Here is a 55,240-nt window from a genome sequence, read left to right as displayed (position 1 = left end):
GAGGGCTGTAACTGCGCATCTGTCGGGCCTGGGCACCAGCATGAGCCCCCCCGCAATTTTGGCAGCAGAGGAAGCTGGTTCCTCTGAAGTAGTGACGGCGGGCATTGCCGGTCGGATTCTGAACCCAAGGTCGCCAGACTGGGAGCTAAAGGATCGCTGCGACTACTCCTCATCCCTTACCGAAAAGGTACTCGTCGGTCGTGAAGGGGACACACACTGGCCCTTACTAGGCCAATCAACTTTTGTGAGAGGTGAGTAGGGTTTTCTCGGCTTTGCTGTGAAAAGCATACCTTCATTTCACAAAAAAAATGGCCAGGCTTCCCATTTCACGGGGCCTGGCCTATCACCTATTTTGTGAACCTACATCAGGTGTAAAATCCCACGCACTAAAAAGCCCGCTGATGCGGGCTTTTTATTATCTGGCGGAATCAATAACCGCTAAGAATGTTCACGATCACACCACTGGCGATCGCCACCAATACGTAGTCGCCGTTCACGTACAACCAGCGGTGGTCGCGCGGTGGCGCATAGAGGTGGCGCGCTTTCCAGTCGGTTACCCAGTAACGGTCACCACGGTAATGCGGGTCAACGGCATGACCGCGCTGCCACTGCTGGTGCGGTACAGGCATGCCTTGCTGTGGACGGAAATTCGGGTCACGGTAAGCGGGGCCGCGGCCATTGTCATGTCGGCCTTGTTGCTGCGGTTTACCCTGTGACTGGTTGCCTTGGTGCGATGGGCCGCCATCATGTCGATCGGGTGGGCCCGGCTGCGCGAAGCTGGCCAACGGTGCGCTGAGCATGAGCGCGGCGCAGATCACGGTTAGGGTTTTCTTCATTTGATGCGGTCCTCTCTACGGTTAATCCATCAGACCACTGTTTTGGCAGTTTAATGTCAGGACAGAGGTAAAGGTCCGGTAAAGGTGGCCACTGGTAGGAGCAACTGTCTTGCTCAGTTCTAAAAGTTGACGCGATTCCTGTGGGAGCGGGCGTGCCCGCGAAACAGGCGACACGGTGGATGGCACCGGCTTTGCCGGTGTTCGCGGGCATGCCCGCTCCCACAAAGACTGCGCCAGCCGGCAGTACCTAGTTCAGGCCGAGCGCCTTCAAGCGGCGATACAGCGTGCGTTCGCTCATTCCTAAATGAAGCGCAAGCTCACTGCGCGAGCCCTTGAACTGTTCAAGGGCCAGCGCCAGCTCCCCTAGGTCATTGCGCCGTCGACCTGACATCTCCACTGACGCTGGCCCGATGTCTTCAGGCAAATGCTCCGGCCGAATGACCCCGTCATCAGCAAACAATCGCGCCCGCTCCAGAATATTGCGCAGCTCGCGGATGTTGCCCGGAAACGGGTGCAACCCAAGTTGCTGCAAGGCATCGTCACTCAGCCTGGGCGTTGGCTTGCCGGCCATGCGCTGCAGCAGGCTCTGCGCGAGCAGCGGCAGGTCTTCCACCCTCTCGCGCAATGCGGGGAGGCGAATCGGGAAACCACTGATGCGGTAGTACAGGTCTTCACGGAAGGTGCCATCGGCAACCATCTGTTTGAGCGGCTTGTGGGTGGCCGATACCAGGCGAAAATCCGAATGTACCGTGCGCAGGCTGCCTACCGGGCGAAAGCTACCGGACTCGATCAGGCGTAGCAGCTTCACCTGCATCGCCAATGGCACCTCGCCGATTTCGTCGAGGAACAGAGTGCCTCCGTGCGCCGCCTCAGCCAGGCCGATCTTGCGTTGGTTGGCACCCGTGAAAGCACCTTTCTCATAACCGAACAGCTCGCTTTCGAACAACGACTCTGTCAAGCCCGTGCAGTCGACCACCACCAGCGGGCCGTTGGCTCTGGGGCTGCCCATGTGCACCGCACGGGCGAACAGTTCTTTACCGCTGCCCGATTCACCCTGCAACAGCACCGGTATCTGCGCTGGCGCCGCACGCTGCAGGCTGGCCAAGGCCGCCTTGAAGGCTGGCGCGCGGCCGACCAGGCCCTGCTCCTGAGGTTGCGCTGAGGCGAGGGTGATAGTGGTCAGGCGTTCGACAAAGGCCACCACGCTACCCTGCTCGTCCAGAATCGGGCGCAGTTCTACATCCACATGCTCAGGGCCGCGCGGTGTGTGATGAACATGCAGCACTCGCTCGGGTACCTTGCTGTCCCAAGCCTTGCGCAGCGGGCAATGCTCACCGGCCTGGTCGCACGGTACGGCGTAGTGGTGCGAGACCTTGTGGCACTTCTCCCCCAGCGGCGCCTGATCATCGTGGCCGAACTGGCGGCGATAGGCGGCATTGGCGGCCAGGATGTTGTAGTTGGTGTCCAGCACGATGGCCGGCAGGGCGTCGTGCTCAAGGTAGGAAACCAGAGCTAGGATGAGGGGATGGGCTTCAGGCATGACGGCACCGTATGGATGTCGGCGCAGGGTAACAAGGACTGCCAAACACTGCCATTGGCTGACAGTCGACTGCCACCTGCTCTGCCAGCGTTACTGCCAGTTGTCTGCAACATGCCGGCTTCATTGGCCAAAGCGCGGTAAAAAGCCTGGCATGCATCTTGATAAACCTCCTGGCACTGCCTACGCCTTACAGGGCGGGGCGGATAAATTGGAGAACGCGATGATCATCGGCAACAACCTTCACGTGGACGCCTTTTACGACAAGGCAACCTCGACCATCAGCTACCTGGTCATGGACCGTGAAACCCGGCAATGCGCATTGATCGACAGCGTGCTGGATTACGACCCCAAGTCCGGGCGCACCTGCAGCGCGTCGGCAGATCGCCTGATCGATCGCGTGGCTGAGTTGAATGCCAGCGTGCGGTGGGTGCTGGAAACCCATGTACACGCCGACCACCTTTCAGCAGCTGCCTATCTGAAGGAAAAGCTGGGCGGCCACACCGCGATCGGCGCGCACATCACCCAGGTGCAGAAAGTATTCGGTGCCTTGTTCAATGCCGAGCCTGGCTTCGCCCGTGATGGCAGCCAGTTCGATGTGCTGCTCGAAGATGAGGAAGGTTTCCGTATCGGCAACCTGCACGCCCGTGCGCTGCACACGCCGGGGCACACCCCCGCGTGCATGAGTTTCATGATCGAAGACGCCGGCGAGATCGCGGTATTTGTGGGTGACACCCTGTTCATGCCCGACTACGGTACTGCCCGCTGCGACTTCCCGGGGGCCGATGCCCGTACCCTGTACCGCTCGATCCGTCGTCTGCTGGCTTTCCCCGACCAGACCCGCCTGTTCATGTGCCACGACTACCTGCCAGGTGGTCGCGACATGCAGTTCTTCACCACCGTGGCTGAGCAGCGCGCCAAGAACATTCACATACACCAGGGCGTCGACGAGGACAGTTTCGTCGCCATGCGTGAAGCCCGCGACAAGACCCTCGACATGCCTGTGCTGATCTTGCCTTCGGTGCAGGTGAACATGCGCAGCGGTCAGTTTCCCGCGCCGGAAGCAAACGGTGTCAGCTACCTGAAAATTCCGTTGAGCAAGCTGTAACTGCCCTGCCCCATCATCAGATTTCCAGGATTTACCGCCATGCCTGCCTTGTTGTCCCCTGCCAATATCGACCACCACAAGGTGGTCATCGTCGGTGCCGGTGCCGCTGGCATCGCCACTGCCTCCAGCCTGATCAGCCGTGACCCGTCGCTGGACGTTGCCTTGATCGATCCCGCCGACGTGCATTACTACCAACCCGGCTGGACCATGGTCGGTGCCGGTGTGTTCAAGGCACCGAGCACCGCCCGCACCATGGCCTCGACCATCCCGCGCGGTGTGCGCTGGCTCAAGGCCCGGGTGCAGGGTTTTGACCCTCTGGGCCAGTTGGTCATCCTCGAAGACGGCCGCACCATCAGCTATGAACAGCTGGTAGTGTGCCCGGGTCTCACGCTGGACTGGGCGGCCATCGAAGGGCTCAGCGAAACCCTGGGCCGCAATGGTGTCACCTCCAACTACCGCTACGACCTGGCACCCTACACCTGGGAGCTGGTTCAGAAGCTCAAGCAAGGCCGTGCCTTGTTCAGCCAGCCGCCCATGCCGATCAAATGTGCGGGCGCGCCGCAGAAGGCGCTGTACCTGTCTTGCGACCATTGGCTGCGCAACGGCCATCTGGGGTCGGTGAAAGCCAGCTTCTTCAATGCCGGCGCAGTTTTGTTCGGTGTGGCGGACTACGTGCCCGCGTTGATGAGGTACATCGAAAAATACGCTGTCGACCTCAATTTTGCCCACCGGTTGGTAGCCGTGGACGGCCCGAACAGGCGCGCCACCTTTGTGCGCACCCTGGCCGATGGCAGCAGCGAAACACGCATCGAGCCTTTCGACATGCTCCACGTGGTACCGCCACAGGTAGCGCCTGGTTTTATTCGCGAGAGCCCGTTGGCCGATAATGCCGGCTGGGTGGATGTCGACCCGCATACCCTGCGCCATCGCAAGTACACCAACATCCATGCCCTGGGTGACGTGGCCAATACCAGTAATGCCAAAACCGCCGCAGCTGCCCGTAAGCAGGCGCCGGTAGTGGCGAACAACGTGCTGGTGGCACTGGGCCGCCTCCCTGTCCTCGCCCAGTACGATGGCTACGGTTCCTGCCCGCTGACTGTCGAGCGGGGCAAGATCGTCCTGGCCGAGTTCACGTATGGCGGCAAGCTGGCACCGAGCTTTCCCAACTGGTTGCTGGATGGCCGTAAACCGACGCGTCTGGCCTGGTTGCTGAAGGCCCAGGCGCTACCGCCGTTGTACTGGCAAGGGATGCTCAAGGGCCGCGAGTGGCTGGCGCGCCCGCAACTGGTGGCCGAGGATGGTCTGTGATCGAACATCAATTGTTGGGGGCGGGCCTGGGCGCGATCATAGGCGCTGTTTTGGCGTTGACCGGCGCAGGCGGAGGCATACTTGCAGTGCCTTTGCTGGTGTTCGGCCTGGGGTTGTCGATGGTCGAGGCAGCACCGGTCGGCCTGTTGGCCGTAGGCTTGGCCGCGGCGGTTGGCGCAGTGCTGGGTTTGCGCCAGGGGCTGGTACGTTATCGGGCGGCGCTGTTTATTGCTCTTATCGGCGTAGCTGCAGCGCCGTTCGGGTTGATGCTGGCGCACCGCTTGCCCAATACACCCTTGCAGTTGGTGTTTGCCGGGGTGCTGGTGTACGCCTGCCTGCGTATCTGGCGCAAGGCTGCCAGAGAACTGCGCGGTGAGGCCAATGACGCCCATCGTTACATCGAACCGTGTGTACTCAACCCGTTGCAAGGCCGCTTGCGCTGGACGCTGCCATGCGCCCGTGCCTTGGCATTCACCGGTGCCTTGTCCGGGTTGCTGTCAGGTCTGCTTGGGGTTGGCGGTGGTTTTGTCATCATCCCGGCCCTGAACCGCTATACCAACCTGCGCATGGCCAGCATTGTTTGCACTTCGCTGGCAGTGATCGCCCTGGTGTCCACCGGCAGTGTGGTCACCGCCAGCCTGGCGGGTGTCATGCATTGGCAGGTTGGAGCCCCGTTTGCCGTCGGTGCTGTGCTCGGCCTGCTGCTGGCGCGGCCGCTGGCAGCCAGGCTGGCTGGGCCACGCTTGCAGCAGATGTTTGCAGTGGCTGGTTGGGCGGCGGCCCTGCTGCTGGCTGGCAAGGCACTATTGGGCTAGCAGATCGTCCTGTTCCGATGCACACAGCGCCAGCAGGTAGTCCCACACTACTCGCAGGCGTACCGACTTGTGCAACTCGCGGCGGGTGCAGATCCAGTAGCTGCGCTGAATGGTCTCGCCGGGCAGTACGCGCACCAGCGTCGGGTCATGGCGAGCCATGTAGTTGGGCAAGACAGCGATGCCCAGCCCGGCGCGGGCGGCCGCTTGCTGGGCAATTACGCTGGTGCTACGAAACACGACATTGGGTGCCCGGCAGAAGCTGTTGAGAAACAGCAGTTCCTGGCTGAACAGCAGGTCATCGACGTAGCCGATCCAGTTGTGCCGGGCCAGGTCTTCGCGGTTGTGCAGTGGCGGCGCGCGGTCCAGGTAGTCCTGGCTTGCGTATAGCGCCAGGCGGTAGTCGGTGAGCTTGCGGGTTATCAACAGGTCGGCGTTGGGCCGTTCCAGATGAATGCTGATTTCCGCTTCACGGTTCAGGATGCTGACAAAGCGCGGCACCGCCACCAGTTCCACCTCCAGGCCCGGGTAGCGCTCGAACAGCGCATTCATGCGCGGGGTGAAGAACATGATGCCGATGCCTTCGGTCACCCCCAGGCGGATCTTGCCCAATGGGGTGATGGCCTGGGTAATTTCTTCCTGCGCCAACAGCGCGACGTTTTCCATGGCTTCGGCATGCTTGAGCAAGGCCTGGCCCGAGGGGGTCAGCTCGTAACCCTGCGCATGCTGCACGAACAGCGCGGTGCCCAGGCTTTGCTCGATGCTCTCGATATGCCGGGCCACGGTGCTGTGGGTTGTGTTGAGACGCTTGGCGGCGGTAAGCAGCCGGCCGCTGCGCTGCAACTCGAGGAAAAACCGCAGATCGTTCCAGTCGAACATGCTGATCCTTGTGGCTGTTCGTCCGGCCCTTTCGCGGGTAAACCCGCTCCCACAGGGACCGCGCCGCGTTCAGAAGCAGCGCCGACCCTGTGGGAGCGGGTTTACCCGCGAAGAGGCCGGTACAGGCTTACCCCTGTGCTAAAACGCACAACGGCTGCGCGAAAACTCGTGTTTCATCCACGAAATTACTCACTAAGATGAATCGGGACAAGAATAATAATCAGGCCCGAGGTTACGCATGCCATCAGCCGATTCTGTCTTCGATTACGTGGTCGTAGGGGCCGGCCCCGCCGGATGCCTGCTGGCCAATCGTTTGTCCGCCGACCCTGCCTGCCGCGTGCTGCTGCTGGAAGCGGGTGGCCGCGACAACTATCCCTGGATTCACATTCCGGTCGGCTACCTCTATTGCATCGGCAACCCGCGCACCGACTGGTGCTTCAAGACCGAGGCACAACCAGGCCTGGGCGGTCGCGCGCTGGGTTATCCACGGGGCAAGGTGCTCGGGGGCTGTTCCTCGATCAACGGCATGATCTACATGCGTGGCCAGGCGGCCGACTATGACCGCTGGGCCGAGCAAGGCAACGACGGCTGGGCCTGGAAAGATGTGCTGCCGTTGTTCAAGGCCAGCGAAAACCATTTCGCTGGCGCCAGCGACCACCACGGCAGCGAAGGCGAATGGCGGGTCGAGCGCCAGCGCTACAGCTGGCCGATCCTTGATGCTTTCCGCGATGCCGCCGAGCAAAGCGGTATCGGCAAGGTCGACGACTTCAACACCGGCGACAACCAGGGCTGTGGATACTTTCAGGTCAACCAGCGCAGCGGTGTGCGCTGGAACGCCTCCAAAGCCTTCCTGCGGCCAATAAAGGACCGCGCCAATCTCACCGTGCTGACCGGCGTTCAGGTTGACCAGGTCCTGCTCAACAACACCCGGGCGCGGGCCGTGAGAGCATTTTGGCAAGGCGCCTGGCACGAGTTTGCGACGCGTCGCGAGATCATCCTCTGCGCTGGCGCTGTTGGCTCACCCGGTATTCTGCAGCGCTCCGGCATTGGCCCACGGCAGTTGCTGGAAAGCCTGGGTATCGCTGTACGCCACGATATGCCGGGCGTGGGTGGCAACCTTCAGGACCATCTGCAACTGCGCCTGATCTACCAGATCCGTAACACCCGCACCTTGAACCAGATGGCCAACAGCGTTTGGGGCAAGATGGGCATGGGCTTGCGCTACCTCTATGACCGCAGCGGCCCGCTGGCCATGGCGCCGAGCCAGCTGGGCGCGTTCGTGCGCTCGAGCCCCGAGCAGGCTACCCCCAATCTGCAATATCACGTTCAGCCGCTGTCACTGGAGCGCTTCGGTGAGCCGTTGCACCCGTTCCCGGCCTTTACCGCCTCAGTGTGCAACCTGCGCCCGGCTAGCCGTGGGCGTATTGATATCCGCAGCGCAGACATGAACAGCACGCCACTGATCGACCCCAACTATCTCAGCGACCCCCAGGACTTGCGCGTGGCTGCCGATGCCATCCGCCTCACCCGACGCATTGTCCAGGCCCCTGCCCTCGCAGCGTTCGAGCCCAGGGAATACCTGCCGGGCTCTGCCCTGCAAACCGAGCAGGATCTGTTCGACGCCGCCGGCAAGATCGGCACCACCATTTTTCATCCTGTCGGTACCTGCCGGATGGGCAGCGGTGCCATGGACGTTGTGGATAACCAGTTGCGCGTACATGGCATCCCCGGCCTGCGTGTGGCCGACGCTTCGATCATGCCGCAGATCACCTCCGGCAATACCTGTTCACCCACCCTGATGATCGCCGAGAAGGCGGCGCAACTGATCCTCAAAGGAGCTGCTACCCAAACCTACTTGAACGAAGACGCGATACCGACCCCCTGACCCGGGTGCGTGCAACACCGGCGGCTTGTGGTCAGAAGCCGCCGACAGTGGAACAAAAAGAATAATCACTGTGGCCTGCGGGCCGAGGACAGCAACGATGTCGGATTACATCCAAGAGCAGGGTGCGGCGGCCAGCAGCTCCAGCCGGCGTGAAGAACGCAAGATCATTTTCGCGTCATCCCTCGGGACGGTTTTCGAGTGGTATGACTTTTTTCTCTATGGCGCGCTGGCAGCGGTCATCAGCAAGCAGTTCTTCGCCGGGGTGAACGACACCACCGCCTTCATTTTCGCGCTCATGGCCTTCGCCGCCGGCTTTCTGGTGCGGCCGTTCGGTGCATTGGTGTTCGGCCGACTTGGCGACATGATCGGGCGCAAGTACACCTTCCTGGTCACGATCGTGTTGATGGGCCTGTCCACCTTCGCCGTGGGGCTTTTGCCCACATATGCCAGCATCGGCATTGCCGCACCGATCATCCTGGTGATCCTGCGCATGCTGCAGGGGCTGGCGCTGGGTGGTGAATACGGCGGTGCCGCCACCTATGTGGCCGAACATGCGCCCCAGGGCAAACGGGGCTTCTACACCGGCTTTATCCAGTCCACCGCTACCCTTGGTCTGTTGCTGTCGCTGCTGGTAGTGCTGGGCAGCCGCTACATTAGCGGTGACCAGTTCGAAACCTGGGGCTGGCGCCTGCCATTCCTGTTGTCGATCGTGCTGTTGGCTATCTCCACCTGGATCCGCATGAGCATGCACGAGTCGCCAGCCTTCGTGAAAATGAAGGCCCAGGGCAAGGTCAGCAAGTCGCCGATCCGTGAGTCGTTCACCTCCTGGCCAAACCTGAAGGTGGTGCTCACCGCCTTGTTCAGCATCAACGCGGGGCAAGCCGTGACCTTCTATACGGCGCAATTCTACGTGTTGTTCTTCATGACCCAGATGCTGAAGATGGACCCGGCCCAGGCCAACACCCTGTTGATTATCAGCGTGGTGATCGGTGCGCCGTTTTTCGTGTTCTTCGGCTGGCTGTCGGACCGTATTGGCCGCAAGCCGATCCTGATGCTCGGCCTGCTGCTGGCCACGGTGCTGTACTTCCCGCTGTTCAAAGCGCTGAGCCACTACGCCAACCCTCAGATCGACGCTGCCAGTCGGCAGGCGCCGATCGTGGTCACGGCCGACCCACAAAACTGCACCTTCCAGTTCGACCCGGTGGGCAAGGCACGTTTTGACAGCCCGTGCGACAAGGTCAAGACGTTCCTGGTCAAGCAGGGCCTGCCGTACAGCTCGGTAAGCGTGGCCGGCAGCGATGTGGTGGTCAACATCGGTGAGAAGGCTATCAATGGCTTCGACGAAGCGGCCATGCGCACCGCTGTTGAGCAGGCTGGCTACCCGGCCAAGGCCGACCCGGGGCAGGTAAACCAGGTGATGGTGGTGGTGTTGATCGTGGCGATGATCCTGATTGCGACCATGACCTATGGCCCGCTGGCAGCCTTGATGGTTGAACTGTTCCCGACCCGTATCCGCTACACCTCGATGTCCCTGCCCTACCACATTGGTAATGGCTGGTTCGGCGGCTTCCTGCCAACGGTGTCGTTCGCGCTGGTGGTGTATACCGGGGATATCTTCTACGGGCTGTGGTACCCGGTGCTGGTAACCGGCATCAGCTTGGTGGTGGGGATTTTCTGCCTTAAAGAAACCAAGGATGTGGATCTCGACAAGGTCTGATGCTGTTCACCGGGCACAAAAAAACCGGCTGTAAAAGCCGGTTTTTTTATACCCCGAAAAAACTTATGCACGATTTTAAGAAAAATGTCATACGTAGAAATAAACAACTAATTCAATTACTTAGCGATCACTTCAAGCATTTGATCGAAAAACTGCTCACAAGTTATCCACAGATGATCAGGCCATCTGCTGTTGGGTCTTTTCATCTGCTGGCGGCAGCGAACCCAGGGCCCGTTGGGTCGCCTCGTTCCACGCCGCTGCGCGGTCGTTGAGTTCGGCAATGGCGCGTGGCCCGGTGCCATTGGCGTACATCGGCTCGCCAATCACCACCTCGATGGTACCGGCACGCTTGCCCCAACCGGTCTTCGGCCAGAACTTGCCGGCATTGTGGGCAATCGGCAGCACCGGCAGCCCGGCATTTACGGCCAGTGCGGTACCGCCGCGGGAGAACTTGCCCACGGTGCCGAACGGCACGCGGGTGCCCTCGGGGAAGATCAGCACCCAAGTCTTTTGCTTGAGCAGTTCGTCGCCTTTGCTCGCCACGTGGCGCAACGCTTCCTTGGGGTTATCGCGGTTGATCGCGATAGGCCGCAGCATGGCCATGGCCCAGCCGAAGAACGGCACGTACAGCAGCTCACGCTTGAGCACCTGGCTCAGCGGCGAAAAGTACTGCGACAGGAAGAAGGTTTCCCAGGTGCTCTGGTGGTTGGACAGGATCACGCAGGGTTCTTTCGGCACGTTCTCGGCGCCGGTGACCTTGTAGTCGATGCCGAGAATGGTGCGCACCAGGAACAGCGCGCAGCGACACCAGTACACGTTGATGAACCTGTAGCGCTTGGGGAACGACAGGAACGGCGCGATGAAGAAGCTCAGCGAGCACCACAGCAGCGAACTGGTGCCCAGCAGCAGGTAAAAAAGAAAGATTCTGATCGCCTGCAGGATCGACATAGTGGCTTGTACCATTGCGGGGCATGCCCGGCTGAGAAAATGCGCCCGAAGGCGCATTGTTTAAATTAGTTCTCTGGCGATAGCTGCCAGATCGTCGAAAATCAGTGTAGTTTCAGGCACACCCTTTTCCAGGGTCCGCTCGCCCTTGCCGGTTTTTACCAACACGGGTTGTGCACCGACGGCCAGGGCGGCCTCCAGGTCACCTTTACTGTCGCCGACGAACCAGACGCCTTGCAGGCCGACCCGGTAATGCTCGGCAATCGCCACCAGCATGCCAGGCTTTGGCTTGCGACAAGCGCAGCCTTCGTCTGGGCCGTGCGGGCAATACACGATATGGCCCACCTCGCCCCCCTGCTCGGCCACCAGCACACGCAGGCGTGCGTGCATGGCTTCCAGGGTTGCCAGTGTGTAATAGCCACGGGCAATGCCGGACTGGTTGGTGGCCACGGCCACCGTCCAGCCCGCTTTGCTCAACTGCGCGATGGCCTCGACCGAGCCTGGGATCGGCACCCATTCTTCCAGCGTCTTGATGTAGGCGTCGGAGTCATGGTTGATGACCCCGTCACGGTCGAGAATCAGCAGTTTCAAGGCTTACCCCAGCAGCGAAATGTCGGCCACGCCCAGGAACAGGCCACGCAGGCGGCTGAGCAGGGCATAACGGTTGGCGCGGACCTTGGCGTCTTCAGCGTTGACCATCACCGCCTCGAAGAAGGCGTCGACCGGATCACGCAGGGCCGCCAGGCGGGCCAGCGATTCGCTGTACTGGCGTGCAGCAGCCATTGGTTGCACGGCCTGGTCGGCCTGCTGGATGGCCGAGTACAGGGAGAACTCGTTGGCGTTGTCGAAGTACTTTGGCTCGACCTGTTCGGCGATGGCGCCTTCGGCCTTGCTCAGCAGGTTCGATACACGCTTGTTCACCGCGGCCAGGGCCTCGGCTTCCGGCAGCTTGCGGAAGGCCTGAACGGCCTGTACACGCTGGTCGAAGTCCAGCGCGGAACCCGGCTGCAGGGCACGTACCGACAGGTAAGTGGCCACATCGATGCCTTCGTCTTCGTAACGCGCACGCAGGCGGTCGAAGATGAACTCCAGCACCTGCTCGGCAAGGCCAGCGGCCTTGACCTTGGCGCCGAACTGCTTGACCGCGAATTCGACCGCACCGGTCAGGTTCAGGTCCAGCTGTTTCTCGATCAGGATGCGCAGCACGCCCAGGGCTGCACGGCGCAGGGCGTATGGGTCCTTGCTACCGGTAGGCAGCATGCCGATGCCGAAGATGCCTACCAGGGTGTCGAGTTTGTCGGCGATGGCCACGGCAGCACCGGTGAGGGTCTGCGGCAGCTCGGCGCCAGCACCGCGCGGCATGTACTGCTCGTTCAGGGCCAGGGCGACGTCTTGCGGCTCACCGTCGTTGAGCGCGTAGTAGTAACCGGCAACACCCTGCATTTCTGGGAACTCGCCGACCATCTCGGTGGCCAGGTCGCACTTCGACAGCAGGCCGGCACGGCTGGCGCGCTGGGCGTCGCCGCCGATCAGCGGGGCGATGAAGGCGGCCAGCCTGGAAACGCGCTCGGCCTTGTCGTACACAGTGCCCAGCTGAGCCTGGAACACCACGTTCTTCAGGCGCTCGTTGAAGGTTTCCAGCGGCTGCTTCTTGTCCTGCTTGAAGAAGAACTCGGCGTCGGTCAGGCGTGGGCGTACGACCTTCTCGTTGCCTTGCACGATCTGTATCGGGTCGCGGCTTTCGACGTTGGCCACGGTGATGAAGCGCGGCAGCAGCTTGCCTTCGCTGTCCAGCAGGCAGAAGTACTTCTGGTTGTCCTGCATGGTGGTGATCAGGGCTTCCTGCGGCACTTCGAGGAAACGCTCCTCGAACGAGCACACCAGCGGCACCGGCCATTCGACCAGGGCGGTCACTTCGTCCAGCAGCGCTGGCGGCACGATGGCGGTGCCTTCCTGCTGCATGGCAAGCTCGGCGGTACGCTTGCTGATCAGCTCGCGGCGCTCGGCGAAGTCCGCCAGCACGTAGGCTTTGCGCAGGTCTTCGACATAGTTGGCCGGGGTGGTGATGAGCACGTTTTCCGGGTGGTGGAAGCGATGGCCACGGGATTCACGGCCAGCCTTCTGCGACAGGATGGTGCAGTCGACCACTTGGTCGCCCAGCAGCATCACTAGCCATTGGGTCGGGCGCACGAACTCTTCACGGCTGGCCGCCCAGCGCATGCGCTTGGGAATCGGCAGGTCGTTGAGCGAATCCTCGACGATGGTTGGCAGCAGGCCGACGGTGGACTTGCCCGGGATGTGCTGAGAGAAGCGCAGCTTGGGGCCGCTCTGGTCGATTTCGGCCAGCTCCACGCCACACTTCTTGGCAAAGCCCAAGGCAGCCTGGGTCGGCTCGCCGTCTTTGAAGGCCGCCTGCAGGGGTGGGCCATCAATGTTGATGCTACGGTCAGGCTGCTGCACGTCCAGCTGGCGGATGAGCACGGCCAGGCGACGCGGCGCTGCGTAGACCTGCTTGCCGGTGTAGTTCAGGCCAGCGGCCTGCAGGCCTTTCTCGATACCGGCCAGGAAGGCGTCGCCAAGGCTGGCGAGGGCTTTCGGTGGCAGCTCTTCGGTGCCCAGTTCAACCAGGAAATCTTGAGCACTCATTGTGCAGCCTCCAGCTTAGCCAACACTTCGTCACGCAGTTCAGGGGTGGCCATCGGGAAGCCCATGCGTGCACGGGCTTGCAGATAGCTTTGCGCCACGTCCCGGGCCAGGGTACGTACGCGCAGGATGTAACGCTGGCGCTCGGTTACCGAGATGGCGCGGCGGGCGTCCAGCAGGTTGAAGGTGTGCGAAGCCTTCAGGACCATTTCGTAGGTCGGCAGCGGCAGGTCCAGCTTGATCAGGCGGTTGGCTTCGCTTTCGTAGAAGTCGAACAGCTCGAACAGCTTCTCGACGTTGGCGTGTTCGAAGTTGTAGGTCGACTGCTCCACTTCGTTCTGGTGGAACACGTCGCCGTAGGTGACCTTGCCGAACGGGCCGTCGGCCCATACCAGGTCGTACACCGAGTCGACGCCCTGGATGTACATGGCCAGGCGCTCCAGGCCGTAGGTGATTTCACCGGTGACCGGGTAGCATTCGATACCGCCTACCTGCTGGAAGTAGGTGAACTGGGTGACTTCCATGCCGTTGAGCCAGATTTCCCAGCCCAGACCCCAGGCGCCAAGGGTCGGCGATTCCCAGTTGTCTTCGACGAAGCGGATGTCGTGTACCAGCGGGTCCAGGCCGATGGCTTTCAGCGAGCCGAGGTACAGCTCCTGGAAGTTGGCCGGGTTCGGCTTGAGCACTACCTGGAACTGGTAGTAGTGCTGCAGGCGGTTGGGGTTTTCGCCATACCGCCCGTCGGCAGGGCGACGGCTAGGCTGCACGTAGGCGGCGTTCCAGGTTTCTGGGCCGACGGCGCGCAGGAACGTGGCGGTATGGAAAGTGCCGGCGCCTACTTCCATATCGTAGGGCTGAAGCACCACACAACCTTGAGCTGCCCAGTAGTTCTGCAGGGCGAGGATCAGGTCTTGGAAGGTACGCACGGCTGGCGTAGGCTGGCTCACGAAATTCACCTGTATCTGGGGATGCGGATGTAAAGAGCGGGAGTATAACCTGATTCGCCTCGCCCTCTACTCATTGGAGCCTTATGCCACGCTGCTTTTGGTGTACCGACGATCCGTTGTACCAGGCCTACCACGACCAGGAATGGGGAACGCCACAGCGTGACCCGGCGTTGCTCTTCGAGATGCTTTTGCTCGAAGGGTTCCAGGCCGGGCTTTCGTGGATAACCGTTTTGCGCAAACGCGAGCGTTATCGCGAGGTGATGTACGGCTTTGACCCGGAAAAGCTGGCCGCCATGAGCGACGAACGTATCGAAGAACTGATGCAGGATGCCGGCATCATTCGCAATCGCCTCAAGCTCAAGGCTTCGCGGCGCAATGCCCAAGCCTGGCTTGCTGTGGATAACCCAGGCGAATGGTTGTGGTCGTTCGTCGGTGGCGAGCCTAGGATCAACCACTTCAAAGGGCGTGGCGAGGTGCCGGCTGTCACCGACGAGGCCAAGGCCATGAGCAAGGCTCTGCAGAAAGCCGGCTTCACCTTTGTCGGCCCGACCATCTGCTACGCCTTCATGCAGGCCACCGGTATGGTCATGGACCACACCACCGATTGTGATCGCTACGCCGCCTTGTTGCGCTGAGGGGTTACAATGCGCGCCTTGCTGAAATAAGGAATTCGCCTGTGGAAAAGTTCAAGGGCGCCCTGATGGTCGGGGTGCTGCGACTGTTTGCCAAGCTGCCCTGGGGCGCTGTGCAGCGTGTCGGCGCCGGTATCGGCTGGCTGATGTGGAAAATTCCCAACGGTTCGCGCAACGTGGTGCGGATCAACCTGGCCAAGTGTTTCCCCGAGATGGACCCGGTTGCCCGTGAGCAACTGGTTGGCCAGGCGCTGCGGGATATCGGCAAATCCTTTGTCGAAAGTGCCTGTGCCTGGATCTGGCCGCCGCAGCGTTCGCTGGAGCTGGTGAAGGAAGTGCACGGCCTGGACGTGCTGGAGCAGGCCCTGGCCTCGGGTAAAGGCGTGGTCGGTATCACTAGCCACCTGGGCAACTGGGAAGTGCTGAACCACTTCTACTGCAACCAGTGCAAACCGATCATCTTCTACCGCCCGCCAAAGCTGAAGGCGGTAGATGACCTGCTGCGCGAGCAGCGCGTGCAGATGGGCAACCGCGTGGCGCCATCGACCAAGGAAGGCATCCTCAGCGTGATCAAGGAAGTACGCCGGGGTGGCCAGGTGGGCATTCCTGCCGACCCGGAGCCGGCAGAATCGGCTGGCGTGTTTGTGCCATTTCTCGGCACCCAGGCGCTGACCAGCAAGTTCGTGCCGAACATGCTGGCGGGAGGCAAGGCGGTGGGGGTGTTCCTGCATGCCCTAAGGCTGCCGGATGGCTCGGGCTTCAGGGTGATTCTGGAGGCGGCGCCAGAAGCGATGTACAGCACCGATGTGACTGAATCGGCGGCTGCGATGAGCAAAGTGGTGGAGCGCTATGTGCGCGAGTACCCGAGCCAGTACATGTGGAGCATGAAGCGCTTCAAGAAGCGCCCGGCTGGCGAGCCGCGCTGGTACTAAGCCTTTCACCCTATCCTGTGGGAGCGGGCGCGCCCGCGAACACCGGCGCAGCCGGTGCCATACACCGCGTCGCCTGATTCGCGGGCATGCCCGCTCCCACAGGGGGCCGCGTTAACCTGACGTTTTATTGAGTTTCTTGAGGAACACAGTCATCTCTTTCTCGGCCTGCTTGTCCCCATGGGCCTGTGCCGCCACGATCCCATCCTCCCAGGCCTTGCGCGCCGCCGCCAGATCACCGACCAGTTGATAAGCCTTGCCCAGCAGCTTCCACGCCGCCGAATACTTAGGGTCCTGCTCCACACAGCGCGCCAGATGCACCGCAGCCTCTGCCCCGTTACCTTCATCCAGCCAGGCCTTGCCCAGCCCGAACCGCAGCAGCGGGTTATCCACACCCTTGGCCAGCATCTTTTCCAACGACTCGCGCATGCCCTCTTCTCCTAGAAGAAACTCAAGCCGACGTGGAACAGCTTCTCCACATCCCGAATGTGTTTTTTATCCACAACGAACAGGATCACATGGTCACCCGACTCGATCAGGGTGTCGTCATGGGCAATCATGACCTCTTCGTCGCGGATGATCGCGCCGATGGTGGTGCCCGGTGGCAGGGCGATGTCCTCGATGGCCTTGCCGACCACCTTGCTCGACTTCGAATCCCCGTGCGCCACGGCCTCGATGGCCTCGGCCGCGCCGCGGCGCAGCGAGTGCACGCTGACAATATCGCCCCGGCGCACGTGCGCCAGCAGGGTGCCGATGGTGGCCAGCTGCGGGCTGATGGCGATGTCGATATCACCGCCCTGCACCAGGTCGACATAGGCCGGGTTGTTGATGATGGTCATCACCTTGCCCGCACCCAGGCGCTTGGCCAGCAACGACGACATGATGTTGGCTTCGTCATCGTTGGTCAGCGCCAGGAAAATATCGGCATCGGCGATGTTCTCTTCGAGCATCAAGTCTTTGTCCGATGCGCTGCCTTGCAGCACTACAGTGCTTTCCAGGGTATCGGAGAGGTGCCGGCAACGGGCCGGGTTCATCTCGATGATCTTCACCTGGTAGCGGCTCTCGATGGCTTCGGCCAGGCGTTCGCCGATCTGCCCGCCGCCGGCAATGACGATGCGCTTGTTGGTCTCGTCGATGCGGCGCAACTCACCCATCACGGCGCGGATGTCCTTCTTGGCGGCGATGAAGAATACTTCGTCGTCAGCCTCGATTACCGTGTCGCCGCGTGGGGTGATCGGCCGGTCGCGGCGGAAGATGGCGGCCACGCGGGTGTCGACGTTGGGCATGTGCGCACGGATCTGGCGCAGCTGCTGGCCGACCAGCGGGCCCCCGTAGTAGGCCTTCACCGCTACCAGCTGGGCCTTGCCTTCGGCGAAGTCGATCACCTGCAGCGAGCCTGGGTGTTCGATCAGGCGCTTGATGTAGTTGGTCACCACCTGCTCGGGGCTGATCAGTACATCGACCGGGATATGGTCGTTGTCGAACAGTTCTTCACGCGTCAGATACGACGATTCGCGCACCCGGGCGATCTTGGTCGGGGTGTGGAACAGCGAATAGGCCACCTGGCAGGCGACCATGTTGGTCTCGTCGCTGTTGGTCACCGCCACCAGCATGTCGGCGTCATCGGCACCGGCCTGGCGCAGCACCGTCGGCAGCGAGCCGCGGCCCTGCACGGTGCGGATGTCGAGGCGGTCACCGAGGTCGCGCAAACGCTCGCCATCGGTGTCGACCACGGTGATGTCGTTCGCTTCGCTGGCCAGGTGCTCTGCCAGCGTACCGCCTACCTGCCCTGCACCGAGGATGATGATTTTCATCCGCTACTCCCTACCCTTTGTGCTTATCCGCGTGAGGCGGCGATCTTGATCAGCTTGGCATAGTAGAAGCCGTCGTGGCCGCCTTCCTGGGCCAGCAACTGGCGGCCGTGGGGCTGGCGCAGGCCGGCCTCGGTGGCCAGGTCCAGCTCACGGGCGCCCGGGGTGCGGGCAAGGAAGGCGCCGATCACTTCGGTGTTCTCGGTCGGCAGGCTGGAGCAGGTGGCGTATAGCAGCATGCCGCCAACTTCCAGGGTGGGCCACAGGGCGTCGAGCAGTTCGCCTTGCAGCGTTGCCAGGGCCGGGATGTCGTCGGCCTGTCGGGTCAGCTTGATGTCCGGGTGACGGCGAATCACGCCGGTGGCCGAACACGGCGCGTCTAGCAGGATGCGCTGGAACGGCTTGCCGTCCCACCAGCTGGCGGTGTCACGGGCATCGCAGGCGATCAGCTCGGCGTCGAGTTTGAGGCGGTCGAGGTTTTCGCGCACGCGGGTCAGGCGCTTGGCTTCGAGGTCGATGGCCACCATCTGCGCCAGGCCGGCTTCGGCCTCCAGCAAGTGGCAGGTTTTGCCACCCGGGGCGCAGCAGGCGTCCAGCACGCGTTGGCCGGGGGCCAGTTCGAGCAGGTCGGCAGACAGCTGCGCGGCTTCGTCCTGTACGCTCACCCAGCCTTCGGCGAAGCCCGGCAGGCCGCGCACGTCGCAGGCTTCGGCCAGCACGATGCCGTCACGGCTGTACTGGCAGGCGCTGGCGCCAATGCCCGCCTCGGTCAGCAGCGTCAGGTAGGCATCGCGGCTGTGGTGGCGGCGATTGACCCGCAGAATCATCGGCGGGTGGGCGTTGTTGGCGGCGCAGATGGCTTCCCACTGCTCCGGCCAGAAGGCCTTCAGCGATTTTTGCAGCCAGCGTGGATGGGCAGTGCGCACCACCGGGTCGCGCTCCATGCTGGCTAGCAGTTCTTCGCCCTCACGCTGGGCGCGGCGCAACACGGCATTGAGCAGGCCCTTGGCCCACGGTTTCTTCAGCTTGTCGGCGCAACCCACGGTTTCGCCGATGGCGGCGTGGGCCGGAATGCGGGTGTAGAACAACTGGTACAGGCCGACCAGCAGCAGCGCCTGCACATCGGCGTCGGCGGCCTTGAACGGCTTCTGCAGCAGTTGCGCGGCCAGCAGGTCGAGGCGTGGCTGCCAGCGTGCGGTGCCGAACGCCAGATCCTGGGTCAGGCCACGGTCGCGTTCATCGACCTTGTCCAGTTGTGCCGGCAGCGAGCTGTTCAGCGAGGCCTTGCCACTGAGTACAGCGGCAAGGGCACGGGCGGCGGCGAGACGTGGGTTCATTGGCCCAGTACCTTGCCGGCAGCGAATTTCTCGCGGCGGCTGTTGAACAGGTCGCTGAAGTTCAGCGCCTTGCCACCGGGCAGTTGCAGGCGGGTCAGGCTCAGGGCCTGGTCACCGCAGGCGACGACCAGCCCGTCCTTGCTCGCCGACAGGATTTCGCCGGGGGCGCCCTTGGCTGTGGACAGGTTGGCACCCAGCACCTTCACGGTTTCGCCATCGAGGGTGCTGTGGCACACCGGCCACGGGTTGAAGGCGCGGATCAGGCGCTCCAGCTCGACGGCCGGACGGGCCCAGTCAATGCGCGCCTCGTCCTTGTTCAGCTTGTGTGCGTAGGTGGCCAGGGCATCGTCCTGCACTTCACCTTGCAGCGAACCGTCGGCCAGGCCAGCGATGGCCTGAATGACTGCGGGCGGGCCCATTTCGGCCAGGCGATCATGCAAGGTGCCGCCGGTATCGTCGGCGCTGATCGGGGTGACCACCTTGAGCAGCATCGGGCCGGTGTCCAGGCCTGCTTCCATGCGCATCACGGTGACGCCGCTCTCGGCGTCGCCGGCTTCCACGGCGCGCTGGATCGGCGCCGCACCGCGCCAGCGTGGCAGCAGGGAGGCGTGACTGTTGATGCAGCCCAGGCGCGGGATATCCAGCACTGCCTGCGGCAGGATCAGGCCATAGGCGACCACCACCATCAGGTCCGGCTTCAGTGCGGCGAGTTCGGCTTGCGCCTCGGCGTTGCGCAGGGTTGGCGGCTGGAGCACCGGGATGTCATGGGCCACGGCCAGTGCCTTGACCGCACTCGGCATGAGCTTTTGGCCACGGCCGGCAGGGCGGTCTGGCTGGGTGTAGACGGCCACGATCTCGTACGGGCTGTCGAGCAGGGCCTTGAGGTGTTCGGCAGCAAACTCTGGTGTGCCTGCAAAGACGATGCGCATGGCGTTCTCGCTTCAAAAAAGAAAAAGGCTTGCCGGAGCAAGCCTTCAGGGAGGTGGGGATCAGGCTTGCTGGCGGTGCTGCTTTTCCAGCTTCTTCTTGATCCGGTCGCGCTTGAGCTGCGACAGGTAGTCAACGAACAGCTTGCCGTTGAGGTGGTCGAATTCGTGCTGCACGCATACCGCCAGCAGGCCTTCGCATTCCAGCTCGTACGGCTTGCCGTCGCGGTCCTGGGCCTTCACCCGTACCCGCAGCGGGCGGTCGACGTTCTCGTAGAAGCCCGGTACCGACAGGCAACCTTCCTGGTACTGGCCCATGTCGTGGGTCAGCTCTTCGACCGTGGGGTTGATGAAGACGCGCGGTTCGCTGCGGTCTTCGCTGAGGTCCATGACCACGACCTGCAGGTGCACGTTGACCTGGGTCGCGGCCAGGCCGATGCCAGGGGCTTCGTACATGGTTTCAAACATGTCGTCGATCAGCTGACGCAGGGCGTCGTCGAACTCCGTCACCGGTTTGGCAATGGTGCGCAGGCGCGGGTCCGGGAATTCGAGAATGTTCAAGATGGCCATAAGGTCAGGCAGTCACTGTGCGTTCGGTTGAAAACTGAGCACACATAATAAAGGGAAACGGGGATTTCGGCACCTGGCAAGCTCGTCTAGGGTGTCTATGGGCTTGATAGCCCCCAAGCAATGGACAGCTTTTCAAAGTGTTACTCACAGAGTTATCCACAGGTTGTGCCACGTAAATGGCCCTGTTTTGATCAAGGACGATCCCCATGCCCAGTTACCATTCGTCGCCATGCCCGCCTGCCGAACTGGAAGCGCGATTACGTTTGCATCGCCTTACCGGGATGGGCCTGCGGCGTTTTCGCACCTTGTTCGATGCCTTCGGCAATGCCTCTTCTGCCCTGAGTGCTCCCGGTTCTGCCTGGCGAGCGCTGGGCATCCCCCAAACCACCATCGATGCCCGGCGCAGTGCCGAGGTACGAGATGGCGCGCTGGCCACAATGGCCTGGTTAGAGGGCGCCGGCCAGCATTTACTGATGTGGGACGACCCGGACTACCCTGCACTGTTAGCGGAAATCGATGATGCCCCGCCGCTGCTTTTTATCGCCGGAGAACTGGCGTTGCTAAACCGTCCCCAGCTGGCAATTGTGGGTAGCAGGCGTGCCACACCGCCAGCGCTGGATACGGCTGGCGCATTTTCCCGCTACCTTGCGCAGGCCGGCTTCGTCATCACCAGTGGGCTGGCCGTGGGCATCGACGGTGCCGCTCATCGGGCCGCATTGAAGGCAGGAGGGGGCACAATTGCTGTGCTGGGCACGGGGTTGCAAAAACTTTATCCACAGCGCCATCGGGAGCTGGCTCAGGCGATGATCGACAGCGGCAGCGCGCTGGTTTCGGAGTACCCGCTGGATGCCGGGCCACTGCCCGGCAATTTCCCCCGGCGCAATCGCATCATCAGTGGCTTGTCGTTGGGTGTGCTGGTGGTCGAGGCCAGCCTGGCCAGCGGCTCGCTGATCACGGCACGGTTAGCGGCCGAGCAAGGTCGCGAGGTGTATGCCATACCGGGTTCCATCCATCATCCAGGTGCCAAGGGTTGCCACCAGTTGATCCGTGACGGCGCACTGCTGGTGGAAACCGTGGAGCAGATAATGGAAAGCCTGCAGGGCTGGCAGAATTTGCCGCCCGCGGCGGTGGACAAATTCGACCATCCCCTGCTCGCCTTGCTGCATGCTGCGCCACAGACGACAGAAAGCCTGGCCCACTGCAGTGAGCTACCACTTGCCACGGTGCTGGCACAGCTTACCGAGCTGGAGCTGGAAGGCCGGGTCAGCAATGAAGCCGGGCGTTGGTTTGCCCGCGTGGGCTAAGTACACTGCGCACATGCAAGGTATCTAGGCGGAGAAACAGCAATGGTGAGCAGTTTTCGTGTGCAACAAGCCGCACGTGAGATCCGGGCGGGCGCAGTGATCGCCTACCCGACGGAAGCGGTCTGGGGCCTGGGCTGCGACCCATGGAACGAGGACGCGGTGTACCGCCTGCTGGCGCTGAAATCGCGGCCTGTGGATAAAGGGCTGATTCTGATCGCCGACAACATTCGCCAGTTCGATTTTTTGTTCGAAGATTTTCCCGAAGACTGGATCGATCGGATGGGCAGTACCTGGCCGGGGCCGAATACCTGGCTGGTGCCGCACCAGAACCTGTTGCCCGAGTGGGTGACCGGGCAGCATGACACCGTGGCGCTGCGGGTCAGTGATCACCCGGTAGTGCGTGAGCTGTGTGCGCTGGTTGGGCCGTTGATTTCCACCTCGTGCAACCCCGGCGGGCGCCCGGCGGCGAAGACCCGGTTGCGGGTGGAGCAGTACTTCCATGGGCAGCTGGATTTGGTGCTTGGCGGGGCGCTGGGCGGGCGGAGGAATCCGAGTGTGATTCGTAACCTGGCGACCGGCGAAGTCGTTCGGCCGGGTTGAATCTATCCGCAGCGCTGGCGGGTGGACTCGGGCCCCTGTGGGAGCGGGCGCGCCCGCGAAGAATCCAACTCGGTGCCTGGCACGGGCTTCGCCCGTGTTCGCGGGCCTGCCCGCTCCCACAGGGTAGAGCCAAGTCCCCGCAGATTTTTCTGATTTTGTCTCGAATGGTTGTCCGGTGCACAGTTTAGGAAACTTCCTACTGCCCGTGTCCTAAGCCGTCACCTTCCCTGGAGAAACCCCAGTCTCTAGTTTGCTAGCCATGCGTCGCATCGTCGGCGTTTGGTCTTTGTAGCGAGGGGGCGCCGGCAAGGGTCGGCGGTAGCACGGGAAAAATGCCGCTATTCGAAAATGCCGAATACCTCATAAGGGCCAATCTCGAGCAGCTCGTGTCCAACAACCGGGTCAGAGCAGTGGAAATTGGTAGGTTCACCGCAGAACAGTTCGAAGCGATCAATAGGCAAAAAGAGGCGCAGGACTTGCCACTGCTGGAGGACCCAGGGATTGTCTTTATCGGCAGCCATGCCTACAGAAGCCGGGTGATACGGGATGGATATACCATTGATGACATGGTTCTGCAGATCAAGGCAGCGTTGGCGGCGACGTCGATCTGGAAGAGCGCTACGCGCATGACCGCTCTTCGCAGCACGATTGGTCGTGACGATGGCTATGGCAATGAAATTTTTGATGAGGCGATTTTTGAACTGACGGCCCGCAAGCCCAAAGCAGAGCTCTATTCCATCATCCCTAAAGGGGATAGAAACAAGCCCAAAAAATAAAGGCCGCTTAAGCGGCCTAAATGCTGGGGATGCACTCGCCCGGATAACTTGAAACAACCGGCGCACCAGCACATCCTCAAGCTGAAAGGCTACGCCTTCGAATCTGTACGGTCAAGCCGGGACCTTTTTCTCGCGTGCCGTGCATGCACGTACTGTTAGGGCAACAAAACAGTAGACCCCACAGTCCGCCGCGCCGACAGCTCAGCCTGCGCCTTCGCCGCCTCACTCAGCGGATACCTTTGCTGAATATCCACAACCAACTTGCCGCTACCAATCATCGCAAACAGGTCATCGGCCATGGCCTGGGTGTTCTCGGCATTGTTGGCATAGGTCGCCAAGGTCGGCCGGGTCACATACAGCGAGCCCTTCTGCGCCAGAATCCCCAGGTTCACCCCGCTCACCGCGCCCGACGCATTACCAAAGCTCACCATCAACCCCCGTGGCTGCAGGCAGTCCAGCGAAGTCAGCCAGGTATCGGCGCCCACGCCGTCATACACCACGGGGCATTTCTTGCCGTCGGTCAGCTCCAGCACGCGCTTGGCCACATCTTCATGGCTGTAGTCGATGGTTTCCCAAGCCCCCAGCGCCTTGGCCCGCTCGGCCTTCTCGGCAGAACTCACGGTGCCGATCAGCTTGGCGCCCAGCGCCTTGGCCCACTGGCACGCCAATGAACCCACGCCACCAGCAGCAGCGTGGAACAGAATCACGTCGCCCGGTTTGACTTCATAGGTCTGCTTCAGCAGGTATTGCACGGTCAAACCCTTGAGCATCACCGCCGCCGCTTGCTCGAAGCTGATGTTGTCCGGCAGCTTGACCAGGTTGGCCTCCGGCAGCGTATGCACCTCGCTATACGCGCCCAGCGGGCCGCCGGCATGGGCCACGCGGTCTCCCACCTTCAGGCGGGTCACACCCTCGCCCACGGCCTCGACCACGCCGGCCGCTTCGGTACCCAGGCCAGAAGGCAGGGACGGCGGCGCATACAGCCCGCTGCGAAAGTACGTGTCGATGAAGTTCAGGCCAATCGCATGGTTACGCACGCGCACCTGCTGTGGCCCGGGCGGGGTGGGTTCAAATTCCACAAACTGCAGCACTTCCGGGCCGCCATGCTGGCTGAACTGGATACGCTTGGCCATCTCGCACTCCTGTAGTCGGGATCGGGAAAAGGCCTTCTATCGGACGCCTTTGCTTGATCGCCGTCAACTGCGGCGCGTGCGTTGGCGGTGGTATGCTACGCGGCGAATTCTTCCCTGCCCGTTTCTGGTGACCCGATGACTAGCCGCACCGAGGCCGTGAAAGCCTACCTGCTCGACCTGCAAGACCGCATCTGCTCTGCCCTCGAAACCGAAGACGGCGGTGCCCGCTTCGTCGAGGATGCCTGGGTGCGCGAAGCCGGTGGCGGGGGCCGCACGCGGGTGATCGGCGACGGCAAGGTGATCGAGAAAGGCGGGGTCAACTTCTCTCACGTTTTCGGCACCGGCCTGCCACCTTCGGCCAGTGCCCACCGCCCCGAGCTGGCAGGCCGTGGCTTCGAGGCCTTGGGTGTGTCGCTGGTGATCCACCCGCACAACCCGCATGTACCCACTTCCCACGCCAACGTGCGTTTCTTCATTGCCGAAAAGGAAGGTGAAGAGGCGGTGTGGTGGTTTGGCGGCGGCTTCGACCTGACCCCGTACTACGGCGTCGAGGAAGACTGCATTCATTGGCACCGCGTGGCTGAGCAGGCCTGTGCACCGTTCGGCGCCGACGTTTACCCGCGCTACAAAGCCTGGTGCGACCGCTATTTCCACCTCAAGCACCGTGGTGAGCCACGCGGTATTGGCGGCCTGTTCTTCGATGACCTGAACGAGTGGGACTTCGACACCTGCTTCGCTTTCATCCGCGCCATCGGCGATGCCTTCGTCAACGCCTACCTGCCGATCGTCCAGCGCCGCAAGGACACGCCTTACACCCCGCAGCAGCGCGAGTTCCAGGAATACCGCCGTGGTCGCTACGTGGAGTTCAACCTGGTCTATGACCGTGGCACCCTGTTCGGCCTGCAGTCCGGTGGCCGCACCGAGTCCATCCTGATGTCGCTGCCGCCGCAGGTGCGCTGGGGCTACGACTGGAAGGCTACGCCCGGCAGTGAAGAAGCGCGCCTGACCGAGTACTTCCTGCAGGACCGCGACTGGCTCGACCAGTAAGCTTGTGGATAAACAAGGAGCCGTCATGGACCAGTACGTCGTTTTTGGTAATCCCATCGGCCACAGCAAGTCGCCGCTGATCCATCGCCTGTTTGCCGAGCAGACCGGGCAGGACCTGGAATACGCCACCCTGCTGGCGCCGCTGGACGAGTTCAGCGATTGCGCTCGCGGCTTCTTCAAGCAAGGCAGCGGTGGCAATGTGACCGTGCCGTTCAAGGAAGAGGCCTACCGCCTGTGCGACCGCCTCACCCCGCGTGCCCAACGCGCGGGTGCAGTGAACACGCTGAGCAAGCTGGCCGACGGCACCTTGCAGGGAGACAACACCGATGGCGCTGGCCTTGTGCGTGACCTGACGGTGAATGCCGGCGTTGAGCTGGCCGGGAAGCGCATTCTCATCCTCGGTGCCGGTGGTGCCGTGCGTGGCGTGCTGGAGCCGCTCCTGGCGCACAAGCCGCAGTCGCTGGTGATTGCCAACCGTACCGTGGAAAAGGCCGAGCAGCTGGCGCGTGAGTTCGATGAGTTGGGGCCGGTAGTGGCCAGCGGGTTTGCCTGGTTGCAGGAACCGGTGGATGTGATCATCAATGCCACTTCGGCGAGTCTGGCCGGTGAGATGCCGCCGATTGCCGACAGTTTGGTCGAGGCGGGGCGCACGGTTTGCTACGACATGATGTATGGCAAGGCGCCGACGCCGTTTTGCCAGTGGGCTACTGACCTGGGCGCGGCAAAGGTGCTGGATGGGTTGGGGATGCTGGCTGAGCAGGCGGCTGAAGCCTTCTTTATCTGGCGGGGCATTCGGCCTGATACCGCGCCAGTGTTGGCGGAGCTGCGCCGGCAACTGGCTCGGGGCTGAAATTGTCGGGGCCGCTCTGCGGCCCATCGCCGGCAAGCCAGCTCCCACAGGTACTGCACAGGCCTTCAGGTCGGCGCGATCAATGTGGGAGCTGGCTTGCCGGCGATGGGCTGCAAAGCAGCCCCAGGATCTCAGCGTCACTCCTCAAATCGGATCGGACACAACTCAACCCCTTCCAGCTTCTGCAATTCCTCGATTACCTGCGGCCTGGCCCGATGCAAGGTCAAACTCCCCCCCATTCGCATTAACCGCCGCGCCTCGCGATGCAACATATCCACACCCGAGTAATCAATGAAATTCACCTGCCGGGCATCGATCACCACATGCGGCCCTTGGCAACGCTGCAAGCGCACCTGCAGATAATGCGCCGCGCCAAAGAAGATCGACCCACCAACCCGTAACACATCGGCATCGCCTTCACGGCTTTGCTGTACCCGTGGCCGTGAAGTGCGCTTCAAATAGAAGAACAGCGACGCCAGCACCCCGGCATAGATCGCTGTCTGCAACTCCAGCAACAAGGTCGCCGCCGCTGTCAGCGCCATCACCAGAAACTCTGAGCGGCTGACCCGAAAGAGCGCGCGAATTCCCCGATGGTCCACCAACCCCCAGCAGATCAGCAGAATACTGCCAGCCATGGCCGGTATCGGCAGGTGTGCGATCAGGCCGGCACCGGTAACGGCAAACAACGCCACCCACAGCGCCGAGAACACCCCGGCCATGGGCGAGCGGGCACCCGCCTCGTAGCTTAGGCCCGAGCGGGTGAAGGAACCGGCAGACAGGTAGCCGGAGAAAAATGCACCGACGATGTTCGACAGGCCCTGTGCGCGTATTTCCTGGTCGGGGTCGATCAGCTGTTCCGAGCGCGCAGACAACGAGCGGGCGATCGACAGGCTGGTGACCAGCCCCAGCATGCCTACTGCCACGGCACTGGGCAGCAGGCGCAGCATCAGTTCCACATCCAGCAAAGGCAGCGGGCTGAGGGGCGGCAGCCGCCCGGCGAAGGCTGCCACCCGCGGCACATGGCCAAACCAGCCTGGCAGCAGCCAAGCCACCCCGCTGACCACAATCAGACTTATCAACAGGCTTGGCCAGCGTGGGCGCCATAGCTTGAACGCTACGCCGAGCACCACAGTGGCCAGCCCCAGGACCAGCGATGGCAAGTCGACCTCACCGGCATGGCTGGCCAGGTCCTGGACGGTTTTCAGCGCCGTGGCCTGGCTGGGCAGGTCCATGCCCAGCAGGTTGGGCAGTTGGCCCAGGGCGATCACGATGGCAGCACCCAGCGTGAAGCCGAGCACCACGGAATGGGAAACGAAATTGACCAGCGCGCCAAAGCGCAAAAGCCCGAGCAGCAGCTGGAAGATGCCACCGAGAAAGGTCAGCAGCAGCACCAGGGTGATGTAATCGGCACTACCGGCCACGGCCAGCGGGCTGATGCTGGCGTAGAGCACAATGGAAATGGCAGCGGTCGGGCCGCAGATCAGGTGCCAGGATGAGCCCCACAGGCAGGCGATCAGTACCGGAACGATGGCGGCGTACAGGCCGTACTCGGCAGGCAGGCCTGCGATCAGGGCGTAGGCGATGGATTGCGGGAGGGCGAGGATGGCACCGCTCAGGCCCACCAGCAGGTCCTGACGCAGGCTGCGGCCCGATTGGTGCGGTAGCCAGGAGAGGAAAGGCAGCAGTTGAGTGAGGCGATGCATGGTTTATCCACAATCCTTAAGGTTTCGCCAAACCCTGTGGGAGCGGGCATGTCGGGGCGCCGAACCGCCGCGAACACCGGCAAAGCCGGTGCCATCCACCGCGGTGGTCTCTTCGCGGGCTTGCCCGCTCCCACAGGGGAAGTGTATTGCTTGCGAGATTACAGTTTGGCTTGGACGGCCTGCAGGGCATTGCCATCGGCTTTGGTAGTGACCCCAGCCAACCACCCCTCCAGCAACTCGGGGTGCGTTTTCACCCAAGCTCTGGCCGCGTCGTCGAAGCTGATCTTCTTGTCCACAACCTGGGCCATGATGCTGTTTTCCATGTCCAGTGTGAACTTCAGGTTAGCCAACAGCTTCGCCGCATTCGGGCAGGCTTGTGGATAACCCTTGCGCGTCAGCGTGTACACCTCGCCTTTGCTACCGAACCACTTTTCCCCACCGGTGAGGTAATGCATCTTCAGCTTTACGTTCATCGGGTGCGGGGTCCAGCCGAGGAAGGTGATGAACTGCTGCTTCTTCACCGCCCGGTCGACCTGGGCCAGCATGGCCTGCTCGCTGGACTCCACCAGCTTCCACTGACCAAGGTCGAATTCATTCTTGTCGATGATTTCTTTCAGGGACAGGTTGGCGGGCGCGCCGGAACCGATCCCGTACAGCTTCTTGTCGAACTGGTCGGCATGCTTTTGCAGATCGGCAAAGTCCTTCACCCCGGCATTCCACACATAGTCGGGCACTGCCAGGGTGAACTCGGTTCCCTCCAGGTTGCGTGACAGCTGCTGCACATCGCCGTTGGCGATGAACTTGTCATGAAAGCCCTGCTGGGCCGGCATCCAGTTGCCCAGGAAGGCATCGACCCGGCCGTCCTTCAAGCCGCCGTAGATGATCGGCACGGCCAGGCTGTCGATTTTCACCTGGTAGCCCAGACTTTCCAGCAGCAGGCGGGCTACTGCGTTGGTTGAGGCAATATCACTCCAGCCGGGGTCGGCCATTTTCACGGTACTGCATTGTGCTTCGCTGTCGGCGGCGTGGGCCGTGGTGGCGCCCAGGGCCAGGGCGAACACGGCGGCGGAGAACTTGTGCATGGCGGCCTCTCTTCTCAATCCAGGGGGGCGGGCTGTGGATAACGTGCCTTGCGCTCGAGGTCGTCGAGATCGATGTGGTTGCGCATGTACTGTTGGCTGGCATCCACCAGCGGTTGGTGGTCCCAGCTTTTCAGCTTGCCGATGGCCAGCGCTTCGGCCACCAGGCGGCGGCGGCGCTGGCTGGCCAGTACCTGCTGGCGCAGGCTGGGGATATCCCAACGCTGTTGTGCTTCATCGACAAATGCCTGCAGCAGCGCCTGGTGGTCCGGGCTGCCGGTGAGGTTCTCCCGCTCGTGCGGGTCGCGGCTCAGGTCATAGAGTAGACATGGGTCGTCTTCGCTGTACACGAACTTGTAGAGCCCGCGGCGGATCATCATCAGCGGGCCGACGGTGCCTTCGGCCATGTACTCGCCGATCACTTCGTCGTGGCCGCCCTGCCCTTGCAGGTGGCTGAGCAGTGAGTGGCCGTCCAGGTGCAAGTCTTTATCCACCGCCCCGCCGGCCAGCTCCACCAAGGTTGGCAGCAGGTCGCAGGTCGACACGGAGGCGCTGATCCGCCCTGCGGCGAAGTGCTTCGGCGCGTGGATCAGCAGCGGTACCCGCGCCGACATCTCGAACCAGTGCATCTTGTACCAGAGGCCACGTTCGCCCAGCATGTCGCCGTGGTCGCCGGAGAACACGATCAGGGTGTCGTCGGCCAGGTTGCACTCCTCCAGGGTTTGCAGCAGTTGGCCGATGTTGTCGTCGATGTAGCTGCAGGCGCCGAAGTAGGCGCGGCGGGCGTCGCGGATCTTTTCCACAGGCAGCGGCTTGTTCCACAGGTCGTAGACCTTGAGCAGGCGCTGCGAGTGCGGGTCGAGCTCTGCCTGGCTGAATTCAGCACGGGGCAGAGGGATATCCACACCCTCATAGCGGTCCCAGTAGCGTTTGGGGATGGTGTACGGATCGTGCGGGTGAGTCATCGACACGGTCAGGCAGAACGGCCGGCCATCGTTTTCGCGCACATGGTCGTATAAGTACTGGCGCGCCTTGAACACCACTTCCTCGTCGAAATCCAGCTGGTTGGTACGCACGCAAGGGCCGGCCTGCAGTACCGAGGCCATGTTGTGGTACCAGCTCGGTCGCACATCCGGCTCGTCCCAGTTCACCGCCCAGCCGTAGTCTGCGGGGTAGATGTCGCTGGTCAGGCGCTCTTCGTAGCCGTGCAACTGGTCCGGGCCGCAGAAGTGCATCTTGCCTGACAGCGCAGTGCGGTAGCCCAAGCGGCGCAGGTAATGTGCGTAAGTCGGTATATCGGCGGGGAAATCGGCGGCGTTGTCATAGGCGCCGATGCGGCTGGGCAACTGGCCGCTGACCAGGGTGAAGCGCGAGGGCGCACACAGCGGGCTATTGCAGTAGGCCGAATCGAACACCACCGCCTGTTCGGCCAGGCGGCTCAGGTGCGGCATCTGGATGGGCGAAGGGCCGTAGATCGGCAGCAAAGGCGCGGCCATCTGGTCGGCCATGATGAACAGGATATTCGGGCGCGTCATGGTGGCTTCCATCGTTGAGGATTATGCGATCCGCTTGCCTACCAAGATGCGACTGTGGATAACATGGGTAAAGCCCATGCCGGGCAATGACTGGGATTAGCTGAACTTATGTTTGAGCATCTTGCCGAGTTGTCGCTGGATACCTTGCGTGTGTTCGAGGCCGCCGCCCGTTTGCGCGGTTTCACTGCGGCGGCACTGGAGCTGGGCACCACGCAGCCAGCGGTAAGCCAGCAGGTAAAGCGGCTGGAGGCACAATTGGGCACGCGGCTGTTCGATCGGATTTACCGGGGTATCGAGCTGACCGAGGCCGGTCAGGTGTTGTTCGAGCAGGTCCAGCAGGGCATGCAGGCCATGGATGACGGCATCGCCCAAGCCAGCGGGCGCGGCCAGCGCGAAGTGCTGCAGGTGGCTACCGACTTTGCCTTTGCGGCGTTCTGGTTGATGCCCCGGCTGCAGCGTTTTCACGAGGCTTATCCACAGGTGGATGTGAGCCTGGTGACCGGTGAGCGCAGCCAGGGCATGTTGCGCCCGGACATCGACGTAGCGGTGCTGTTTGGTGACGGGCGCTTTCATCAGGGTGAAAGCCGCTGGTTGTTCGATGAGGAAGTTTTCCCGGTATGCAGCCCCCGACTGACCGATGGTAAACCCTTGTCAGCCGTGGCTTTGCAACGTTTGCCCTTGCTGCATTTGAAAGGCGAGCAGGCCAGCCGCTGGTTTGACTGGGCGGGGGTGTTTCGCGGGTTTGGCGTGGACAGTCCGCCGCCGCCGGGGCAGCTGCGCTTCGACAACTACACCTTGCTGATCCAGGCGGCGATTGCGGGCCAAGGCGTGGCTATTGGTTGGCGGCATCTTGTGGACAGCCTGGTGGAACAAGGGTTGCTATGCCGGCCATTAGAGGGGAGCCTGACATCAAGTCGGGGCTATTATCTGGTTTTGCCACCGCGCAAGCGACGCGGGGCGTTGATCGAGCGGTTCGTCAGCTGGCTGGAGCAGGAGCGCAGCGGCTGATGGCGGTGCAATCGGGAGTTATCGTGCAAAGAATCAAGGGTTACCATGCCCACGTATATTACAACGCGGCAACGATGGAGCAGGCACGTGAGTTGTGCGAGGAGGCGACGCGGCTGTTTCCCGTGACCATGGGGCGCATGCACCAGAAACCCGTTGGGCCGCACCCGGACTGGAGCTGCCAGTTGGCGTTCGAGCCGGAATTTGTCGGGGTGGTGCTGCCTTGGTTGGCGCTGTACCGGAAGGGGTTGGTGGTGTTCATGCATCCGTTGACCGGGGATGAACTGGCGGACCACCGGGACCATGCGATCTGGATGGGGGCTTTGCGGCCCTTGGATCTGTCGATTTTTGGTGGGTAGGTAGCTGTCGCCTGTGATGGCCTCTTCGCGGGCACGCCCGCTCCCACAAGTTCTCCACAGCTTTCAGTATCTGTGTGGTCCCTGTGGGAGCGGGCGTGCCCGCGAAGCAAGCGACGCGGTTCAGCGACGGGCGCCGCGCACCCCTTCAGCCAGTGCAGAGCACAGGCTCAATACATCGCTCACCGCCTGGTCAGCACTCTTGGCCTGGGCAATCTTGTCGACCAGCGCCGACCCCACCACCACACCATCCGCCAGGCGGGCGATGTTCGCAGCCTGCTCCGGCGTGCGAATACCGAAGCCAACGCTGATCGGCAGATCGGTATGCCGGCGCAGGCGGGCAATGGCTTCGATCACATGCTCGGTGGTTGCCGAGCCGGCACCCGTCACCCCAGCTACCGACACGTAATAGACGAACCCGGAGCTGCGCTCCAGCACGCGCGGCAGGCGCGCATCGTCGGTGGTCGGGGTGGTCAGGCGAATGAAGTCGATGCCGGCAGCCTGGGCCGGGGTGGCCAGTTCGGCATCATGCTCGGGCGGCAGGTCGACGATGATCAGGCCGTCTACGCCCGCCGCTTTGGCTTCAGCCACGAACTTATCCACACCAAAGCGGTGGATGGGGTTGTAGTAGCCCATCAGCACGATTGGCGTGGTGTGGTTATCCACACGGAATTCGCGAACCATCTGCAGGGTCTTGGCCAGGGTCTGGCCAGCTTCCAGCGCGCGCAGGGTCGCCAGCTGGATGGCCACGCCGTCGGCCATCGGGTCGGTGAACGGCATGCCCAGTTCGATCACATCGGCGCCAGCGGCTGGCAGGCCTTTGAGGATCTGCAGCGAGGCGTCATAACCCGGGTCGCCTGCGGTAACGAAGGTGACCAGTGCCGAACGGCCTTCGGCCTTCAGTTCGGCGAAGCGTTGTTCAAGACGGCTCATGCCTGTTTCTCCTGGGCGGCCATGTGGCTCATGACGGTTTGCATGTCTTTGTCGCCGCGGCCCGACAGGCACACGACCATCAGGTGATCCTTGGGCAGTTTCGGCGCGCGCTTGATCGCTTCAGCCAGGGCGTGGGAGCTTTCCAGGGCCGGGATGATGCCTTCCAGGCGGCAGCTCGCGTGGAACGCATCCAGCGCTTCGTCGTCGGTGATGCTGACGTACTCGACGCGCTTCACTTCGTGCAGGTAGGCGTGCTCCGGGCCGATGCCCGGGTAGTCGAGGCCTGCGGAAATTGAGTGGGCGTCGGTGATCTGGCCGTCTTCGTCCTGCAGCAGGTAGGTGCGGTTACCGTGCAGCACGCCCGGTACGCCGCCGTTCAGGCTGGCGGCGTGCTTGTCGGTGTGCACGCCGTGGCCACCGGCTTCGACGCCGATGATCTGTACGCTTGGCTCTTCGAGGAACTCATGGAACAGGCCCATGGCGTTGGAACCACCGCCCACGCAGGCAACCAGGCTGTCTGGCAGGCGGCCTTCCTTCTCGTGCAACTGGGCGCGGGTTTCCTTGCCGATGATCGACTGGAAGTCGCGGACCATGGCCGGATACGGGTGTGGGCCGGCCACGGTACCGATCAGGTAGAAGGTGTCTTCGACGTTGGTGACCCAGTCGCGCAGGGCTTCGTTCATGGCGTCTTTCAGGGTACCGGTACCGGCAGTGACCGGGACGATCTCGGCGCCCAGCAGTTTCATGCGGAACACGTTGGCCTGCTGGCGCTCGATGTCGGTAGCGCCCATGTAGATCACACACGGCAGGCCAAAGCGGGCAGCGACGGTGGCAGTGGCCACGCCGTGCATGCCGGCACCGGTTTCGGCGATCAGACGCTTCTTGCCCATGCGCTTGGCCAGCAGCACTTGGCCGATGCAGTTGTTCACCTTGTGTGCGCCGGTGTGGTTGAGCTCTTCACGCTTGAAGAAAATCTTTGCGCCGCCACAGTGCTCGGTCAGGCGCTCGGCGAAGTACAGCGGGTTGGGTCGGCCGATGTAGTCGCGCTGGAAGTAGGCCAGCTCTTCGAGGAACTTGGGGTCTGCCTTGGCCGCCTCGTATTCGCGGGCCAGGTCCAGCACCAGTGGCATCAGGGTTTCGGCCACGTAGCGGCCGCCGAACGAGCCGAACAGGCCATTGGCGTCAGGGCCGGGGCGGTATTGGGACTGGGTCATGGGGCGCTCCAGGGCGTAAAGAATGAGTGATGGGCTTTACTCTAACCACGGCAAGCCCGGCTGAAAACCGATAAGATTGCGTAAACTTGTCAGAAAAACTCACAGGTAATATGGCCCACGACCTCCCTCCCCTCAATGCCCTTCGTGCCTTCGAGGCTACCGCCAGGCTTAACAGTGTTAGTCAGGCGGCCGAGGCGCTGCATGTCACCCATGGCGCCGTCAGCCGGCAGATCAAGGTACTGGAGGAGCATTTGGGCGTAGCCCTGTTCGTCAAGGACGGGCGTGGCATCAAACTCACAGATGCAGGCCTACGCCTGCGTGATGCCAGTGGTGAGGCTTTCGATCGCTTGCGCAGTGTGTGCGCCGAGCTCAGTCGCGATGTCAGCGAGGCGCCATTTGTGCTGGGTTGCTCGGGCAGCCTGCTGGCGCGCTGGTTCATTCCGAGGCTGGGGCGCCTTAAGGCGGACTTGCCGGAATTGCGCCTGCATCTGTCAGCCGGTGAAGGTGACCTTGACCCGCGTCGCCCAGGCCTTGATGCATTGCTGGTGTACGCTGAGCCGCCATGGCCTTCGGACATGCAGGTGCATGTGCTGGCCGAGGAGCGTATCGGCCCGGTGCTCAGCCCGCATTTTGCCGGCTTCGAACGCTTGCGTGGCGCACCTGCCAGCGCCCTGCTGCAGGAGGCTCTGCTGCATACCACGTCACGTCCGCAAGCATGGCCAACCTGGGGTGAGCAGCAGGGGCTGGCCCCGGCCAGGTTGCAGTACGGTCAGGCGTTCGAGCATTTGTATTATTTGCTGGAGGCTGCGGTTGCAGGCCTTGGCATCGCCATCGCGCCGCAGCCACTGGTGGCTGATGACCTGCGGGCCGGGCGCCTTAGCGCACCGTGGGGCTTTTCCCCCACCCGGGCAGCTTTGGCGTTGTGGGTGCCCCGGCGCGCCGCAGATGGGCGCGCCGAGCAGTTGGCGCAGTGGCTACGCGCCGAGCTTGCGCGGCAGAGCGCTTAGTTACGTTTGGTCAGTAGGTAGGCTGCCAGCAGGCCCAGTGCACCAATGGCTACCCCTGCGGTGGTGTACGGGTGTTCCTGAGCGTAGTCGCGGGTGGCGATGCCAGTCTGGCGGGTGCGCTGTTTAACCTCCTCATAGGCATCGCTCAGCAGGCTGCGCGAATGACGGAGGGCGCTCTCGGCGTTGCTGCGGATTGCCTTCACCGACTTCTGGGACTCTTCCGAGGCATCATGCTTGAGGTTCTCCAGGCTTTTCAGAAGGCTCTCGATCTCTGCTTCCATGCTTTCCAGGGATGTTTTACGCAGCGAGTTGCGGTGCATGTTGACTCTCCTTTGCAGTATGGGCTGTAAGAGTTGCGACCCTTGGCCCGCGAAAAAGTGCGATCGAACTTTCACCTTTGCGGACGGCTCGCAGGTAAACCAGGCCTACGCTGCTAGGCTGAATTTCACTGTTATCCAAGGAGCGTGAACATGACTGACCATCACACTTACAAGAAGATCGAGCTGGTGGGGTCTTCGCCTACCAGCATCGAAGACGCGATCAACAATGCCCTGGCCGAAGCCGGCAAAAGCATCAAGCACCTGGAATGGTTCGAGGTGATCGATACCCGTGGCCATATCCGCGACAACAAGGCGGCGCACTTCCAGGTCACGCTGAAGGTCGGCTTCCGTATCGCCAATAGCTGACACATTGCCGGGCTGGAATAGCCGGGCGTGATGGGTTATTACAAAGGGGGCGCCTTGGCGGGCGCCCTTTCTCATTTCATCTGCACAAGGAAAGCGATCGATGAACAAACTGATTCTGGCGCTGGGCCTGATGACCCTGGCCGGTGGTGCGCTGGCAGCAGGCAAGCCGTGCGAGGAACTGAAGGCAGAGATTGCGGCCAAGCTGGATGCCAAAGGGGTTTCTGGCTACAAGCTGGAGATCGTCAAAAAAGGCGAACCTGCGGGCAAGGTGATTGGTAGCTGTGAGGCAGGCACCAAAGAGATTGTGTACCGACGCGGCTGATGTGCTGGCCCCTTCGCGGGCTTGCCCGCTCCCACAGGTTCGGCACTGGCCTCAGGCCCTGTGATATCCCTGTGGGAGCGGGCGAGCCCGCGAAGAAGGTCACTCGGTCTTCAGGGCCTGCGCTAACAGTTCATAGGACCGAATCCGGTCCGCATGCTCATACAGGTCACAGGTAAAAATCAGCTCATCGGCCCCGGTCTGCTCCAGCAGCACCTCCACCTTGGCCCGTACCTTCTGCGGGCTGCCGATCATCGCCAGGCCCAGGAAACTGCCCACCGCATCACGCTCATGGGGCAGCCACAAGCCATCCATGCTTTCTACCGGCGGCTTCTGCATGAGGCTCTGGCCGCGAATCAGCGCCAGGATGCGTTGGTACACCGAGGTAGCCAGGTATTCGGCCTTTTCGTCGGTTTCTGCCACTACCATGGGGATGCCCAGCATCACATACGGCTTGTCGAGCGTGGTCGAGGGCTTGAAATGGTTGCGGTACACGCGGATTGCCTCATGCATCATGCGCGGCGCAAAGTGCGAAGCGAAGGCGTAGGGCATGCCGCGCATGCCCGCCAGCTGGGCGCTGAACAGGCTGGAACCGAGCAGCCACATCGGCACATCCGTGTCGTGCCCCGGCACGGCGATCACTTTTTGATCATCGGTACGCGGGCCGAGGTAGCGCGACAGCTCTTCGACATCGTCCGGGAAGTCGTCCGGGCCGCCAGCGCGGTCGCGGCGCAGGGCATAGGCCGTCATCTGGTCCGAACCCGGCGCACGGCCCAGGCCCAGGTCGATTCGCCCCGGGTACAGGCTGGCCAAGGTGCCGAACTGTTCGGCAATCACCAGTGGCGCGTGGTTGGGCAGCATCACCCCGCCAGAGCCCACGCGAATGGTCGAAGTACCGCCGGCCAGATAGCCGATCAGCACCGACGTCGCCGAACTGGCGATGCCGTCCATGTTGTGGTGCTCGGCCACCCAGAAGCGGTTGTAGCCAAAGCGCTCGACGTGCTGGGCCAGGTCCAGCGAGTTGCGCAGCGACTGCGCGGGGCCCGCGCCGGCGCGCACGGGCACCAGATCGAGGGTGGATATTTTCAGGTCACGCAGCTGCGTCATTTCAGCCTCCGCAAAGGTGGTTGGCCAGAGGCCTTTTAAACTCTGTATGGGCATATTTGAAGGATTCAATGTCTGCTGTGCGATTGGTCTGAACTTGCCGTGAGTGACTGGCCTCTGAACCCATAAGCACTAACCGAACGACCAGGAGGCACTATGAAAAAGACAGCATCGGCGATTTGGCAAGGTGGCCTGAAGGACGGCAAGGGCCTGCTTTCTACCGAAAGCGGCGCGCTCAAGCAGAACCCTTATGGCTTCAACACCCGTTTCGAGGGCACGCCCGGGACCAACCCGGAGGAGCTGATTGGCGCGGCGCATGCCGGCTGCTTCTCGATGGCGTTGTCGATGATGCTGGGTGAAGCAGGCCTGACAGCGGACCGGATCGACACCGCCGCCGAGGTGACGCTCGACAAGCTGCCTGATGGTTTTGCTATCACTGCCGTGCACCTGGTGCTCAGGGCGAAGGTGCCCGGGGCGAGCGAAGCGCAGTTCCTGGAAATTGCCAACAAGGCCAAGGAAGGGTGCCCGGTGTCCAAGGTGCTGAACGCGAAAATCAGCCTGGATGCAGCGCTGGTGGGCTGAAGCGGCGCAACGGCAGCGGTTTGCTGTAGTCTAAACAGCGTCGGCAGCACGCTGCCTTTTCAGGAGCCGTTCCATGATTCGCGTAGCAATCGCCGTGTTGGCTTCCCTGGTCGCCACCTCCACGTTGGCGGCGGTCAAGCCGTGCGAAGAGCTGAAAGCCGAGATCGAGGCAAAGATCCAGGCTCAGGGTGTGCCGTCCTACACCCTGGAGATCGTGCCCAACAATGAGGTCAAGGACCAGAACATGGTCGTCGGGACCTGCGATGGCGGCACGAAGAAGATCATTTACCAAAAGAATGATCGGTAGGCACCCGTACAGGGGTCGCTACGCGCCCCCTGTTCACGGAATGCAGAACACGTCGCTAGGCTCGTTCACCAGCACCTTGCGGCTGGCGTCATATAGCAGCACCTGCGGCTCCATCACTGGCGCCCGTGCTTCCAGGCGATAACGTTCGCCAGCTTTGAAGCCGTCAAAGCGCACGGTCAGGTAGCAGGTTCGGTCCCTGGGCTCGGACATGATGCCGCCCGAATAGATTTCATAATCGAAGCGCACCACCAATTCGTGCTTGCCCGGCGTTACCTGGAAGTAACGGCCGTCATCCAGGCGTTTGCCATCGAGGCGGTCGGCCATGATCACCCGGCCGGGAGTCATGGTGTAGAGATCGACCCAGGCCTGCTTGGGGTCGACGGGGGGCAAGGGGCTGGCGCAAGCCCCCAGTGCACTGAGGGCGATCAGCATCATGGGCTGGCGCATGGCAAAACTCCCACTTGCGATTTACAAGGTCTAAGCATAGCGCCGTTTGCGGTGTTCAGGTGCGCTGACAGCCCGCTGGCAGGCCTTGGCCAAGCAGTTTTTGCTGGTGGTCGTACAGTTTGATCCAGGGGCGGAAGCCAATGCTGCCGGCCTGCAGCTGGTAGCGCTGGCCGGCGCTGAAGTCCTTGAAGGTCAGCTTGACCTGGCAATCGCGCCACAACGGCTCGTCGACTGGGCCAATGTTGCTGGGAGTGACCGGGAACTGGTAGCGCACGGTCAGCTCGTGGCTACCGGGCTGTACTTCGAAATAGCGGCTTTCTGCCCAGTCACGCTCATCTACCTGCACGGCGTCCAGCGAGGTGTTGTCGTAGGGGGTGAGGTCGATCCAGGCCTGGTTCGGGTCCGGGTCTGGCAACGTGGAACAGGCGGATATCAGCAACAGTGAACCGGCAACCCACAATGCACGCATGGCGAAACTCCCCCTTGGCGAGATAGTCTTGGAGCGAATTGGCCTTGAGCGAGTCAGACAGTTGCGGATGCTTCGACTTTTTCTTATACAGCGCTCAGGCCCTGGGGCACTCGACCGCGTTTTCATCCGTTTTGTTCCCCTGCTGGCGGCGCTCCTGCTGAACGGTTGCAGCAGCGCGGCCTACTATGGGCAGCTGGCGGAAGGCCAGTTGCAGCTGCTGCGTGCACGCCAGCCTGTAGCGCAGGTGGTGGCCGACCCGGCCACGTCCCCGCAATTACGCGCGCGCCTGGCGCACGCCGAGCAGGCGCGGGTGTTCGCCAGCCAGCAGCTGAAGCTGCCGGATAACCGTAGTTACCGGGTTTATGCCGACATTGGCCGGCCTTATGTGGTGTGGAATGTGTTCGCCACGCCGGAGTTGTCATTGCAGCCGGTGACGCACTGTTTCCCGGTCGCGGGGTGCGTGGCTTATCGCGGCTATTACCAGCAAGGCGCGGCACGCGGGGCGGCGGCGTTGATGCGCCAGAAGGGCCTGGATGTGTATCTGGGGGGCGTGGAGGCTTATTCGACCCTTGGCTGGTTCGACGACCCGATCCTGTCGTCAATGGTCGGTTGGGGCGACGAGCGCCTGGCCACGCTGATTTTCCATGAGCTGGCTCACCAGCGCTTCTATGTTCAGGACGATACCGAGTTCAACGAGTCGTTTGCTTCGTTCGTCGAGCAGGAAGGCACCCGGCAATGGCGCGTGGCGCGGGGGCTGAATGCCGTTGGCGAGGATCAGGGGCAGCAGCGTGATCAGTTCATCCGGCTGGTGCTGGCCAGCCGTGAGCGATTGCAGGCGATTTATGCCGGGCCGCTGGATGATGCGCACAAACGGCTGGCCAAGCGGGCGGAGTTCGAGCGGCTGAGGCGGGAGTACCGGCAGGTTCGCGACGACCAGTGGGGCGGTGACAAGCGCTATGACGCCTGGGTGTATGGGCCTTTGAACAACGCCAAGTTATTGCCGTTTGGGCTGTATGACCAGTGGGTACCGGCGTTTGCGGCGGTGTTTCGGGAGGTTGACGGGGATTGGGAGCGGTTTTATCAGCGGGTTGAGCAATTGGGAAGGTTGCCGATTGCTGACAGGAAGGCGGCGTTGCAGAAGTTGATGGTCAACTCGTGAGATTTTGGGGCCGCTTTGCGGCCCATCGTCGGCAAGCCAACTCCCACAGGGGCTGCACAAGGTTTGAAATTGTTGCAGGACCTGTGGGAGCTGGCTTGCCGGCGATGGGCTGCAAAGCAGCCCCCATGGCCATCAAGCCTTGAGAAATGCCTGATGCATCTCGGCCAGGGTCGCAAAGTGGAAAGCCGGTTGTTCGGCCATCAACTCTTCCTGGCTACCAAACCCATACCCCACCGCCACGGCCTGCAAGCCATTGCTGCGGGCACCGATCAGGTCGTGCTTGCGATCACCGATCATCAATGTCTGCGCCGGGTCCAGCCCTTCTTCATCCAGCAAATGGCGAATCAGCTCGACCTTGTTGGTACGCGTGCCGTCCAGTTCGCTGCCATAGATCACCTTGAAGTGCTGGTCGAAGGCAAAGTGCCGGGCGATTTCGCGGGCGAACTCCCAGGGCTTGGAGGTAGCGATGTACAGCGTGCGGCCCTGCCCGTTCAGGGCTTCGAGCAACTCCGGCACGCCCTGGAACACCAGGTTTTCGTACAGCCCGGTGACGCGGAAGCGCTCCCGGTAGAAGTTGACCGCCTCCCAGGCCTTGGCTTCGTCGAAGCTGTAGAACTGCATGAAGGCTTGCAGCAGGGGTGGGCCGATGAAATGCTCGAGGCGGGCCAGGTCTGGCTCGTCGATGCCCAGCTTGGCCAATGCATACTGGATCGAGCGGGTGATACCCAGGCGCGGGTCTGTCAGGGTACCGTCGAGGTCGAAGAGAATGTTTTGCTGATGCATGTTCGTCTCGTTAATCGGGTTTATTCCGGTTGGTCGTAGCCTTCGGCCAGGTGCTGGTCCTTGAGCTTCACGTAGTTGCCGGCGCTGTAGGAGAAGAACGCGCGCTCTTTGTCGTTCAGCAGCCGGGCCTGTTTCACCGGGCTGCCCATGTACAGGTAACCACTGACCAGGCGCTTGCCCGGTGGTACCAGGCTGCCGGCACCGATGATCACTTCGTCCTCGACGATGGCGCCATCCATGATTGTGCTGCCCATGCCGACCAGAATGCGGTTACCCAGCGTGCAGCCATGCAGCATCACTTTGTGGCCGATGGTCACCTCGTCGCCGATGATCAGCGGGAAGCCGTCCGGGTTGAACGGGCCGGCGTGGGTGATGTGCAGCACGCTGGCGTCCTGCACGCTGGTGCGCTCACCGATGCGGATGCGGTGCATGTCACCGCGCACCACGGTCATGGGCCAGATCGAGCTGTCTTCACCGATCTCCACGTCGCCCAGCACCACCGCCGAACGGTCGACGAAGGCACGCAGTCCAACTTTCGGAGTGTGTTGCTGGAAGCTTCGGATGGCCATGATAGCGTCTCTCATCTGTGCCGATAGGCAGGCTGCCTGCTGCGGTCGGCGTCGATTGTAATTAAGATGGGGCAGTGTTTCTTCTGCCAAGGTATCCAAACCGTGACTGCGAACAACCCGCTTCTGCAATCCCACGATCTGCCGCCCTTCTCGCAAATCCGTGCCGAACACGTGTTGCCGGCGATCGAAGCTATCCTGGCCGACAACCGTAAAGCCATTGCCGAGATCCTCGAAAAGCACGGCAAGGCCCCTACCTGGGCTGGCCTGGTGCTGGCGATGGACGAACTGAACGACCGCCTGGGCGCTGCCTGGAGCCCGGTCAGCCACCTCAATGCGGTGTGCAACAGCGCCGAGCTGCGTGAGGCCTACGAGTCGTGCCTGCCGGCGCTGAGCGCCTACTCTACCGAACTGGGCCAGAACCGTGCGCTGTTCGACGCCTACCAGGCGTTGATCAACAGCCCTGAAGCCGCCGGTTTCGATGTGGCACAAAAGACGATTCTCGAGCACGCCCTGCGTGACTTCCGTCTGTCGGGTATCGACCTGTCGGCGGACAAGCAGCAGCGCTACGCCGAAGTGCAAAGCAAGCTCAGCGAGCTGGGCAGCCGCTTCTCCAACCAATTGCTCGACGCCACCCAGGCCTGGACCAAGCACGTTACCGATGAAGCTGCACTGGCCGGCCTGACCGACTCGGCCAAGGCGCAGATGGCGGCCGCTGCCCAGGCCAAGGGCCTCGACGGTTGGCTGATTACACTGGAATTCCCCAGCTACTACGCGGTGATGACCTACGCCAGCGACCGCGCCCTGCGTGAAGAGCTGTATGCCGCCTACTGCACCCGCGCTTCGGACCAGGGCCCCAACGCCGGCCAGAACGACAATGGCCCGGTGATGCAGGAAATCCTTGGCCTGCGCCAGGAGCTGGCCGAACTGCTGGGCTACAAGAACTACGCCGAGCTGAGCCTGGCCACCAAGATGGCCGAGTCCAGCGACCAGGTGCTGAGCTTCCTGCGTGACCTGGCCAAGCGTTCCAAGCCGTTTGCCGCCCAGGATCTGGAGCAGTTGAAGGCCTACGCTGCTGAGCAAGGCTGCCCTGAACTGGCCAGCTGGGACGCCGGCTACTTTGGCGAGAAGCTGCGCGAGCAGCGCTACAGCGTGTCGCAGGAAGCCCTGCGCGCCTACTTCCCGATCGACAAGGTGCTGGGTGGCTTGTTCAGCATCGTGCAGCGCCTTTACGGCATCGAAATCGCCGAGCTCAAGGGTTTCGACAGCTGGCATCCGGATGTACGCCTGTTCGAGATCAAGGAAAACGGCCAGCACGTCGGCCGCTTCTTCTTCGACCTGTACGCCCGCGCAAACAAGCGTGGCGGTGCCTGGATGGACGGCGCCCGAGACCGCCGCCGCACGGCCGGTGGCCAGCTGCAGAGCCCGGTGGCCAACCTGGTGTGCAACTTCACCCCGGCTGCGCCCGGCAAGCCTGCGCTGCTGACGCACGACGAAGTCACCACCCTGTTCCACGAATTCGGCCACGGCCTGCACCATATGCTGACCCGCATCGAGCATGCCGGTGTATCCGGTATCAACGGCGTGGCGTGGGACGCGGTCGAACTGCCAAGCCAGTTCATGGAAAACTGGTGCTGGGAGCCGGAAGGCCTGGCATTGATCTCCGGCCATTACGAAACCGGCGCCGCCCTGCCCCAGGATTTGCTGGACAAGATGTTGGCGGCGAAAAACTTCCAGTCGGGCATGATGATGGTGCGCCAGCTGGAATTCTCGCTGTTCGACTTCGAACTGCATGCCACCCATGGTGACGGCCGCAGTGTGTTGCAGGTGCTAGAAGGCGTTCGCGACGAGGTATCGGTCATGCGCCCACCGGCCTACAACCGCTTCCCTAACAGCTTTGCGCACATCTTCGCTGGCGGTTATGCGGCGGGTTACTACAGCTACAAGTGGGCCGAGGTGCTGTCGGCAGACGCCTTCTCGCGTTTTGAGGAAGAAGGCGTGCTGAATGCCGAAACCGGCCGCGCGTTCCGTGAGGCGATCCTGGCCCGCGGTGGTTCGCGTGAACCCATGGAGCTGTTTGTCGACTTCCGTGGGCGTGAGCCTTCCATCGATGCGTTGCTGCGCCACAGTGGCCTCACCGAGAGCGCTGCGGCATGAGCGAGGTTGCTGTGAACAAGACCAAGAAGCGCTTCATTGCCGGGGCGGTATGCCCGGCATGCAGCGAGCCTGACAAGCTGATGATGTGGAGCGAAGACGACACCCCGCACCGTGAGTGTGTGGCCTGTGGCTTCACCGACACCCTCAACGAGCAGGGCCTGTCGGTGCCCAAGGAGCTTGGCACCCGGGTCAACCACCTGGCACCCAAGGCCGCACCTGCCAAGGTACAGACGGTGCAGTTCTTCCCTAATCCGAAGCTGAAGAAGCCGGCAGAGTAAGGGCAGGCTGCCGGACCAGAGGCGCTGGTGGATTCAAGGTTGTTGCGATACTGTATGTAAATACAGTATCCGGAGCAGCCATGAATCCCCCAGCACCGCTAAAGGGCCGTGGCACGGCACACAACCCTCACAATCGTTTTGCCCCGAACCATTCTGTGATGGAGGACGACGGCTGGTATCAGGAAGTGCCGCAGACCCAGGGCACAGAAGTGCGCAGCGAGACGGCGAAGTCGGTCATCAGCCGCAACACCTCGCCTGATTTACCTTTTGATCGCTCTATAAACCCCTATCGCGGCTGCGAACATGGCTGCATTTACTGCTATGCCCGCCCCTCCCATGCCTATTGGGACCTCTCCCCCGGCCTGGACTTCGAAACCAAGCTGATCGCCAAGACCAATGCCGCCGAAGTGCTCGCCCAACAGCTGAGCAAGCCGGGTTACGTGTGCGCGCCGATCAACCTGGGCTCCAATACCGACCCCTACCAGCCGATCGAGCGCGAGCAGATGCTGACCCGGCGTTTGCTGGAAGTGTTGCTGCGTTTTCGGCACCCGGTGACCATCGTGACCAAGGGCTCGCTGGTGTTGCGCGATCTCGATTTGCTGGCCGAGATGGCCAAGCAGCGCTTGGCGCGGGTGATGATCAGCCTGACCACGCTGGACGATGACCTCAAGCGGGTACTCGAACCCCGCGCTGCGTCACCCGGTGCGCGGTTGCGGGCCATCCGCGTATTGCGCGAAGCGGGCGTGCCGGTGGGGGTGCTGTGTTCGCCGATGATTCCAATGATCAACGACAGTGAGCTGGAGCGTTTGCTGGAGGCGGCCAAGGAGGCAGGCGCACAAAGCGCGGCCTACATGATGTTGCGCCTGCCGCTGGAGGTGGCACCGCTGTTCGAACAGTGGCTGAACGACCACTACCCGCAGCGGGCGGCGCATGTATTGAGCCTGATCCGCCAGAGCCGCGGCGGCGAACTCTATGACAGCCGGTTTGGTGCGCGCATGCGCGGTGAAGGGGTGTTTGCCGATTTGCTGGCGCAGCGCTTTGCCAAAACCATGAAGCGCCTGGATTTTGAAGGCCGCGAGGCGCAGGGGCTGGATTGTTCTGCGTTCTGCCCGCCGGGTGGGCAGATGGCGTTGTTTTAAATCCAATGCTTACGCGACCCCTTTAGGAGCGGCCTATTGCCAGCCCGGAACGTGACTAATCCGAGTTAATAGTTACGCTAATACATATTGGCAGTTGATGTTTTTTTGCTATTATCCATTTCCCGCCTTTTATATCTGGAACACCCGTTCTAGAGCCTTCGAATTAAGTTTCAGTTAAGTTTTCCCCGCTAGCGTAGGAAATCAGTCCACACCGACTGTGATCTATGGCCCGTGCGTGTCATCTAAATCCCTGCATAGCCAGAATCTTTCACCGGTAAAATGGATTTACCTACACACCGTCAAGAGGATGAATCATGCCCGTCAAGGACCCATCCAAGGTCGTTCCGCCGGTCCCCGCGGAAAGCGCCGATGCCGCACTGAAGCATATTGTCGATGGCTTCCTGCGCTTTCACCATGACGTCTTCCCCGATCAGCAAGAGCTGTTCAAGAAGCTCGCCACTGCGCAAACACCGCGCGCCATGTTCATCACCTGCGCCGACTCGCGTATCGTCCCCGAGCTGATCACCCAGAGCTCGCCAGGCGACCTGTTCGTGACCCGTAACGTGGGTAACGTGGTACCGCCATACGGCCAGATGAATGGCGGCGTTTCCAGCGCCATCGAGTACGCCGTACTGGCACTGAAAGTGCACCACATCATCATCTGCGGCCACTCCGACTGCGGCGCGATGCGCGCGGTACTCAACCCGCACTCGCTGGACAAGATGCCCACGGTCGGTGCCTGGTTGCGCCACGCCGAAGTGGCTCGCACCGTGGTCGAGAACAACTGCTCGTGCGGCAGTGAACACGAAACGATGCAGGTGCTGACCAAGGAAAACGTCATCGCCCAGCTGCACCACCTGCGCACCCACCCTTCGGTGGCCTCGCGCCTGGCTGCGGGCCAGCTGTACATCCATGGCTGGGTCTACGACATCGAGACCAGCAGGATCGAAGCCTACGACGCCGCCAGCGACAGCTTCCTGCCCCTGGCTGCTGGCGAGCCGGTCCCCTGCGCGACTCCGAGAGGCCGCTACTAAGCGACCCATCCAACGCTAGAACCTTGATAGCCGGCTGCACCCTGTAGGGGTGTGGCGCGGCCTTCTGCTGCCTTGAATTCCCTGACTGCCTTGCCGGCACTCCTGCTGGCGGCCCGCGCCTGCGCGCTTGTCAGGGGCAAACGTGCCCACGGCCAGGGACATGGCCGTGCGACAAAGAAAGGAGAAATACGGTGAACATTACACAGTTGAAAGCGGCCCTGCCGCGTGAGTTGCTGGCGTCGGTGGTGGTCTTTCTGGTGGCGCTGCCATTGTGCATGGGTATCGCGATTGCCTCGGGTATGCCGCCGGCAAAAGGCCTGATTACCGGCATTATCGGCGGCATTGTGGTGGGTTTCCTCGCCGGTTCGCCGTTGCAGGTCAGTGGCCCGGCCGCTGGCCTGGCAGTTCTGGTGTTCGAGCTGGTGCGCCAGCATGGCATGGCCATGCTCGGGCCGATCCTGTTGCTGGCCGGGCTGCTGCAGCTGCTGGCAGGGCGCCTGCGCCTGGGTTGCTGGTTCCGCGTCACTGCGCCAGCTGTGGTTTACGGCATGCTGGCGGGGATTGGTGTGCTGATCGTGTTGTCGCAGGTGCATGTGATGTTCGATACGGCGCCGCAGCCTTCCGGTTTGCAGAACCTGCTGGAGTTCCCGTCCACGGTTGCCGCAGCCCTGCCACAGGAAAGCACAGGCTCCGGCTGGATGGCCGGTGCGCTGGGCCTTGGCACCATTGCCATCATGTGGGGTTGGGAGCGCTTGCGGCCGCAGCGGCTGCGCTTCGTCCCTGGCGCCCTGCTGGGTGTTGCAGCCATGACGGTCACCAGTATGTGGCTGGCCTTGCCGGTAAACCGCGTGCAGGTGCCGGCAGACCTGTCCGAGGCCATCGACTGGATCCGCCCGGATGACCTGATGCAACTGGCCGACCCTACCTTGCTGGTCGCCGCCTTTGCCCTGGCCTTCATTGCCAGCGCCGAAACTTTGCTGTCGGCCGCGGCCGTAGACCGCATGCACAGTGGCCAGCGTTCGGACTTCGACCGTGAACTGTCCGCGCAAGGTATTGGCAACATGCTCTGTGGGGTACTGGGTGCGCTGCCGATGACGGGCGTGATCGTGCGCAGTTCGGCCAACGTACAGGCTGGGGCGCAGACGCGGGCATCGGCAATCTTCCACGGCCTGTGGCTGTTGGCTTTCGTGGTGGTGCTGAGCAGCGTGCTGCAGCAGATTCCGGTGGCGAGCCTGGCGGGTGTGCTGGTGTTTACCGGGATCAAGCTGGTTGACTTCAAAGCGTTCCGTGGCCTGGGCCGTTATGGCCGCATGCCGATGTTCACTTATGCGGCGACGGCGTTGGCGATCATCTTCACCGACCTGCTGACCGGCGTGCTGCTGGGCTTTGCGCTGACCTTGCTGAAGCTGGCGTTCAAGGCGGCGCGGCTGAAGATCAACCTGGTGAACCTGGAAAAGCTTGGGCACATGGAGCTGCGGCTCAGCGGTGCGGCGACGTTCCTCAAGGTACCGGCGCTGACCCAGGTGCTTGATGGCGTGCCAGCAGGGACCACGTTGCATGTGCCGCTGGGTAACTTGAGCTATATCGACCACTCGTGCCTTGAGTTGCTGGAGGATTGGCACCGAAGTAATGCTGCAAACGGGTCGCGGTTGTTGATCGAGCAGCGGCGGTTGAAGCGGCGGATCGAGGGGCGGTTGCGGACTACGGCGGGGGTTGGGGCCTGAAGCTGAAGTTTTGTATTGCCTGAACTGGCCTCTTCGCGGGCACGCCCGCTCCCACAGGGACCGCACATAATTCAGATGCTGTGCGGTCCTTGTGGGAGCGGGCGTGCCCGCGAAGAGGCCGGTGCAGGAATATCAGGCCGGTTGACCCAGCTCGACACCCAGCTGGCGCGACAGGCAAGGCCAGCGTTTCCATGCCTCACCAGTTGCCGGGCTACTCAGCTTCTCGCGGTAGGCTTCCACCGATTCCACCGCAAAGCTTGCGTCATTGAGCATCTCATCCACCGAGTGGTGCACCACTTCATCCAGCTGGTTGGCAAATTCTTCGCCAATCAACTGGTGGGCAATCAGGTTGGCGACGGTGGTGTCGACAGGGATCAGCGGCTGCTGGAAGTGGCGGATATACAGGTCATTCACCTCCTCCACCAGGCGATGCGCCAGGTATGCCTCATCCAGCAGGCAGTCCAGGCCAACATGCCCGTCCATCACCTCGGGCGGCTGCAGAAAGTAGGCCTCGGCAATTTTCAGTACAGGTTTGATCTGCGACTCGATCCCGGCCTCGATGGCGACCTCGTGCGCGGCCTCCAGCAGTTCCGGAACCTGGTCGATGTAGGCGCTGACGAAGCGCGCCAAAGTACCCTGGGCGTCCTGCTCAGGCAGTTGGATCGAGGGGTGCAGATGGGGCAGTTGCAGCTCGAGACGCGCTTTCAATTGGCCGGTCTGGCCTTCGTGTTGATGGGCTTGGCTTACCTGCTCGCGTACAGCAGCGATGTTCATGACAACTCCAGGGACATTACGTTTCAAACGGAAGACACTAAGGTAGCTCGGTATACAGCATACCTAAGACGCATTTGTTATAAGTCGCGCAAACGTGTGCATGTTGCGGCATATCGGACTGCCATTATTGCGCCACACCCTATCAAGCGCACGGTTTTCAACGCATCTGGCCATTTAGTGAAGTTCATTTCACAGGCTTCATTGCGTGCCTTTGGTCGCTGTCTATACTCGGGTTGAACGTGATTCGTTGATGAGGCCCGACTGCTTTTGCAGGGGCTCGGTCGTCGAAGCCAGGCAGTCTTGACCGCCGTTCCCTCTTGCCGCAGGCCACGCCTCCGGGACAACAAGAATTAGAAGGGGAACCCGCAATGATGCGACATCCACATGTCTGGATGGGCCTCCTGTTGTGGTCGGTTTTTGGTCAGGCCAACGCCGCCTGGACCGTGAACATGCACCCGGGGGCGACGGAAGTCTCCAACGCCGTCTTCGACCTGCACATGACCATCTTCTGGATCTGCGTGATCATCGGCATCGTGGTGTTTGGCGCGATGTTCTGGTCAATGGTCGTCCATCGCCGCTCCACAGGCCAGCAGGCCGCGCATTTCCACGAGCATACCTGGGTGGAAATCATGTGGACCGTGGTGCCCTTCCTGATCCTGGTGGTCATGGCCATCCCGGCCACCAAGACCCTGATCGACATCTACGACGCCAGTGAGTCGGACATCGACATCCAGGTCACCGGCTACCAGTGGAAGTGGCATTACAAATACCTGGGCCAGGACGTGGAGTTCTTCAGCAACCTGGCCACCCCCGCCGACCAGATTCACAACAAGGCCCCCAAGGACGAGCACTACCTGCTCGAAGTCGACCAGCCGCTGGTGCTGCCTGTGGGTGCCAAAGTGCGCTTCCTGGTGACTGCCGCCGATGTGATCCACTCCTGGTGGGTACCGGCCTTCGCGGTCAAGCGTGATGCCATCCCGGGCTTCGTCAACGAAGCCTGGACCCGTGTCGAAAAGCCCGGCATCTACCGCGGCCAGTGCACCGAGCTGTGCGGCAAGGACCACGGCTTCATGCCGGTGGTGGTCGAGGTCAAATCCAAGGCTGACTACGACACCTGGCTCGGCGAGCGCAAGGCTGAGGCCGCCAAGCTCAAAGAGCTGACCAGCAAGGAATGGACCCTGGAAGAGCTGGTGGAACGTGGCGACAAGATTTACCACACCACCTGCGTGGCCTGTCACCAGGCCGAAGGCCAGGGCCTGCCGCCGATGTTCCCGGCGCTCAAGGGCTCGAAGATCGCCACCGGTCCAAAAGAGGGCCACCTGAGCATCGTCTACCACGGCAAGCCCGGCACCGCCATGGCCGCCTTTGGCAAGCAGCTTTCGGAAGTCGACATCGCTGCTGTGGTCACCTACGAGCGCAATGCCTGGGGCAACAACAAGGGCGACATGGTCACGCCGAAGGACGTGCTGGCGCTGAAGCAGGCAGAAGCCAAGTGAACCGGGTTACTCGCGGCAATCAATGGATTGCAGGAGACAGGACATGAGTGCAGTGATCGACGACCACGCCCACGGCCATGACCATGCGCACGGCCCGGCCAAGGGCCTGATGCGCTGGGTGCTGACCACCAACCACAAAGACATCGGCACCATGTACCTGTGGTTTGCCTTCATGATGTTCTTGCTTGGTGGTTCGTTCGCCATGGTGATTCGTGCCGAACTGTTCCAGCCTGGGCTACAGATCGTGGAGCCGGCGTTCTTCAACCAGATGACCACCATGCACGGCCTGATCATGGTGTTTGGCGCGGTGATGCCGGCGTTCGTCGGCCTGGCCAACTGGATGATCCCGCTGATGATCGGCGCGCCCGACATGGCCCTGCCGCGCATGAACAACTTCAGCTTCTGGTTGCTGCCGGCGGCGTTCCTGCTGCTGGTCTCGACTTTGTTCAGCCCTGGCGGGGGGCCAAACTTCGGCTGGACCTTCTATGCACCGCTGTCCACTACGTATGCGCCAGCCAGCGTCACCTTCTTCATCTTTGCCATCCACCTGATGGGCATCAGCTCGATCATGGGCGCGATCAACGTGATCGCCACCATTCTCAACCTGCGTGCCCCGGGCATGACGCTGATGAAAATGCCGCTGTTCGTCTGGACCTGGCTGATAACCGCGTTTCTGCTGATTGCGGTGATGCCGGTGCTGGCGGGCGTGGTGACCATGATGCTGATGGACATCCATTTCGGCACCAGCTTCTTCAGTGCTGCCGGCGGCGGTGACCCGGTGCTGTTCCAGCATGTGTTCTGGTTCTTCGGCCACCCCGAGGTGTACATCATGATCCTGCCGGCCTTTGGTGCCGTCAGCTCGATCATCCCGGCGTTCTCGCGCAAGCCGCTGTTTGGCTATACCTCGATGGTGTACGCCACCGGCGCGATTGCCTTCCTTTCGTTCATCGTCTGGGCCCACCACATGTTCGTGGTCGGCATCCCGGTAGTCGGTGAGCTGTTCTTCATGTACGCCACCATGCTGATTGCCGTGCCCACCGGGGTGAAGGTGTTCAACTGGGTCAGCACCATGTGGGAAGGGTCGCTTACCTTCGAAACGCCGATGCTGTTCGCCATCGCCTTTGTCATCCTGTTCACCATCGGCGGTTTCTCCGGGTTGATGCTGGCCATCGCCCCGGCGGACTTCCAGTACCACGATACCTACTTCGTGGTGGCGCACTTTCACTATGTGCTGGTGCCTGGGGCGATCTTCGGCATCTTTGCCTCGGCCTACTATTGGCTGCCGAAATGGACCGGCCACATGTACGACGAAACCCTCGGCAAGCTGCACTTCTGGCTGTCGTTCATCGGCATGAACATGGCCTTCTTTCCCATGCATTTCGTAGGGCTGGCCGGCATGCCGCGGCGTATTCCCGACTACAACCTGCAGTTCGCCGACTTCAACATGGTGTCGTCGATCGGTGCCTTCATGTTCGGCGCCACGCAAATCTTCTTCCTGTTCATTGTCATCAAGTGCATCCGCGGCGGCGCGCCGGCACCGGCCAAACCCTGGGATGGCGCCGAGGGCCTGGAGTGGTCGATCCCCTCGCCTGCGCCCTACCACACCTTCCAGACACCGCCGGAAGTGAAATAGGAAGCCCACCATGAACGGCCTGTCGCTGAAACGCCTGGTAACGCGCCTGCTGATGCTGACGGTGGTGATGTTCGCCTTCGGCTTCGCCCTGGTGCCGATCTACGACGTGATGTGCAAGGCGTTCGGTATCAACGGCAAGACCGGCGGGCAGTACGAAGGCAGCCAGGTCAGCGACCCGTCGCGTTCGGTACGGGTGCAGTTCATGTCGACCAATGCCAGCGACATGGTCTGGGACTTCTACTCCACGGCCGACCAGTTGGAGGTCAACCCGGGGGCGGTTAACCAGATGATCTTCATTGCCCATAACCCGACCGACAGGCCGATGAGTGCGCAGGCGATACCCAGCATCACCCCGGCCGAGGCCGCGGCATACTTCCACAAGACCGAGTGCTTCTGCTTTACCCAGCAGGTGCTGCAGCCCGGCGAACGCATCGAAATGCCGGTGCGCTTCATTGTCGACCGCGACCTGCCGGCCAGCGTGAAGCACCTGACACTGGCCTACACCTTGTTCGACATCACCGCTCGCCACCCGCCGGTCGCGCATGTTGCGGCCCAGGACGTCCAGCGCGCCCGTTAAGGGAAGGAGAACAGCAATGGCAAGTCATGAGCATTACTACGTACCGGCGCAGAGCAAGTGGCCGATCATCGCCACGATCGGCATGTTCATCACGGTGTTCGGCCTGGGCACCTGGTTCAACGACATGAAGGCCGGCCACCCGGACTCGCACGGGCCGCTGATTTTCTTTGTGGGTGCACTGTTCCTGGCCTACATGTTGTTCGGCTGGTTCGGTGCGGTGGTCAGGGAGAGCCGTGGCGGGTTGTACAGCCCGCAGCTGGACCGCTCGTTCCGCTGGGGCATGAGCTGGTTCATCTTCTCTGAGGTGATGTTCTTCATGGCCTTCTTTGGCGCGCTGTTCTACGTGCGCGTGCTGGCCGGGCCCTGGCTGGGCGGTGAAGGGGCCAAGGGTGTTGCGCACATGCTCTGGCCGACGTTCGAATTTACCTGGCCGCTGCTGCACACGCCCGACCCGAAACTGTTCCCGCCGCCCAAGGAAGTGATCGACCCGTGGCACCTGCCGCTGATCAACACCATTTTGCTGGTGAGCTCCAGTGTGACCATCACCATCGCCCACCACGCCTTGCGTCGTGATCACCGCGGACCGCTTAAATTCTGGATGGCGCTGACTATCCTGCTGGGCCTGTGTTTCATTGCGCTACAGGCCTTCGAGTACCACGAGGCCTATACCAAGCTGGGGCTGACGCTGGGCTCCGGGATCTACGGGGCGACGTTCTTCATGCTCACCGGCTTCCACGGTGCCCACGTGACCTTGGGCACGATAATCCTGATCGTAATGTTCGTGCGCATTTTGCGAGGGCACTTCAACCCGGAGAAACACTTCGGCTTCGAGGCAGCCAGCTGGTACTGGCACTTCGTCGACGTGGTGTGGGTGGGGTTGTTCATCTTTGTCTATGTGTTGTGAATAGAGAACCCTGTGGGAGCGGGCGCGCCCGCGAATGCGTCGGTACATTCAACATCGCATTCGCGGGCATGCCCGCTCCCACAGGGTCAGGTGAAAATTTCAGAAAGGGGCGTGGGAAACGAGCTGACCGCTGATGAAGCCCCAAGCGACCAGGCCGACGGTCAGCGCCGCCAGGGTAACCCGCACGGTCAGTGCCTTGAGCAAGCGGGTCGAGTTTTCATCGTCTTTGACCAGAAACACCAGGCCACTGAACAGGCTGGCAATCGTGGCCAACAGCATCAGGACAATCGCGGCCTTGAGCATGGCGCTACTCCGGGGGGATGCGGTGATGTGGATAAGTATAGCGAGGCGCCCGTGAGGCCGTTTCGCCCAGGCTGGGTACCAACGCTGGTAGTGCTTGCGCTGCTGCCGGGGCTGATTGCGCTCGGCTGTTGGCAACTCGGCCGTGCCGAGGAAAAGCGCGTGCTGCTGGCCACTTATGCCGAACGGCGGATCGAAGCACCGATCGCCACGGCCCAGCTCGTATCAACTGATGACAACGCATTCCGCCGCGTGCACCTGTATGGCCGCTTCGACGCCGAGCACAGCGTGCTGCTGGACAACCGCATGCGTGATGGCCAAGCGGGTGTCGAACTGCTGCAGCCCTTCCATGACCAGGCCAGTGGCCAGTGGCTGCTGATCAACCGCGGCTGGCTGCCGTGGCCAGACCGCCGCGTGCCGGTGCATTTCGATACCCCTTCACAGGCATTGGCACTGGGCGCTTCGGTGTACGTATCGCCCGGCAGCACGTTCCAGCTGCATCCCGACCCTGAAGGCGGCCAATGGCCGCATCTGCTGACCGCCATCGACGCCGCGCAGCTATGGTCGCAGCTCGGTCGCGAAGGTTTCGCCCACGAACTGCGCCTGGAGCCCGGCCCGGCAGCCTATCGCCTCGACTGGCCGGTGGTTGCCATGGGCCCGGAAAAACACGTGGGTTACGCCGTGCAGTGGTTTGCCCTGGCGATCGCCCTGGTTCTGCTCTACCTCTACTTCGGCTGGCACCACAACAAGGAGAAACGCCATGGCCACCGCCACTCCGCTGGACCTGCCTGAACGTGGCAAACCCAGAGCCCGCGGGCGTTTGCAGCTGTTGCTGATCCTGCTGGTGGTGCTTGGGCCGATGATCCTGGCCACCAGCATGTACAAGCTCAACTTCTGGGTACCGGAAGGCCGCAGCTACCATGGCGCCATGATCGGCAACGGCGAAAGCCGGACCGATATTGGCGTGGCCGGCCAGGACGAGCGCTGGCAATTGCTGGTCAGCGCGCCTGAAGCCTGCGCCGAGGACTGCCAGCGCCTGGTGTATCTGGCCCGGCAGATCCAGGTCGGCCTGGGCCGCGATGCCAGCCGTGCCAGCCATGCGCTGGCCACCGCCCAACCGTTGAGCGCCGACTACCAGGCGCTGCTAGGCCGCGAGTACCCGCAGCTGCAACGCTACCCGCTGGATGCCCCGCGCTACCTGCAAAAGGTAGGCGAACATGGCCCGCAGCTGTGGATCGTCGACCCGCACGGCAACCTGGTGCTGCGTTACGACGGCAAGGCCAACGGCAAGCATGTGCTGGATGACCTGCGCCACCTGCTCAAGCTGTCCAACATCGGCTAGGAGCCTGCCATGGCCAGACCTGGATTTCGCCTTGCTGTGTTTGCCACCCTGCTGGCACTGCTGGTCGTCCTGCTTGGGGCCTATACCCGCCTGACC

58 protein-coding genes (1 of these 58 only partly in view) are annotated in these 55,240 nt (G+C 62.1%); 32 read left to right on the top strand and 26 right to left on the bottom strand.

Features of this window, described 5'->3' with window-relative positions; translation table 11 throughout:
* Window positions 1-428 precede the first annotated feature (428 nt).
* Window positions 429-836 (bottom strand): RcnB family protein, encoded by a 408-nt coding sequence (locus P0Y58_02135; protein ID WEK31008.1) that lies wholly within the window; start codon window positions 834-836, stop codon window positions 429-431.
* A 247-nt stretch (window positions 837-1,083) separates the two neighbouring features.
* Entirely contained in the window at window positions 1,084-2,376 is a 1,293-nt protein-coding gene (locus P0Y58_02130) for a sigma-54-dependent Fis family transcriptional regulator (protein WEK31007.1), read from the bottom strand.
* A 220-nt stretch (window positions 2,377-2,596) separates the two neighbouring features.
* On the opposite strand from P0Y58_02130, the gene P0Y58_02125 reads away from it, so the two are divergent.
* The 3 genes from P0Y58_02125 to P0Y58_02115 are packed head-to-tail and all read left to right on the top strand — an operon-like array spanning window position 2,597 to window position 5,604.
* Window positions 2,597-3,481: an MBL fold metallo-hydrolase gene (locus P0Y58_02125; GenBank protein ID WEK31006.1), complete on the top strand. Its 885-nt coding sequence runs from the start codon at window positions 2,597-2,599 to the stop codon at window positions 3,479-3,481.
* Between the two features lie 39 nt (window positions 3,482-3,520).
* Complete coding sequence (locus P0Y58_02120) at window positions 3,521-4,789, top strand: FAD/NAD(P)-binding oxidoreductase (GenBank protein WEK31005.1); 1,269 nt, start codon at window positions 3,521-3,523, stop codon at window positions 4,787-4,789.
* Window positions 4,786-5,604: a sulfite exporter TauE/SafE family protein gene (locus P0Y58_02115; protein ID WEK31004.1), complete on the top strand. Its 819-nt coding sequence runs from the start codon at window positions 4,786-4,788 to the stop codon at window positions 5,602-5,604. Before P0Y58_02120 ends, P0Y58_02115 begins: the two co-directional genes overlap by 4 nt.
* Here P0Y58_02115 and P0Y58_02110 read toward each other — a convergent pair.
* Entirely contained in the window at window positions 5,593-6,480 is an 888-nt protein-coding gene (locus P0Y58_02110; GenBank protein WEK31003.1) for a LysR family transcriptional regulator, read from the bottom strand. The two genes, P0Y58_02115 and P0Y58_02110, sit on opposite strands and share 12 nt — an antisense overlap.
* A 238-nt stretch (window positions 6,481-6,718) precedes the next feature.
* Here P0Y58_02110 and P0Y58_02105 point away from each other — a divergent pair, with 238 nt between their 5' ends.
* Together P0Y58_02105 and P0Y58_02100 are read left to right on the top strand one after the other, a co-directional pair.
* Window positions 6,719-8,365: a GMC family oxidoreductase N-terminal domain-containing protein gene (locus tag P0Y58_02105; GenBank protein WEK31002.1), complete on the top strand. Its 1,647-nt coding sequence runs from the start codon at window positions 6,719-6,721 to the stop codon at window positions 8,363-8,365.
* A gap of 97 nt (window positions 8,366-8,462) precedes the next feature.
* A complete protein-coding gene (locus P0Y58_02100) occupies window positions 8,463-10,082 on the top strand; it encodes an MFS transporter (GenBank protein WEK31001.1) in 1,620 nt (539 codons plus the stop codon).
* 177 nt (window positions 10,083-10,259) lie between these two features.
* Here the strand turns inward: P0Y58_02100 and P0Y58_02095 are convergent, their stop codons facing one another.
* From P0Y58_02095 to glyQ, 4 genes are read right to left on the bottom strand one after another with little or no spacing between them, the layout of a single operon-like run.
* Entirely contained in the window at window positions 10,260-11,045 is a 786-nt protein-coding gene (locus P0Y58_02095; GenBank protein ID WEK31000.1) for a lysophospholipid acyltransferase family protein, read from the bottom strand.
* A gap of 45 nt (window positions 11,046-11,090) precedes the next feature.
* On the bottom strand, window positions 11,091-11,618 hold the full coding sequence (gmhB, locus tag P0Y58_02090; protein WEK30999.1) for a D-glycero-beta-D-manno-heptose 1,7-bisphosphate 7-phosphatase: 528 nt from the start codon (window positions 11,616-11,618) through the stop codon (window positions 11,091-11,093).
* Between the two features lie 3 nt (window positions 11,619-11,621).
* Window positions 11,622-13,673, bottom strand: a complete 2,052-nt coding sequence (gene glyS, locus P0Y58_02085) for a glycine--tRNA ligase subunit beta (protein WEK30998.1) — start codon at window positions 13,671-13,673, stop codon at window positions 11,622-11,624.
* Window positions 13,670-14,617, bottom strand: coding sequence for a glycine--tRNA ligase subunit alpha (glyQ, locus tag P0Y58_02080; GenBank protein ID WEK30997.1), 948 nt, complete (start codon window positions 14,615-14,617; stop codon window positions 13,670-13,672). The genes glyS and glyQ overlap by 4 nt, the downstream gene beginning before the upstream one ends.
* An 83-nt stretch (window positions 14,618-14,700) precedes the next feature.
* Between glyQ and P0Y58_02075 the strand changes: the two genes are divergently transcribed.
* A complete protein-coding gene (locus P0Y58_02075) occupies window positions 14,701-15,252 on the top strand; it encodes a DNA-3-methyladenine glycosylase I (protein ID WEK30996.1) in 552 nt (183 codons plus the stop codon).
* Between the two features lie 41 nt (window positions 15,253-15,293).
* Window positions 15,294-16,181 (top strand): lysophospholipid acyltransferase, encoded by an 888-nt coding sequence (locus P0Y58_02070; GenBank protein ID WEK30995.1) that lies wholly within the window; start codon window positions 15,294-15,296, stop codon window positions 16,179-16,181.
* A 111-nt stretch (window positions 16,182-16,292) separates the two neighbouring features.
* Here the strand turns inward: P0Y58_02070 and P0Y58_02065 are convergent, their stop codons facing one another.
* Genes P0Y58_02065 through def form a run of 5 tightly spaced genes read right to left on the bottom strand, consistent with a single transcriptional unit; the run spans window position 16,293 to window position 20,822 of the window.
* Window positions 16,293-16,607, bottom strand: coding sequence for a tetratricopeptide repeat protein (locus tag P0Y58_02065; GenBank protein ID WEK30994.1), 315 nt, complete (start codon window positions 16,605-16,607; stop codon window positions 16,293-16,295).
* Between the two features lie 11 nt (window positions 16,608-16,618).
* A complete protein-coding gene (gene trkA, locus P0Y58_02060) occupies window positions 16,619-17,992 on the bottom strand; it encodes a Trk system potassium transporter TrkA (GenBank protein WEK30993.1) in 1,374 nt (457 codons plus the stop codon).
* Between the two features lie 23 nt (window positions 17,993-18,015).
* Entirely contained in the window at window positions 18,016-19,326 is a 1,311-nt protein-coding gene (rsmB, locus tag P0Y58_02055) for a 16S rRNA (cytosine(967)-C(5))-methyltransferase RsmB (protein WEK30992.1), read from the bottom strand.
* Window positions 19,323-20,255 (bottom strand): methionyl-tRNA formyltransferase, encoded by a 933-nt coding sequence (fmt, locus tag P0Y58_02050; GenBank protein WEK30991.1) that lies wholly within the window; start codon window positions 20,253-20,255, stop codon window positions 19,323-19,325. Before fmt ends, rsmB begins: the two co-directional genes overlap by 4 nt.
* Before the next feature lie 60 nt (window positions 20,256-20,315).
* Window positions 20,316-20,822, bottom strand: a complete 507-nt coding sequence (gene def / locus P0Y58_02045) for a peptide deformylase (protein WEK30990.1) — start codon at window positions 20,820-20,822, stop codon at window positions 20,316-20,318.
* Window positions 20,823-21,028: 206 nt separating this feature from the next.
* Between def and dprA the strand changes: the two genes are divergently transcribed.
* From dprA to P0Y58_02030, 3 genes are all read left to right on the top strand, one after another.
* Window positions 21,029-22,126, top strand: a complete 1,098-nt coding sequence (gene dprA, locus P0Y58_02040; GenBank protein WEK30989.1) for a DNA-processing protein DprA — start codon at window positions 21,029-21,031, stop codon at window positions 22,124-22,126.
* A 42-nt stretch (window positions 22,127-22,168) separates the two neighbouring features.
* Complete coding sequence (locus P0Y58_02035) at window positions 22,169-22,726, top strand: L-threonylcarbamoyladenylate synthase (protein ID WEK30988.1); 558 nt, start codon at window positions 22,169-22,171, stop codon at window positions 22,724-22,726.
* 332 nt (window positions 22,727-23,058) lie between these two features.
* Window positions 23,059-23,502: a hypothetical protein gene (locus P0Y58_02030; protein WEK30987.1), complete on the top strand. Its 444-nt coding sequence runs from the start codon at window positions 23,059-23,061 to the stop codon at window positions 23,500-23,502.
* A gap of 155 nt (window positions 23,503-23,657) precedes the next feature.
* Here the strand turns inward: P0Y58_02030 and P0Y58_02025 are convergent, their stop codons facing one another.
* Window positions 23,658-24,635 (bottom strand): NADPH:quinone reductase, encoded by a 978-nt coding sequence (locus tag P0Y58_02025; protein WEK30986.1) that lies wholly within the window; start codon window positions 24,633-24,635, stop codon window positions 23,658-23,660.
* 135 nt (window positions 24,636-24,770) lie between these two features.
* On the opposite strand from P0Y58_02025, the gene hemF reads away from it, so the two are divergent.
* On the top strand, window positions 24,771-25,682 hold the full coding sequence (gene hemF, locus P0Y58_02020; protein WEK30985.1) for an oxygen-dependent coproporphyrinogen oxidase: 912 nt from the start codon (window positions 24,771-24,773) through the stop codon (window positions 25,680-25,682).
* A gap of 25 nt (window positions 25,683-25,707) precedes the next feature.
* Complete coding sequence (aroE, locus tag P0Y58_02015) at window positions 25,708-26,532, top strand: shikimate dehydrogenase (GenBank protein ID WEK30984.1); 825 nt, start codon at window positions 25,708-25,710, stop codon at window positions 26,530-26,532.
* A 137-nt stretch (window positions 26,533-26,669) separates the two neighbouring features.
* Here the strand turns inward: aroE and P0Y58_02010 are convergent, their stop codons facing one another.
* From P0Y58_02010 to betC, 3 genes are all read right to left on the bottom strand, one after another.
* Window positions 26,670-28,235: a SulP family inorganic anion transporter gene (locus P0Y58_02010; GenBank protein WEK30983.1), complete on the bottom strand. Its 1,566-nt coding sequence runs from the start codon at window positions 28,233-28,235 to the stop codon at window positions 26,670-26,672.
* 158 nt (window positions 28,236-28,393) lie between these two features.
* On the bottom strand, window positions 28,394-29,317 hold the full coding sequence (choX, locus tag P0Y58_02005) for a choline ABC transporter substrate-binding protein (protein WEK30982.1): 924 nt from the start codon (window positions 29,315-29,317) through the stop codon (window positions 28,394-28,396).
* Window positions 29,318-29,331: 14 nt separating this feature from the next.
* A complete protein-coding gene (betC, locus tag P0Y58_02000) occupies window positions 29,332-30,849 on the bottom strand; it encodes a choline-sulfatase (GenBank protein ID WEK30981.1) in 1,518 nt (505 codons plus the stop codon).
* Between the two features lie 108 nt (window positions 30,850-30,957).
* On the opposite strand from betC, the gene P0Y58_01995 reads away from it, so the two are divergent.
* Together P0Y58_01995 and P0Y58_01990 are read left to right on the top strand one after the other, a co-directional pair.
* A complete protein-coding gene (locus tag P0Y58_01995; GenBank protein WEK30980.1) occupies window positions 30,958-31,857 on the top strand; it encodes a LysR family transcriptional regulator in 900 nt (299 codons plus the stop codon).
* A 23-nt stretch (window positions 31,858-31,880) separates the two neighbouring features.
* A complete protein-coding gene (locus P0Y58_01990) occupies window positions 31,881-32,213 on the top strand; it encodes a DOPA 4,5-dioxygenase family protein (protein WEK33257.1) in 333 nt (110 codons plus the stop codon).
* Between the two features lie 120 nt (window positions 32,214-32,333).
* Here the strand turns inward: P0Y58_01990 and trpA are convergent, their stop codons facing one another.
* The gene (gene trpA, locus P0Y58_01985; protein ID WEK30979.1) at window positions 32,334-33,143 is read right to left on the bottom strand and encodes a tryptophan synthase subunit alpha; all 810 of its coding nucleotides are present in this window, start codon (window positions 33,141-33,143) and stop codon (window positions 32,334-32,336) included.
* On the bottom strand, window positions 33,140-34,357 hold the full coding sequence (gene trpB / locus P0Y58_01980; protein WEK30978.1) for a tryptophan synthase subunit beta: 1,218 nt from the start codon (window positions 34,355-34,357) through the stop codon (window positions 33,140-33,142). Before trpB ends, trpA begins: the two co-directional genes overlap by 4 nt.
* Window positions 34,358-34,467: 110 nt before the next feature.
* Here trpB and P0Y58_01975 point away from each other — a divergent pair, with 110 nt between their 5' ends.
* The gene (locus P0Y58_01975) at window positions 34,468-35,364 is read left to right on the top strand and encodes a LysR family transcriptional regulator (GenBank protein WEK30977.1); all 897 of its coding nucleotides are present in this window, start codon (window positions 34,468-34,470) and stop codon (window positions 35,362-35,364) included.
* Here the strand turns inward: P0Y58_01975 and P0Y58_01970 are convergent.
* On the bottom strand, window positions 35,361-35,684 hold the full coding sequence (locus tag P0Y58_01970) for a DUF883 family protein (GenBank protein ID WEK30976.1): 324 nt from the start codon (window positions 35,682-35,684) through the stop codon (window positions 35,361-35,363). The two genes, P0Y58_01975 and P0Y58_01970, sit on opposite strands and share 4 nt — an antisense overlap.
* A 150-nt stretch (window positions 35,685-35,834) precedes the next feature.
* Here P0Y58_01970 and P0Y58_01965 point away from each other — a divergent pair, with 150 nt between their 5' ends.
* Window positions 35,835-36,050, top strand: coding sequence for a dodecin family protein (locus tag P0Y58_01965; protein ID WEK30975.1), 216 nt, complete (start codon window positions 35,835-35,837; stop codon window positions 36,048-36,050).
* A 100-nt stretch (window positions 36,051-36,150) separates the two neighbouring features.
* Window positions 36,151-36,372: a DUF1161 domain-containing protein gene (locus P0Y58_01960; GenBank protein WEK30974.1), complete on the top strand. Its 222-nt coding sequence runs from the start codon at window positions 36,151-36,153 to the stop codon at window positions 36,370-36,372.
* 99 nt (window positions 36,373-36,471) lie between these two features.
* On the opposite strand, the gene P0Y58_01955 is transcribed toward P0Y58_01960, so the two are convergent.
* Window positions 36,472-37,476: an LLM class flavin-dependent oxidoreductase gene (locus P0Y58_01955; GenBank protein WEK30973.1), complete on the bottom strand. Its 1,005-nt coding sequence runs from the start codon at window positions 37,474-37,476 to the stop codon at window positions 36,472-36,474.
* Between the two features lie 153 nt (window positions 37,477-37,629).
* On the opposite strand from P0Y58_01955, the gene P0Y58_01950 reads away from it, so the two are divergent.
* A complete protein-coding gene (locus P0Y58_01950) occupies window positions 37,630-38,055 on the top strand; it encodes an OsmC family protein (protein ID WEK30972.1) in 426 nt (141 codons plus the stop codon).
* Window positions 38,056-38,128: 73 nt separating this feature from the next.
* The gene (locus tag P0Y58_01945) at window positions 38,129-38,362 is read left to right on the top strand and encodes a DUF1161 domain-containing protein (protein WEK30971.1); all 234 of its coding nucleotides are present in this window, start codon (window positions 38,129-38,131) and stop codon (window positions 38,360-38,362) included.
* A 33-nt stretch (window positions 38,363-38,395) separates the two neighbouring features.
* Here the strand turns inward: P0Y58_01945 and P0Y58_01940 are convergent, their stop codons facing one another.
* Window positions 38,396-38,809, bottom strand: a complete 414-nt coding sequence (locus P0Y58_01940; GenBank protein ID WEK30970.1) for a hypothetical protein — start codon at window positions 38,807-38,809, stop codon at window positions 38,396-38,398.
* A gap of 55 nt (window positions 38,810-38,864) precedes the next feature.
* Window positions 38,865-39,278, bottom strand: a complete 414-nt coding sequence (locus P0Y58_01935) for a hypothetical protein (protein ID WEK30969.1) — start codon at window positions 39,276-39,278, stop codon at window positions 38,865-38,867.
* 85 nt (window positions 39,279-39,363) lie between these two features.
* On the opposite strand from P0Y58_01935, the gene P0Y58_01930 reads away from it, so the two are divergent.
* Complete coding sequence (locus tag P0Y58_01930) at window positions 39,364-40,437, top strand: aminopeptidase (protein ID WEK33256.1); 1,074 nt, start codon at window positions 39,364-39,366, stop codon at window positions 40,435-40,437.
* A 132-nt stretch (window positions 40,438-40,569) separates the two neighbouring features.
* Here P0Y58_01930 and P0Y58_01925 read toward each other — a convergent pair whose 3' ends face one another.
* Together P0Y58_01925 and P0Y58_01920 are read right to left on the bottom strand one after the other, a co-directional pair.
* Window positions 40,570-41,220 carry an HAD family hydrolase gene (locus P0Y58_01925; protein ID WEK30968.1) on the bottom strand — a complete coding sequence of 217 codons (651 nt, stop codon included), beginning with the start codon at window positions 41,218-41,220 and terminating at the stop codon, window positions 40,570-40,572.
* A gap of 20 nt (window positions 41,221-41,240) precedes the next feature.
* Window positions 41,241-41,789 (bottom strand): gamma carbonic anhydrase family protein, encoded by a 549-nt coding sequence (locus P0Y58_01920; GenBank protein ID WEK30967.1) that lies wholly within the window; start codon window positions 41,787-41,789, stop codon window positions 41,241-41,243.
* Between the two features lie 102 nt (window positions 41,790-41,891).
* Between P0Y58_01920 and prlC the strand changes: the two genes are divergently transcribed.
* The 5 genes from prlC (at window position 41,892) to P0Y58_01895 (ending at window position 48,118) form a co-directional block, all read left to right on the top strand.
* Window positions 41,892-43,943 carry an oligopeptidase A gene (gene prlC / locus P0Y58_01915; GenBank protein ID WEK30966.1) on the top strand — a complete coding sequence of 684 codons (2,052 nt, stop codon included), beginning with the start codon at window positions 41,892-41,894 and terminating at the stop codon, window positions 43,941-43,943.
* Window positions 43,940-44,221, top strand: coding sequence for a YheV family putative zinc ribbon protein (locus P0Y58_01910; protein ID WEK30965.1), 282 nt, complete (start codon window positions 43,940-43,942; stop codon window positions 44,219-44,221). Before prlC ends, P0Y58_01910 begins: the two co-directional genes overlap by 4 nt.
* A gap of 80 nt (window positions 44,222-44,301) precedes the next feature.
* The gene (locus P0Y58_01905; GenBank protein ID WEK30964.1) at window positions 44,302-45,360 is read left to right on the top strand and encodes a PA0069 family radical SAM protein; all 1,059 of its coding nucleotides are present in this window, start codon (window positions 44,302-44,304) and stop codon (window positions 45,358-45,360) included.
* A 314-nt stretch (window positions 45,361-45,674) separates the two neighbouring features.
* Complete coding sequence (locus tag P0Y58_01900; GenBank protein ID WEK30963.1) at window positions 45,675-46,394, top strand: carbonic anhydrase; 720 nt, start codon at window positions 45,675-45,677, stop codon at window positions 46,392-46,394.
* Between the two features lie 191 nt (window positions 46,395-46,585).
* Window positions 46,586-48,118 (top strand): SulP family inorganic anion transporter, encoded by a 1,533-nt coding sequence (locus P0Y58_01895; GenBank protein ID WEK30962.1) that lies wholly within the window; start codon window positions 46,586-46,588, stop codon window positions 48,116-48,118.
* A gap of 132 nt (window positions 48,119-48,250) precedes the next feature.
* Here the strand turns inward: P0Y58_01895 and P0Y58_01890 are convergent, their stop codons facing one another.
* On the bottom strand, window positions 48,251-48,892 hold the full coding sequence (locus tag P0Y58_01890) for a hypothetical protein (protein ID WEK30961.1): 642 nt from the start codon (window positions 48,890-48,892) through the stop codon (window positions 48,251-48,253).
* A gap of 368 nt (window positions 48,893-49,260) precedes the next feature.
* Here P0Y58_01890 and coxB point away from each other — a divergent pair, with 368 nt between their 5' ends.
* From coxB to P0Y58_01870, 4 genes are read left to right on the top strand one after another with little or no spacing between them, the layout of a single operon-like run.
* Window positions 49,261-50,388 (top strand): cytochrome c oxidase subunit II, encoded by a 1,128-nt coding sequence (coxB, locus tag P0Y58_01885; GenBank protein ID WEK30960.1) that lies wholly within the window; start codon window positions 49,261-49,263, stop codon window positions 50,386-50,388.
* A gap of 43 nt (window positions 50,389-50,431) precedes the next feature.
* Complete coding sequence (ctaD, locus tag P0Y58_01880; protein ID WEK30959.1) at window positions 50,432-52,021, top strand: cytochrome c oxidase subunit I; 1,590 nt, start codon at window positions 50,432-50,434, stop codon at window positions 52,019-52,021.
* 10 nt (window positions 52,022-52,031) lie between these two features.
* A complete protein-coding gene (locus P0Y58_01875) occupies window positions 52,032-52,598 on the top strand; it encodes a cytochrome c oxidase assembly protein (protein WEK30958.1) in 567 nt (188 codons plus the stop codon).
* Window positions 52,599-52,614: 16 nt separating this feature from the next.
* Entirely contained in the window at window positions 52,615-53,502 is an 888-nt protein-coding gene (locus tag P0Y58_01870) for a cytochrome c oxidase subunit 3 (GenBank protein ID WEK30957.1), read from the top strand.
* A gap of 99 nt (window positions 53,503-53,601) precedes the next feature.
* Here P0Y58_01870 and P0Y58_01865 read toward each other — a convergent pair whose 3' ends face one another.
* Window positions 53,602-53,805, bottom strand: a complete 204-nt coding sequence (locus tag P0Y58_01865) for a twin transmembrane helix small protein (protein WEK30956.1) — start codon at window positions 53,803-53,805, stop codon at window positions 53,602-53,604.
* Between the two features lie 51 nt (window positions 53,806-53,856).
* On the opposite strand from P0Y58_01865, the gene P0Y58_01860 reads away from it, so the two are divergent.
* The 3 genes in view from P0Y58_01860 to P0Y58_01850 are tightly spaced (at most 9 nt apart) and all read left to right on the top strand, a layout consistent with a single transcriptional unit that may run on beyond the window.
* Window positions 53,857-54,594 carry an SURF1 family protein gene (locus P0Y58_01860; protein WEK30955.1) on the top strand — a complete coding sequence of 246 codons (738 nt, stop codon included), beginning with the start codon at window positions 53,857-53,859 and terminating at the stop codon, window positions 54,592-54,594.
* Window positions 54,563-55,144, top strand: a complete 582-nt coding sequence (locus tag P0Y58_01855) for a hypothetical protein (protein ID WEK30954.1) — start codon at window positions 54,563-54,565, stop codon at window positions 55,142-55,144. Before P0Y58_01860 ends, P0Y58_01855 begins: the two co-directional genes overlap by 32 nt.
* A 9-nt stretch (window positions 55,145-55,153) precedes the next feature.
* Window positions 55,154-55,240, top strand: the 5' end (the start) of a protein-coding gene (locus tag P0Y58_01850; protein ID WEK30953.1) for a COX15/CtaA family protein. The gene runs 993 nt beyond the window's last position; only the first 87 of its 1,080 coding nucleotides appear in the window; the start codon lies at window positions 55,154-55,156; its stop codon lies off the right edge, out of view.

The organism is Candidatus Pseudomonas phytovorans (assembly GCA_029202525.1).
In the GTDB taxonomy this organism is placed as follows: Bacteria; Pseudomonadota; Gammaproteobacteria; order Pseudomonadales; family Pseudomonadaceae; genus Aquipseudomonas; species Aquipseudomonas phytovorans.
The sequence above is the reverse complement of the archived record's forward strand: the minus strand, read 5'-3'. Positions and strand labels throughout refer to the sequence as shown.

Excerpts from the sequence above, each read along its gene's own strand:
- P0Y58_02135 (WEK31008.1), bottom strand. The coding sequence starts at position 836 with ATGAAGAAAACCCTAACCGTGATCTGCGCCGCGCTCATGCTCAGCGCA.
- P0Y58_02130 (WEK31007.1), bottom strand. The coding sequence starts at position 2,376 with ATGCCTGAAGCCCATCCCCTCATCCTAGCTCTGGTTTCCTACCTTGAG.
- P0Y58_02125 (WEK31006.1), top strand. The coding sequence starts at position 2,597 with ATGATCATCGGCAACAACCTTCACGTGGACGCCTTTTACGACAAGGCA.
- P0Y58_02120 (WEK31005.1), top strand. The coding sequence starts at position 3,521 with ATGCCTGCCTTGTTGTCCCCTGCCAATATCGACCACCACAAGGTGGTC.
- P0Y58_02110 (WEK31003.1), bottom strand. The coding sequence starts at position 6,480 with ATGTTCGACTGGAACGATCTGCGGTTTTTCCTCGAGTTGCAGCGCAGC.
- P0Y58_02105 (WEK31002.1), top strand. The coding sequence starts at position 6,719 with ATGCCATCAGCCGATTCTGTCTTCGATTACGTGGTCGTAGGGGCCGGC.
- P0Y58_02100 (WEK31001.1), top strand. The coding sequence starts at position 8,463 with ATGTCGGATTACATCCAAGAGCAGGGTGCGGCGGCCAGCAGCTCCAGC.
- P0Y58_02095 (WEK31000.1), bottom strand. The coding sequence starts at position 11,045 with ATGGTACAAGCCACTATGTCGATCCTGCAGGCGATCAGAATCTTTCTT.
- glyS (WEK30998.1), bottom strand. The coding sequence starts at position 13,673 with ATGAGTGCTCAAGATTTCCTGGTTGAACTGGGCACCGAAGAGCTGCCA.
- P0Y58_02075 (WEK30996.1), top strand. The coding sequence starts at position 14,701 with ATGCCACGCTGCTTTTGGTGTACCGACGATCCGTTGTACCAGGCCTAC.
- P0Y58_02065 (WEK30994.1), bottom strand. The coding sequence starts at position 16,607 with ATGCGCGAGTCGTTGGAAAAGATGCTGGCCAAGGGTGTGGATAACCCG.
- trkA (WEK30993.1), bottom strand. The coding sequence starts at position 17,992 with ATGAAAATCATCATCCTCGGTGCAGGGCAGGTAGGCGGTACGCTGGCA.
- rsmB (WEK30992.1), bottom strand. The coding sequence starts at position 19,326 with ATGAACCCACGTCTCGCCGCCGCCCGTGCCCTTGCCGCTGTACTCAGT.
- fmt (WEK30991.1), bottom strand. The coding sequence starts at position 20,255 with ATGCGCATCGTCTTTGCAGGCACACCAGAGTTTGCTGCCGAACACCTC.
- def (WEK30990.1), bottom strand. The coding sequence starts at position 20,822 with ATGGCCATCTTGAACATTCTCGAATTCCCGGACCCGCGCCTGCGCACC.
- dprA (WEK30989.1), top strand. The coding sequence starts at position 21,029 with ATGCCCAGTTACCATTCGTCGCCATGCCCGCCTGCCGAACTGGAAGCG.
- P0Y58_02035 (WEK30988.1), top strand. The coding sequence starts at position 22,169 with ATGGTGAGCAGTTTTCGTGTGCAACAAGCCGCACGTGAGATCCGGGCG.
- P0Y58_02030 (WEK30987.1), top strand. The coding sequence starts at position 23,059 with ATGCCGCTATTCGAAAATGCCGAATACCTCATAAGGGCCAATCTCGAG.
- P0Y58_02025 (WEK30986.1), bottom strand. The coding sequence starts at position 24,635 with ATGGCCAAGCGTATCCAGTTCAGCCAGCATGGCGGCCCGGAAGTGCTG.
- hemF (WEK30985.1), top strand. The coding sequence starts at position 24,771 with ATGACTAGCCGCACCGAGGCCGTGAAAGCCTACCTGCTCGACCTGCAA.
- aroE (WEK30984.1), top strand. The coding sequence starts at position 25,708 with ATGGACCAGTACGTCGTTTTTGGTAATCCCATCGGCCACAGCAAGTCG.
- P0Y58_02010 (WEK30983.1), bottom strand. The coding sequence starts at position 28,235 with ATGCATCGCCTCACTCAACTGCTGCCTTTCCTCTCCTGGCTACCGCAC.
- choX (WEK30982.1), bottom strand. The coding sequence starts at position 29,317 with ATGCACAAGTTCTCCGCCGCCGTGTTCGCCCTGGCCCTGGGCGCCACC.
- betC (WEK30981.1), bottom strand. The coding sequence starts at position 30,849 with ATGACGCGCCCGAATATCCTGTTCATCATGGCCGACCAGATGGCCGCG.
- P0Y58_01995 (WEK30980.1), top strand. The coding sequence starts at position 30,958 with ATGTTTGAGCATCTTGCCGAGTTGTCGCTGGATACCTTGCGTGTGTTC.
- trpA (WEK30979.1), bottom strand. The coding sequence starts at position 33,143 with ATGAGCCGTCTTGAACAACGCTTCGCCGAACTGAAGGCCGAAGGCCGT.
- trpB (WEK30978.1), bottom strand. The coding sequence starts at position 34,357 with ATGACCCAGTCCCAATACCGCCCCGGCCCTGACGCCAATGGCCTGTTC.
- P0Y58_01975 (WEK30977.1), top strand. The coding sequence starts at position 34,468 with ATGGCCCACGACCTCCCTCCCCTCAATGCCCTTCGTGCCTTCGAGGCT.
- P0Y58_01970 (WEK30976.1), bottom strand. The coding sequence starts at position 35,684 with ATGCACCGCAACTCGCTGCGTAAAACATCCCTGGAAAGCATGGAAGCA.
- P0Y58_01965 (WEK30975.1), top strand. The coding sequence starts at position 35,835 with ATGACTGACCATCACACTTACAAGAAGATCGAGCTGGTGGGGTCTTCG.
- P0Y58_01960 (WEK30974.1), top strand. The coding sequence starts at position 36,151 with ATGAACAAACTGATTCTGGCGCTGGGCCTGATGACCCTGGCCGGTGGT.
- P0Y58_01955 (WEK30973.1), bottom strand. The coding sequence starts at position 37,476 with ATGACGCAGCTGCGTGACCTGAAAATATCCACCCTCGATCTGGTGCCC.
- P0Y58_01950 (WEK30972.1), top strand. The coding sequence starts at position 37,630 with ATGAAAAAGACAGCATCGGCGATTTGGCAAGGTGGCCTGAAGGACGGC.
- P0Y58_01945 (WEK30971.1), top strand. The coding sequence starts at position 38,129 with ATGATTCGCGTAGCAATCGCCGTGTTGGCTTCCCTGGTCGCCACCTCC.
- P0Y58_01940 (WEK30970.1), bottom strand. The coding sequence starts at position 38,809 with ATGCGCCAGCCCATGATGCTGATCGCCCTCAGTGCACTGGGGGCTTGC.
- P0Y58_01935 (WEK30969.1), bottom strand. The coding sequence starts at position 39,278 with ATGCGTGCATTGTGGGTTGCCGGTTCACTGTTGCTGATATCCGCCTGT.
- P0Y58_01925 (WEK30968.1), bottom strand. The coding sequence starts at position 41,220 with ATGCATCAGCAAAACATTCTCTTCGACCTCGACGGTACCCTGACAGAC.
- P0Y58_01920 (WEK30967.1), bottom strand. The coding sequence starts at position 41,789 with ATGGCCATCCGAAGCTTCCAGCAACACACTCCGAAAGTTGGACTGCGT.
- P0Y58_01910 (WEK30965.1), top strand. The coding sequence starts at position 43,940 with ATGAGCGAGGTTGCTGTGAACAAGACCAAGAAGCGCTTCATTGCCGGG.
- P0Y58_01905 (WEK30964.1), top strand. The coding sequence starts at position 44,302 with ATGAATCCCCCAGCACCGCTAAAGGGCCGTGGCACGGCACACAACCCT.
- P0Y58_01900 (WEK30963.1), top strand. The coding sequence starts at position 45,675 with ATGCCCGTCAAGGACCCATCCAAGGTCGTTCCGCCGGTCCCCGCGGAA.
- P0Y58_01890 (WEK30961.1), bottom strand. The coding sequence starts at position 48,892 with ATGAACATCGCTGCTGTACGCGAGCAGGTAAGCCAAGCCCATCAACAC.
- coxB (WEK30960.1), top strand. The coding sequence starts at position 49,261 with ATGATGCGACATCCACATGTCTGGATGGGCCTCCTGTTGTGGTCGGTT.
- ctaD (WEK30959.1), top strand. The coding sequence starts at position 50,432 with ATGAGTGCAGTGATCGACGACCACGCCCACGGCCATGACCATGCGCAC.
- P0Y58_01875 (WEK30958.1), top strand. The coding sequence starts at position 52,032 with ATGAACGGCCTGTCGCTGAAACGCCTGGTAACGCGCCTGCTGATGCTG.
- P0Y58_01870 (WEK30957.1), top strand. The coding sequence starts at position 52,615 with ATGGCAAGTCATGAGCATTACTACGTACCGGCGCAGAGCAAGTGGCCG.
- P0Y58_01865 (WEK30956.1), bottom strand. The coding sequence starts at position 53,805 with ATGCTCAAGGCCGCGATTGTCCTGATGCTGTTGGCCACGATTGCCAGC.
- P0Y58_01855 (WEK30954.1), top strand. The coding sequence starts at position 54,563 with ATGGCCACCGCCACTCCGCTGGACCTGCCTGAACGTGGCAAACCCAGA.